Origin of the sequence: Streptomyces sp. CB02056, assembly GCF_001905545.1 — a bacterium.
In the GTDB taxonomy this organism is placed as follows: domain Bacteria; phylum Actinomycetota; class Actinomycetes; order Streptomycetales; family Streptomycetaceae; genus Kitasatospora.
The window spans coordinates 171,506-229,176 of the sequence record NZ_LIPD01000007.1; the positions used below are offsets into that span (position 1 = coordinate 171,506).

General features: G+C 75.4%; 31 protein-coding genes, 2 pseudogenes and 2 riboswitches (1 of these 35 cut by a window edge). Of the genes and pseudogenes, 18 read left to right on the plus strand and 15 right to left on the minus strand.

Annotated features, from left to right (window positions below):
• Positions 1–89: 89 nt before the first annotated feature.
• The 8 genes and pseudogenes from mhpA to AMK13_RS19790 form a co-directional block, all read right to left on the minus strand.
• Positions 90–1,715, minus strand: coding sequence for a bifunctional 3-(3-hydroxy-phenyl)propionate/3-hydroxycinnamic acid hydroxylase MhpA (gene mhpA, locus AMK13_RS19755; protein WP_074003440.1), 1,626 nt, complete (start codon positions 1,713–1,715; stop codon positions 90–92).
• Positions 1,712–2,500 (minus strand): arylamine N-acetyltransferase family protein, encoded by a 789-nt coding sequence (locus tag AMK13_RS19760; protein WP_074003794.1) that lies wholly within the window; start codon positions 2,498–2,500, stop codon positions 1,712–1,714. The genes mhpA and AMK13_RS19760 overlap by 4 nt, the downstream gene beginning before the upstream one ends.
• Before the next feature lie 5 nt (positions 2,501–2,505).
• A pseudogene (locus tag AMK13_RS19765) lies at positions 2,506–5,595 on the minus strand (type I polyketide synthase); the annotation flags it as partial.
• Positions 5,596–5,878: 283 nt separating this feature from the next.
• Positions 5,879–11,167: pseudogene (locus tag AMK13_RS19770) on the minus strand (type I polyketide synthase); the annotation flags it as partial.
• A gap of 65 nt (positions 11,168–11,232) precedes the next feature.
• Positions 11,233–24,948 (minus strand): type I polyketide synthase, encoded by a 13,716-nt coding sequence (locus AMK13_RS19775; protein ID WP_074003443.1) that lies wholly within the window; start codon positions 24,946–24,948, stop codon positions 11,233–11,235.
• 432 nt (positions 24,949–25,380) lie between these two features.
• Positions 25,381–26,097, minus strand: a complete 717-nt coding sequence (locus AMK13_RS19780; RefSeq protein ID WP_079272307.1) for an HAD-IA family hydrolase — start codon at positions 26,095–26,097, stop codon at positions 25,381–25,383.
• Between the two features lie 171 nt (positions 26,098–26,268).
• The gene (locus tag AMK13_RS19785) at positions 26,269–27,375 is read right to left on the minus strand and encodes a Gfo/Idh/MocA family protein (protein ID WP_107418813.1); all 1,107 of its coding nucleotides are present in this window, start codon (positions 27,373–27,375) and stop codon (positions 26,269–26,271) included.
• An 8-nt stretch (positions 27,376–27,383) separates the two neighbouring features.
• Positions 27,384–28,550: a DegT/DnrJ/EryC1/StrS family aminotransferase gene (locus AMK13_RS19790; protein WP_049659592.1), complete on the minus strand. Its 1,167-nt coding sequence runs from the start codon at positions 28,548–28,550 to the stop codon at positions 27,384–27,386.
• Between the two features lie 162 nt (positions 28,551–28,712).
• On the opposite strand from AMK13_RS19790, the gene AMK13_RS19795 reads away from it, so the two are divergent.
• The 11 genes from AMK13_RS19795 (at position 28,713) to AMK13_RS19845 (ending at position 39,471) form a co-directional block, all read left to right on the plus strand.
• The gene (locus tag AMK13_RS19795; protein ID WP_074003444.1) at positions 28,713–29,153 is read left to right on the plus strand and encodes a type II 3-dehydroquinate dehydratase; all 441 of its coding nucleotides are present in this window, start codon (positions 28,713–28,715) and stop codon (positions 29,151–29,153) included.
• Positions 29,154–29,329: 176 nt separating this feature from the next.
• Entirely contained in the window at positions 29,330–30,235 is a 906-nt protein-coding gene (locus AMK13_RS19800) for an ROK family protein (RefSeq protein ID WP_241852958.1), read from the plus strand.
• Positions 30,236–30,311: 76 nt separating this feature from the next.
• Positions 30,312–31,376: a 3-dehydroquinate synthase family protein gene (locus AMK13_RS19805; protein WP_241852959.1), complete on the plus strand. Its 1,065-nt coding sequence runs from the start codon at positions 30,312–30,314 to the stop codon at positions 31,374–31,376.
• A 1-nt stretch (position 31,377) separates the two neighbouring features.
• Positions 31,378–32,256: a shikimate dehydrogenase family protein gene (locus tag AMK13_RS19810; RefSeq protein ID WP_079272309.1), complete on the plus strand. Its 879-nt coding sequence runs from the start codon at positions 31,378–31,380 to the stop codon at positions 32,254–32,256.
• Positions 32,257–32,367: 111 nt separating this feature from the next.
• Positions 32,368–32,573: riboswitch (cobalamin riboswitch) on the plus strand.
• A 77-nt stretch (positions 32,574–32,650) separates the two neighbouring features.
• The gene (locus tag AMK13_RS19815; RefSeq protein ID WP_074003445.1) at positions 32,651–33,673 is read left to right on the plus strand and encodes an ABC transporter substrate-binding protein; all 1,023 of its coding nucleotides are present in this window, start codon (positions 32,651–32,653) and stop codon (positions 33,671–33,673) included.
• Positions 33,670–34,749, plus strand: coding sequence for a FecCD family ABC transporter permease (locus AMK13_RS19820; RefSeq protein ID WP_074003446.1), 1,080 nt, complete (start codon positions 33,670–33,672; stop codon positions 34,747–34,749). Before AMK13_RS19815 ends, AMK13_RS19820 begins: the two co-directional genes overlap by 4 nt.
• Positions 34,746–35,561 (plus strand): ABC transporter ATP-binding protein, encoded by an 816-nt coding sequence (locus AMK13_RS19825; protein WP_107418789.1) that lies wholly within the window; start codon positions 34,746–34,748, stop codon positions 35,559–35,561. Before AMK13_RS19820 ends, AMK13_RS19825 begins: the two co-directional genes overlap by 4 nt.
• On the plus strand, positions 35,558–36,301 hold the full coding sequence (locus AMK13_RS19830) for a (2Fe-2S) ferredoxin domain-containing protein (RefSeq protein ID WP_079272310.1): 744 nt from the start codon (positions 35,558–35,560) through the stop codon (positions 36,299–36,301). Before AMK13_RS19825 ends, AMK13_RS19830 begins: the two co-directional genes overlap by 4 nt.
• Before the next feature lie 254 nt (positions 36,302–36,555).
• Positions 36,556–36,813: a ferredoxin gene (locus AMK13_RS19835; protein WP_074003447.1), complete on the plus strand. Its 258-nt coding sequence runs from the start codon at positions 36,556–36,558 to the stop codon at positions 36,811–36,813.
• Complete coding sequence (locus tag AMK13_RS19840; RefSeq protein WP_074003448.1) at positions 36,803–38,170, plus strand: NAD(P)/FAD-dependent oxidoreductase; 1,368 nt, start codon at positions 36,803–36,805, stop codon at positions 38,168–38,170. The genes AMK13_RS19835 and AMK13_RS19840 overlap by 11 nt, the downstream gene beginning before the upstream one ends.
• Positions 38,171–38,220: 50 nt before the next feature.
• Complete coding sequence (locus tag AMK13_RS19845; RefSeq protein WP_074003449.1) at positions 38,221–39,471, plus strand: cytochrome P450; 1,251 nt, start codon at positions 38,221–38,223, stop codon at positions 39,469–39,471.
• A gap of 28 nt (positions 39,472–39,499) precedes the next feature.
• Here the strand turns inward: AMK13_RS19845 and AMK13_RS19850 are convergent, their stop codons facing one another.
• Positions 39,500–40,903 carry a short-chain fatty acyl-CoA regulator family protein gene (locus AMK13_RS19850; RefSeq protein WP_074003450.1) on the minus strand — a complete coding sequence of 468 codons (1,404 nt, stop codon included), beginning with the start codon at positions 40,901–40,903 and terminating at the stop codon, positions 39,500–39,502.
• Positions 40,904–41,258: 355 nt separating this feature from the next.
• Between AMK13_RS19850 and aceA the strand changes: the two genes are divergently transcribed.
• The 3 genes from aceA (at position 41,259) to AMK13_RS19865 (ending at position 45,223) form a co-directional block, all read left to right on the plus strand.
• Positions 41,259–42,551 carry an isocitrate lyase gene (aceA, locus tag AMK13_RS19855; protein ID WP_074003451.1) on the plus strand — a complete coding sequence of 431 codons (1,293 nt, stop codon included), beginning with the start codon at positions 41,259–41,261 and terminating at the stop codon, positions 42,549–42,551.
• 167 nt (positions 42,552–42,718) lie between these two features.
• Positions 42,719–44,329: a malate synthase A gene (aceB, locus tag AMK13_RS19860; protein WP_074003452.1), complete on the plus strand. Its 1,611-nt coding sequence runs from the start codon at positions 42,719–42,721 to the stop codon at positions 44,327–44,329.
• A gap of 27 nt (positions 44,330–44,356) precedes the next feature.
• A complete protein-coding gene (locus tag AMK13_RS19865) occupies positions 44,357–45,223 on the plus strand; it encodes a 3-hydroxybutyryl-CoA dehydrogenase (protein WP_074003453.1) in 867 nt (288 codons plus the stop codon).
• 66 nt (positions 45,224–45,289) lie between these two features.
• Here the strand turns inward: AMK13_RS19865 and AMK13_RS19870 are convergent, their stop codons facing one another.
• Positions 45,290–46,093, minus strand: coding sequence for an adenosylcobinamide amidohydrolase (locus AMK13_RS19870; protein WP_074003800.1), 804 nt, complete (start codon positions 46,091–46,093; stop codon positions 45,290–45,292).
• 288 nt (positions 46,094–46,381) lie between these two features.
• Between AMK13_RS19870 and AMK13_RS19875 the strand changes: the two genes are divergently transcribed.
• From AMK13_RS19875 to AMK13_RS19885, 3 genes are read left to right on the plus strand one after another with little or no spacing between them, the layout of a single operon-like run.
• Complete coding sequence (locus AMK13_RS19875) at positions 46,382–47,887, plus strand: MmgE/PrpD family protein (protein WP_074003454.1); 1,506 nt, start codon at positions 46,382–46,384, stop codon at positions 47,885–47,887.
• On the plus strand, positions 47,887–48,792 hold the full coding sequence (prpB, locus tag AMK13_RS19880) for a methylisocitrate lyase (RefSeq protein WP_074003455.1): 906 nt from the start codon (positions 47,887–47,889) through the stop codon (positions 48,790–48,792). Before AMK13_RS19875 ends, prpB begins: the two co-directional genes overlap by 1 nt.
• Positions 48,793–48,811: 19 nt before the next feature.
• Positions 48,812–49,948, plus strand: coding sequence for a bifunctional 2-methylcitrate synthase/citrate synthase (locus tag AMK13_RS19885; protein WP_074003456.1), 1,137 nt, complete (start codon positions 48,812–48,814; stop codon positions 49,946–49,948).
• A gap of 21 nt (positions 49,949–49,969) precedes the next feature.
• Here AMK13_RS19885 and AMK13_RS19890 read toward each other — a convergent pair whose 3' ends face one another.
• The 3 genes from AMK13_RS19890 to folP form a co-directional block, all read right to left on the minus strand.
• On the minus strand, positions 49,970–50,581 hold the full coding sequence (locus tag AMK13_RS19890) for a polysaccharide deacetylase family protein (protein WP_241852960.1): 612 nt from the start codon (positions 50,579–50,581) through the stop codon (positions 49,970–49,972).
• 455 nt (positions 50,582–51,036) lie between these two features.
• Positions 51,037–52,500, minus strand: a complete 1,464-nt coding sequence (locus tag AMK13_RS19895) for a short-chain fatty acyl-CoA regulator family protein (RefSeq protein WP_074003458.1) — start codon at positions 52,498–52,500, stop codon at positions 51,037–51,039.
• 64 nt (positions 52,501–52,564) lie between these two features.
• The gene (gene folP / locus AMK13_RS19900; protein ID WP_074003459.1) at positions 52,565–53,446 is read right to left on the minus strand and encodes a dihydropteroate synthase; all 882 of its coding nucleotides are present in this window, start codon (positions 53,444–53,446) and stop codon (positions 52,565–52,567) included.
• A gap of 134 nt (positions 53,447–53,580) precedes the next feature.
• Here folP and metF point away from each other — a divergent pair, with 134 nt between their 5' ends.
• Positions 53,581–54,498, plus strand: coding sequence for a methylenetetrahydrofolate reductase [NAD(P)H] (gene metF / locus AMK13_RS19905; RefSeq protein WP_074003460.1), 918 nt, complete (start codon positions 53,581–53,583; stop codon positions 54,496–54,498).
• A gap of 83 nt (positions 54,499–54,581) precedes the next feature.
• On the opposite strand, the gene metE is transcribed toward metF, so the two are convergent.
• Both metE and AMK13_RS19915 read right to left on the minus strand, forming a co-directional pair.
• Positions 54,582–56,897, minus strand: coding sequence for a 5-methyltetrahydropteroyltriglutamate--homocysteine S-methyltransferase (gene metE / locus AMK13_RS19910; RefSeq protein ID WP_074003461.1), 2,316 nt, complete (start codon positions 56,895–56,897; stop codon positions 54,582–54,584).
• Between the two features lie 181 nt (positions 56,898–57,078).
• A riboswitch (cobalamin riboswitch) is annotated at positions 57,079–57,282 on the minus strand.
• A 99-nt stretch (positions 57,283–57,381) separates the two neighbouring features.
• A protein-coding gene (locus AMK13_RS19915) for a hypothetical protein (RefSeq protein WP_074003462.1) crosses the window boundary here: on the minus strand, positions 57,382–57,671 show its 3' portion. Its footprint extends 1 nt past the window's final position; the window shows 290 of its 291 coding nt (coding positions 2–291); its start codon straddles the right edge of the window (only 2 of its three bases are visible, at positions 57,670–57,671); its stop codon occupies positions 57,382–57,384.

Genomic DNA, 57,671 nt, shown 5'->3' on the forward strand with positions numbered 1-57,671 from the left:
CACGCGGAGGGGGAGCGGGCCGTCAGCACGTGCGCGGGAGGGGTCGGTCAACTCCCTACGGGTTCAGGCGGGTTACGGCGGACGGGCCGTCAGGCGGCGAGGTCGGTGCGGAGCGCTTCGAGGAGCGTTGCCAGCTCCGTCCGGTCCGCCGCCGCGCCGTAGACGTAGAAGTCCGGCCGGACCAGCAGCGCGACCGCCCCGGCCTCGGCCAGGTACGGCAGGTACACCCCGTCGGTGTCGCCCACCGCGCCCGCCGGGGGCTCCTCGTCGGCGGCCGCGAGCACCCTCACCGCGTGGCCGCCGAGGTCGGCCAGCCAGGCGCGGTCCCCGGCGGTGAGCAGGCTCTCCGGCGGCTCGGTGGTGAGCAGCACGAAGCCGCGCCCCACCACGTCGTCGAAGAGCCCGGCGGGCCGGCCGGCCGCCGTCACCCGCCCCTGGACGACCAGGTCGCCGGCCGGCCCGCCTCCGTGCCGCAGGCCCGCCGTGAGCGGCTGGACCGGGGTGCGCGGCCGGGCCGCGCCGACCTCCGCGCCGCGCCGGGCCCGCTCCTGGGCGGCCAGCATGACGGTGTCGCGGTCGCGGGCCGCGGCCGGGTCGGTCTGGCAGATGACCCGGCCCAGGTCCATCGACATGGTGAGCGCGTGCCGCACGTGCTCGCGCCGCTCGGCGGTGTAGCTGTCCAGCAGCCCTTCGCCGGCCCGGCCGGTGAGCACCAGGTCCAGCTTCCAGGCGAGGTTGGCGGCGTCCCGGAGGCCCGAGCACATGCCCTGCCCGGCGAACGGCGGCATCAGGTGGGCGGCGTCCCCGGCGATCAGCACCCGGCCGCGTCGCCACTGGTCCGCGTAGCGCGCCTGGAAGGTGTAGACGGCGTGCCGCAGCAGGGTGGCGTTGCCGGGGTCGATGTCGAACAGCGAGAGCAGCTTCCAGACGTTGGCCTCGCCGCCGAACTCCTCGGGCGACTCGTGGTCGAGCCGCATGAACTCCCAGCGCCGGTGGCCCGGCCCGGCGGAGACGGCGGTGCGCGGCCGGGCCGGGTCGCAGACCTGGAGGTTGTTGGGGACGAACTCCCGGCCGTCGTGCGGGACGACGTCGCAGGTCAGCCAGTCGTTGAAGAACGCGAAGTCGGTGGCGGTCAGCCCGGCCTCCTCGCGCACCACGCTGTTGGCGCCGTCGCAGCCGATCACCCAGCGGGCGGTGAGCGGGCCGCCCGACGGGCCGGTCCGCGGTCCTTCGACCGTGAGCGTGACCGCGTCGCCGCGGTCGGCGAGCGCCGTCACCCGGTGGCCGCGCAGGACGCGCAGCGTGGGGTACCGCTCGCCGTGGGCGGCCAACGCGGCCTCCAGGCCCGGCTGGTAGACGGCGCTGGAGTCGGGCCAGCCGGAGCGGCCGGCGTCCTCGACGTCCACCCGGAAGAGGGTCTGCCCGTCGGCGTTGTGCCAGACGTAGTCCCGGGAGGACTCGACGTGCTCGTCCAGGGCCGCGCCCACGCCGGTGGCGGCGAGGATGCGGGCGGACTCGCCGTCGAAGGAGACCGCCCGCGGCATCGGGTAGGGCCGGGGGAAGCGCTCCAGGACGGTGACCCGGTGGCCGCGGGCGGCCAGCAGCAGGGCGGCGGTCTGGCCGACCGGCCCGTAGCCGACGATCGCGACGTCGGTGTCGAAGCCGTCGCCGTCTCCCACAGCGGCGGCGGTCTCGGTGTGAACGGGGGTGCTCATGCGGTGGCCGCGTTCTTCCGCAGGATCTCGGCGAGCACCCGGGCGTGCTCCTCCGGGTCGGCGAGGCCGCGCAGCCGCTCGGTGCCGTCCTCGACGACGACCAGGCGGGTGCCGATCAGGATCCGCTGGCCGCCCTCGAAGGCCCGGCCGCGCACCACGATGCCGGAGCCGGCCAGGGCCCGGGCGAACCGGTCCAGCTCCGGCGAGGGGACCAGCCAGTCCGCGAAGGCGCGCGGCCGCGGGTGGAACCGGTAGACGGCGCGCCAGTCGCCGACCCGGCCCCGGCGCTGCACCACGTGGTGGCCGGTGTCCGCGCGCACGACGCGGAAGTCGGTGCCGAACTGCGGCTGCACCTCGTCGGGCACCACCCGCAGCGGCTCCAGGTAGGACGGGCCGACGAAGCCGACGTCGACCAGCCAGAGGTCGCCGTCCAGCCGGACGAAGCCGAGGACGTGCTCCAGGTCCGGCCCGAAGCTGTCGTCCACCTGCCGGATCCCGGCCGAGAACAGCCCGGTCTCGTAGCCGAGTTCGCGCAGCAGCGCGAGGAAGAGCCCGTTCAGTTCGTAGCAGACGCCGCCCCGGCCGCCGAGCACGACGGCGTCGAACACGGCGTCGACGTCGATGTCGACGCCCGCCCACAGGGCCTCGCCGCGGGCGGTGTTGAGCGAGGAGTCGTACGGGATGGCGATCAGGTGGCGCCGGTGCAGCTCGCGCAGGGTGTCGGCGGTGGGGTCGAGCGGGCCGTCGTAGTCGAGGGCCTTGAGGTAGGCGGCGGTGTCGAACACGGCGGTCACTTCCCTTCGGTCCGCTGCTCGGCGGGCACGGTCTCGGCGGGCACGGTCTCGGCGGGCACGGTCTCGTCGGGCACGGTCTCGTCGAGCAGGGAGAGGAGGTGGCCGGCGATCCGCTCCGGGGTGGGCTGGTCGAAGGCGAGCAGGGCGGGCAGTTCGAGCGCGGTGACGTTCTGGAGGCGGTTGCGCAGCTCGACGGCGGTCAGCGAGACGAAGCCGATGTCGAAGAAGACGGCGTCCGCCCCGATCTCGTCGATGCCCTCGTGCCCGAGGACGGCCGCGACCTCCGTGCGGACCACGTCGACCAGCACGGCCAGGCGCTCCCCCGGGTCGGCGTCCGCCAGCCGGCGGGCGAGGACGGCGCCGGGCGCCTCCTCGGTGGTGGTGTCGGGCTCGGTCTCGGTGGCCATCGGGGAATCTCCTGCGGGGGTGGTCGTCACGGGCACCGACTCCAGCCAGTAGTGCCGGTGTTGGAAGGGGTAGGTCGGAAGTTCGGAGGCGGGGAGGGTGCCGGCGCCCGCGTAGGAGGCCGACCAGTCGACCTCCACGCCGCGGACGTGCAGCGCGGCGGCCGAGAGCAGGACGCGGTCCCAGCCGCCCTCGTCGCGCCGCAGGGTCCCGGTGACGGCCGCGTCGCGCACGGAGGCCGCCTCCAGGGCCTCGACGATGCCGTGGGCGAGTACGGGGTGGGCGCTGACCTCGACGAACGCCCGGTACTCGGCGGCGGCGAGGGTCTCGACGGCCTCGGCGAAGCGGACGGTCTGCCGCAGGTTGCGGTACCAGTACCCGGCGTCCAGCTCCGGACCCTCCAGCCAGCGGCCCTCGACGGTGGAGAGGAAGGGAATCGCGGCGGGCTGGGGCTTCACCGAGCCCAGCAGCTCCGCGAGTTCGGCCTCGATCGACTCCACGTGCGAGGTGTGCGAGGCGTAGTCCACCGGGATCCGGCGGACCCGCACACCCTGCTCCTCGTACCCGGTCACCAGGGTGTCGAGCGCGGCCGGGTCACCGGCGACGACCACCGAGGACGGACCGTTCACGGCCGCGATCTCGACGCCGTCCGGCAGCGCGCCCGCCACCCGCTCCCGGGGAAGGCCGACCGAGACCATCCCGCCCCGGCCCGCCAGACCCCGCGCGATGGCCTGCGACCGCAGCGCGACCACGGCCGCCGCGTCGTCCAGCGAGAGAATGCCCGCGACGTGCGCCGCCGCGATCTCGCCCTGCGAGTGACCGACCACCGCGTCCGGCACCACGCCCAGCGACGCCCACAGGCGCGCCAGGCCGACGTTCACCGCGAACGACACCGGCTGCACCACATCCACCCGCTCCAACGAGGCGGCACCCGGCACCTGGTTCACCACATCCAGCAACGACCAGTCGACATAGGACGTCAAGGCCTTGTCGACCTCACCGAGCGCCTCCGCGAAGACCGCGGACTCGGCGAGCAGCCGACGCCCCATCCCCGCCCACTGGGAACCCTGCCCCGGGAAGACGAAGACGGTCTGCCCGGCGACATCCGCCGTGCCGGTGACCAGGGCGGGCGAGGCGGCGTCGCCCGCGAGCGCGGCCAGGCCGGTGCGGTGACCGTCGAGCGCGTCGGCCACCACGACGGCGCGGTGCGCCAGCAGGGTCCGGGCCTCGGCCAGCGTACGGGCCGCGTCGGCGGGTGCCGGGCCGCGTGCCTCGGTGTAGTCGAGCAGCCGCTCCGCCTGAGCACGCAGGGCGCCGGCGGAAGCGGCGGACAGCAGCCAGGGGACGGCGGCAGGCTCGGGGGCGGGTGTCCGCGCCTCCGCGGCGGGCGCCTCCTCCAGGATGACGTGGGCGTTGGTGCCGCTCACCCCGAAGGCCGACACGGCGGCCCGGCGCGGGCGGTCGGCCGCCGGCCACAGCCGGGCCTCCGTCAGCAGCCGCACCTCCCCGACCGACCAGTCGACCTGGGTGGTCGGCGCGTCCACGTGGAGGGTCCGCGGCAGCACGCCGTGGCGCAGCGCCTCGACCATCTTGATCACGCCGGCGACACCGGCGGCGGCCTGGGTGTGGCCGATGTTGGACTTCAACGACCCGAGCCAGAGCGGCTGTTCGGCCGGTCGGCCCTGCCCGTAGGTGGCCAGCACCGCCTGCGCCTCGATCGGGTCGCCCAACGGGGTGCCGGTGCCGTGGCCCTCGACGGCGTCGACGTCCGCCGCCGTCAGCCGGGCGTTGGCGAGCGCGGCCCGGATCACCCGCTGCTGAGCGGGCCCGTTGGGCGCGGTGAGGCCGTTGGACGCGCCGTCCTGGTTGACGGCCGAACCCCGGACCACGGCCAGCACCTCGTGCCCCAGCCGCCGGGCGTCCGACAGCCGCTCCAGGACGAGGACCGCCACGCCCTCCGCCCAGCCGGTGCCGTCGGCGGCGTCCGCGAAGGCCTTGCAGCGCCCGTCGGTCGCCAGGCCGCGCTGCCGGGAGAACTCCACGAACGGCGAGGGCTGGGACATCACCGCGACACCGCCGGCCAGCGCCAGCGTCGACTCGCCGCTGCGCAGCGACTGGGCGGCCAGGTGGACGGCGACCAGCGAGGAGGAGCAGGCGGTGTCGACGGTGATCGCGGGCCCCTCCAGGCCGAGCGTGTAGGCGACCCGGCCCGAGGCCACGGAGCCGGAGGTGCCGGTGGCGAGGAAGCCTTCGAGCCCGGCGGGCACGCTTCGCAGTCCGGTGGCGTAGTCGTGGTACATGACGCCGGAGAACACGCCGACGGCCGTGCCGCGCAGGCCCGCCGGGTCCAGGCCGGCCCGCTCCAGGGCCTCCCAGGAGGTCTCCAGCAGGAGCCGCTGCTGCGGGTCCATGGCGAGCGCCTCGCGCGGCGAGATCCCGAAGAAGGCGGCGTCGAAGTCGGCGGCGCCGTGCAGGAATCCGCCCTCGCGGACGTAGGAGCGGCCGGCCCGGTCCGGGTCGGGGTCGAAGAGTCCGTCGAGGTCCCAGCCGCGGTCCTCGGGGAACTCGGCCACGCCGTCGCGTCCGTCGGCGACCAGCTGCCACAGGTCGGCCGGGGAGGCGATGTCGCCCGGCAGCCGGCAGGCCATCCCGACGATGGCGATCGGCTCACCGGCCGCCGCCTCCAACGCGGCCTTCTCGGAGGCGAGTTGTTCGTTGTCCTGGAGCGCGGCCCGCAGTGCCTCGACCAGCCTCGCCGTCTGGTCGAGGGCGGCCGCGCCGTCGTTGGTGGTGGTGGTCATGTCAGCCTTTCGGATGGTGCGCCGGGCGCCGAGCGCGGACGAACGGGCGCGGGTCGGTGAGCGCGGTGCGTCGGCTCGGTGGGTCTGCGCGGTGGGTCCGCGCGGTCGGGTCGGGCGCGGACGGGTCGGGCACGGTCGGGTCGGGCGCGGTCGGGTGGGCGGTTCAGCCGCGGCCGCGCAGGGCGCGGGCGACCAGGCCGTCGATGTCCAGGTCCGCGATGGCGGGCCCGTCCACGGGCACCGGTCCCGCGTCCGGGCCGGCCGCGCGCGGCTCGGGGGTCACGGCCGCCGGGCCCGCCACCGGCTCCGGCAGCAGCTCGGACCGCAGGTGGCGGGCGAGCGCGAGCGGGGTCGGGTGGTCGAAGACCAGGGTCGCCGGGAGTCGGACGCCCGTCGCCCGGGCCAGCCGGTTGCGCAGCTGCACCGCGCCGAGCGAGTCGAACCCGGCCTCCTTGAAGGCCTGGGCGGCGGCGACGGCGTTCTTGGACGGGTGCCCGAGGACGGCGGCGGCGGCGGAGCGCACCAGGTCGAGGACCTCGCGGTGCTGCTCGCGCTCCGGCAGCGCGGCCAGCCGGGCGGCGAAGTCCGCCGCGTCGTCGGCGGGCGCACCGGTGGCGGCGGTGCGCCGGGGCGTGCGGACCAGGCCGCGCAGCAGCGGGTTCAACTCGCCGCCCGCCGCCTGCCCGCGCAGCGCCTCACGGTCCAACCGGGTCGGGACCAGCACCGCCTCCGGAGAACGCAACGCGGCATCGAACAGCGCCAGCGCCTCCTCCGTCGCCAGGGCCTTGAGACCACCCCGGGCCAGCCGGGCCCGGTCCGCCTCGTCCAGGTGCCTGGTCAGCCCACTCGCCTGAGCCCACAGGCCCCAGGCCAGTGAGACCGCCGGCAGACCGCGCTCACGACGCCACCCGGCCAGACCGTCCAGGAACCCGTTCGCCGACCCGTACAGGCTCTGCCCGGCGTTCCCGAACACACTGGCGCCGGAGGAGAACAGGACGAAGGCCGCCAGACCCAGGCCCTCGGTCGCCTCGTGCAGGTGCCAGGCCGCGTCCGCCTTCGGCGCGAACACCTCCCCCAGCCGCCCTGCGGGCTGCCCCTCGAACACACCGTCGGCCAGCGCACCGGCCGTGTGCACCACCGCCGTCAGCGGACGCTCCACCGGGACCCGACGGACCAGGCCGTCGACCACCGAACGGTCCGACACGTCCGCGGCCACCACCTCCACCTCGGCACCCAGCGCCTCGAGCCCGGCCACCAGCTCCGCCGCACCCGGCGCCGCCGCACCACGACGACTCACCAGCACCAGCCGCCGCACCCCGTGCGACTCCACCAGATGCCGGGCCACCAATCCGCCCAACGTCCCCGTACCACCGGTCACCAGCACCGTCCCCGCCGGATCCAGGACGCCGTGCCCGTCGGCGGAGGCCGGAGCGGAGGCACGCGCCAGACGCGGCACCACCACACCGCCGTCGCGCCAGAGCGCCTGGGTCTCGCCCGACGCCAGCAGGCCGCCCACCACCGACGGGTCCACCGCCGCGGCGGGGAAGCCCGTTCCCTCGCCGCCGAGGAGCACGATCCGGCCGGGCTGCTCCTGCTGGACCGAACGGACCAGCCCCCACACCGCGTTGACCGCCGGGTCCGCGTCCGGGGGCCCGGTCACGACCGCCAGCGGCGCCCCGCTCCGGTCGGGATCGGTGAGTCCCTGGTGCAGGAACTCCGAGACCCGGCCGACCAGCGCCCGGGCGCCCTCGGGCCCCTCGGCCGTCCCGGCGGTCAGGTCCAGCACCGCCGGGGCGGCGACACCGGCGGCACCGGCGGGCAGGACGAGAGGCGTCCAGCCCACCTGGTAGAGGTGGTCGGTTCCGGCCCCGCCGAGGCCGGCCAGCCGGTCGACCGGCACCTGCCGCAGCGACAGGGAACCGACCGAGGCCACCGGTCCGCCGGTCGGGTCGGTGAGGACGAGCGAGAACGCGTGCGGGCCGGTCTGCCGGGCGTGCACCCGCAGAGCAGTGGGACGCGTGGCGAACAGGGCCACGTCGTTCCAGGCGAACGGCAGCAGGACGTGGCCCGGCTCCGGCTCGGCGATGCCCAGGAAGTTGGTGGCCTGCAGAGCGGCGTCCAGCAGCACAGGGTGGATGCCGAAGTCCTCGGCGGCCCGGCCGGCGGGCAGGGACACCTCGGCGTACACCTCGCCGTCGAGCCGCCAGACGGCCCGCAGCCCCCGGAACGCCGGTCCGTAGCCGAAGCCGCGGTCCGCCAGCCGCTCGTAGAAGCCGTCCAGGGCGACCGGCTCCGCGCCGGCCGGCGGCCACGCGCCGGGGGCGACGGTGTCCGGCGCCTGCTCGCCGCCCAGGAACCCGGTGGCGTGCCTGGTCCACACGCCGCCCTCCGCGTCCTCGGGCCGCGAGTACAGGGCGAACGGCCGCCGGCTGTCGGCGGCGTCGTCCTCCGGCGCGTCCACCCGCAGGTGCAGCTGCAGGTCGCCGCGTCCGGGGACGAGCAGCGGGGCCTCGATCACCAGTTCCTCGACGGTGGGCGTGCCCGCCTCGTCGCCGGCCCGCGAGGCCAGCTCCAGCAGCGCGGCCCCCGGGGCGAGGACTGTGCCGGCGACGGCGTGGTCCGCGAGCCACGGGTGGTCCTTCGAGTCGAGCCGCCCGGTGAGGAGCGCCCCACCCTCGGGCAGCTGCACCGCCGCGCCCAGCAGCGGGTGCCCGACGGGCGCCAGCCCGGCGGCGCCCACGTCGGTGGCGGGGCGGGTCTCCAGCCAGTAGCGCTGGTGCTGGAAGGGGTAGGTGGGCAGCTCGGAGGCGGGGAGGACTGCGGCGTCCGGGAAGGCCGTGGACCAGTCCACGGGCAGGCCGTGCACATGGAGTTCGGCGGCGGCGAGCAGGACGCGGTCCCAGCCGCCGTCCTCGCGCCGAAGGGTCCCGGTGACGACGGTCGGCGCCTGGACGGCCTCCTCCAGGGCCTCGACGATGCCGTGGGCGAGCACGGGGTGTGCGCTGACCTCGACGAACGCCCGGAAGCCCTCGCCCGCCAGGGTGTCGACGGCGTCGGCGAAGCGGACGGTCTGCCGCAGGTTGCGGTACCAGTACCCCGCGTCCAGCTCCGGACCCTCCAGCCAGCGGCCCTCAACAGTCGACAGGAACGGAACGACGGCCGGCTGCGGCTTCACCGAAACCAGCAGCTCGGCGAGTTCGGCCTCGATCGACTCCACGTGCGAGGTGTGCGAGGCGTAGTCCACCGGGATCCGGCGCACCCGCACGCCCTGCTCCTCGTACCCGGTCACCAGGGTGTCGAGCGCGGCCGGGTCACCGGCCACGACCACCGAGGAGGGGCCGTTGACCGCGGCGACCTCGACGCCGTCCGGCAGCGTGCCGGCCACCTCGGCGAGCGGCAACCCGACCGACACCATGCCGCCGCGTCCTGCCAGACCCCGGGCAATGGCCTGCGACCGCAGCGCCACCACCGCCGCCGCGTCCTCCAGCGAGAGGATGCCCGCGACATGCGCCGCCGCGATCTCCCCCTGGGAGTGACCCACCACCGCGTCCGGCACCACACCCAGCGACGCCCACAGCCGCGCCAAACCGACATTCACCGCGAACGACACCGGCTGCACCACGTCCACCCGCTCCAACGAGGCGGCACCCGGCACCTGGTTCACCACATCCAGCAACGACCAGTCGACATAAGCCCTCAGAGCCTTGTCGACCTCACCGAGCGCCTCCGCGAACACCGCCGACTCCGCGAGCAGCCGACGACCCATCCCCACCCACTGAGAACCCTGACCCGGGAAGACGAACACCGACCGACCACTCACCTCCGCCCGACCGGACACCAGCCCGGCCGCGGCCTCCCCCCGTGCCACCGCGTCCAGCGCCGCCACCGTGTCCGCGCGGTCGGCGGCCACCACCACGGCGCGCTGCTCCAGCGCGGCCCGCGCGGTGACGAGGGTGCGGGCGGTACGGGCCAGGCCGGTGTCCGGCTGCTCGGCCAGGAGCCGGCCCCAGGCGCCGGCCTGGGCCCGCAGGGCGTCCTCGGAGGCGGCCGACAGCACCAACGGCAGTGCGGCACCGGTCGGTTCGGCGTCCGGCTGCGGGGCGTCCCCGACCGGGGCCTGCTCCAGGATCACGTGGGCGTTGGTGCCGCTGACGCCGAAGGAGGAGACGGCGGCCCGGCGCGGCCGGTCGACCTCCGGCCAGTCGCGGCGTTCGGTGAGGAGCGCGACCGCGCCCGAGTCCCAGTCGACCTTCGAGGTGGGTGTGTCGATGTGCAGACTCTTCGGCAGCACGCCGTGCCGCAGCGCCTCCACCATCTTGATGACACCGGCCGCACCGGCCGCCGCCTGGGTGTGGCCGATGTTGGACTTCAACGACCCCAGCCAGAGCGGCTGTTCGGCCGGACGGCCCTGCCCGTACGTGGCCAGCACCGCCTGCGCCTCGATCGGGTCGCCCAGCGAGGTCCCCGTCCCGTGGCCCTCGACGGCGTCGACGTCCGCCGCCGTCAGCCGGGCGTTGGCGAGGGCCGCCCGGATCACCCGCTCCTGCGAGGGCCCGTTCGGGGCGGTGAGGCCGTTGGACGCACCGTCCTGGTTGACGGCCGAACCCCGGACCACGGCCAGCACCTCGTGCCCCAGCCGCCGGGCGTCCGACAGCCGCTCCAGCAGGAGGACGGCGACTCCCTCGGCGAGCCCGGTCCCGTCGGCGCCGTCCGCGTACGCCTTGCAGCGGCTGTCGCGCGCCAGGCCGCGCTGGGTGGCGAAGTCGACGAACACCTCCGGCGTGGCCATCACGGCGACCCCGCCGGCCAGGGCCAGCGTGCACTCGCCGTCGCGCAGCGCCCGCGCGGCCAGGTGGACGGCGACCAGGGAGGAGGAGCAGGCGGTGTCCACCGTCACCGACGGGCCTTCGAGGCCGAGGGTGTAGGAGACCCGGCCGGAGGCGACCGAGCCCGAGTTGCCGATCCCGAAGTACCCCTCCAGGCCCTCCGGGAGGTTGAGCACGTGGTGCGCGTAGTCGTGGTACATCAGGCCCGCGTAGACGCCGACCGGCTGCCCCTTGAGCGAGGCCGGGTCGATGCCGGCCCGCTCCAGGGCCTCCCAGGAGGCCTCCAGCAGCAGCCGCTGCTGCGGGTCCGTCGCCAGCGCCTCGCGCGGGGAGATCCCGAAGAGCGCGGCGTCGAAGCCGCCCGGGTCGGCGAGGAAGCCGCCCTCCTCGGCGTAGGTCTTCCCGGCGGCGTCCGGGTCGGGGTCGTACAGGCCGTCCACGTCCCACCCCCGGTCGCGGGGGAACGGGGCCATGGCGTCGGTGCCGTCGTGGACCAGGCGCCACAGGTCGGCCGGGGAGGCGACGCCGCCGGGCAGCCGGCAGGCCATCCCGACGATGGCGATCGGCTCGGTGCGCCGGGCCTCGACGTCGCGCAGGCGGCGCCTGGTCTGCTGGAGGTCGGCCGTGACGCGCTTGAGGTAGTCGCGCAGCTTGTCGTCGTTCGACATGGGGTTCTTCCTCGTATCCGTCATCAGGAAAGGCCGAGTTCGTTGTCGATCAGGTCGAAGAGCTCGTCGTCCGAGGCGGCGCCCAGGTCGACGCCCTCGGCCTCGGGCTCCTCGCCCGACTCCGCCCAGCGGGCGGTGAGGGCCTCCAGCCGGGCGGCCACCTGGGCGCGCAGTCCGTCGGGCGCCCCGGACGCGCCGGCCGTCCCGGCCGTGGCCGCCAACGCCTGCTCCAGCCGGTCGAGTTCGAGCAGGACGGGCGGCACGGCCACCGAGCCCGCCAGGCCCAGCCGGTCCCGCAGGTGCTCGGCGACGGCGGCCGGGGTCGGGTGGTCGAAGACCAGGGTCGCCGGGAGCCGGACACCGGTGGCCTCGGTGAGGCTGGTGCGGATCCGCAGCGAGGTCAGCGAGTCGAAGCCGACGTCCTTGAACGCCTGAGCGGGCTTCACCGTCTCGTCGATGCTCTGGCCGAGCACCTTGGCCGCGCTGGCCCGGACCAGGTCCAGGAGCAGCCGGAGCTGTTCGGTCTCGCCCACCGCGGAGAGCCTGCGGAACAGGACCTCACGGCCGTCGCCGGCCGGTGCCCCGGCGGTGGCGGCGGTGCGGCGGGGGGTGCGGACCAGGCCGCGCAGCAGCGGGTTCAGTTCGCCGCCCGCCGCCTGCCCGCGCAGCGCGTCGCGGTCCAGCCGGGTCGGGACCAGCAGCGCCTCCGGGGACCGCAGCGCGGCGTCGAACAGCGCCAGCGCCTCCTCCGTCGCCATGGCCGCCAGGCCGCCCCGGGCCAGCCGGGCGCGATCGGCCTCGTCCAGGTGCCCGGTCAGGCCGCTGGCCTGAGCCCACAGGCCCCAGGCCAGCGACACCGCCGGCAGACCCCGCTCACGGCGCCACCCGGCCAGGCCGTCCAGGAAGCCGTTCGCCGACCCGTACAGGCTCTGCCCGGCACTGCCGAACACGCCCGCGCCGGAGGAGAAGAGAACGAAGGCCGCCAGACCCAGGCCCGCGGTCGCCTCGTGCAGGTGCCAGGCCGCGTCCGCCTTCGGGGCGAACACCTCCCCCAGCTCCTCCGCCGACCGCGTCTCGAAGACGCCGTCGGCCAGCGTGCCGGCGGTGTGCACCACCGCCGTCAGCGGACGCTCCACCGGGACCCGACGCACCAGGTCGTCGACCACCGAACGGTCCGACACATCGGCGGCCACCACCTCCACCTCGGCACCGAGCGCCTCGAGTCCGGCCACCAACTCCGCCGCACCCGGCGCCGCCACGCCGCGACGGCTCACCAACAGCAGCCGCCGCACCCCGTGCGACTCCACCAGATGCCGGGCCACCAACCCGCCCAACGTCCCCGTACCACCGGTCACCAGCACCGTCCCCGCCGGATCCAGGACCGGGCCGGTGCCGGTGGGCGCCTCGGCACGCGCCAGGCGCGGCACCACCGCGGTCCCGTCGCGCCAGGCGACATGGGGTTCGCCGGACGCGAGCGCGTCGGCCACCAGTGAGGCGGGCACCGCCGAGCCGTCGGTGTCCACCAGGACGATCCGGCCCGGGTGTTCGAGCTGCGCGGTGCGGACCAGGCCCCGGACGGCGGCCGCCGCCGGGTCCCCGGCGCCGTGCGCGGTCAGGACCGCGAGCGGGCCGGCGGAGTCACCGGCCAGGTGCTCCTGGATCCCGCCGAGCGCGGCGCCGACGAGTGCCCGGGCCGCCTGCGGCACCGGCAACCCCTCGGGGACGCGGGTCAAGTCGAGGACATCGTCCCCGGACGGGCGGTCCGCCGCCCGCGGCAGGTCGGCGGGCGCCCAGTCGACGCGGTACAGGTGCTCGGCGGCGGTGTCCCGGGCGGCGGACAGCCGCTCGGGCGCCACCGGCCGCAGGACCAGCGCCCCGACGGCACCGACGGGCCGGCCGACCGGGTCGGTCAGCGCGAAGGAGACGCTGTCCGGGCCCTCCCGGCGGGAGTGCACCCGCAGCGCGGTGGCCCCGGACGCGTACAGGGCCACGTCGTTCCAGGCGAACGGCAGCAGCACCTCCCCCGGTCCGGCCACCGGCGCCGCGCCCAGGTTGGCGGACTGCAGGGCCGCGTCCAGCAGGGCCGGGTGCAGTCCGAACCGCCCGGCGGAGTCCGTCAGTTCCTCCGGCAGCGCGACCTCGGCGAACACCTCCTCGCCCGACCGCCAGGCGGCCCGCAGGCCCCGGAACGCGTCGCCGTACTCGTAGCCCGCCTCGGCCAGCCGCTCGTAGAATCCGTCCAGGGCGACCGGCTCCGCGCCGGCCGGCGGCCACGCCTCGTAGCCGAACTCCGGTGCGGTCTCGGCCGCCAGGAAGCCGGTGGCGTGCCGGGTCCACACGCCGCCCTCCGCGTCCTCGGGCCGCGAGTGCACGTGGACGGCCCGGCGGTCGTCGTCGGCGGTGGCCGGGTCGACCGTGACACGGACCTGGAGGCCACCGCGCTCGGGCAGGATCCCGGGCGCCTCGACGACCAGCTCGTCGAGTCGGCCGAGACCGGTCCGCTCCCCCGCCCGCAGGGCGAGTTCGAGGAAGGCCGCGCCGGGCAGCAGGACCGTCCCGGAGACGGCGTGGCCGGCCAGCCACGGGTGCGATCGGACCGACAGCCGTCCGGTGAACACCTCTCCCCCGTCGGGCAGTTCGACCAGGGTGCCGAGCAGCGGGTGCTCGGCGGCGGCGACCCCGAACGCGGTCACGTCACCCGTGGCGGCCACGGGCTCCAGCCAGAAGCGCTGGTGCTGGAAGGCGTAGGTGGGCAGTTCGGAGGGACGGACGGTGCCGGCTCCGGCGTGGGCCGTGGACCAGTCCACGGACAGGCCGTGCACGTGGAGTTCGGCGGCGGCGAGCAGGACGCGGTCCCAGCCGCCGTCCTCGCGGCGCAGGGTCCCGGTGACGACGGTCGGCGCCTGAACGGCCTCCTCCAGGGCCTCGACGATGCCGTGGGCGAGCACGGGGTGCGCGCTGACCTCGACGAACGCCCGGAAACCGTCACCCGCCAAGGTCTCGACGGCGTCGCCGAAGCGGACGGTCTGCCGCAGGTTGCGGTACCAGTACCCGGCGTCCAGCTCCGGGCCCTCCAGCCAGCGGCCCTCGACGGTGGAGAGGAAGGGGATGGCGGCGGGCTGGGGCTTCACGGCGCCGAGCAGCTCGGCGAGTTCGGCCTCGATCGACTCCACGTGCGAGGTGTGCGAGGCGTAGTCGACGGCGATCCGCCGCACGCGCACGCCCTGCTCCTCGTACGCGACGACGAGCGTGTCCAGACCCGCCGGGTCACCGGCCACCACCACCGAGGAGGGGCCATTGACGGCCGCGACCTCGACCCCGGCGGGGAGCCGGTCGGCCACCTCGACGAGCGGCAGCCCGACCGAGACCATCCCGCCGCGTCCGGCCAGACCCCGGGCGATGGCCTGCGACCGCAGCGCCACCACCGCCGCCGCGTCCTCCAGCGAGAGGATGCCCGCGACATGCGCCGCCGCGATCTCGCCCTGCGAGTGGCCGACCACCGCGTCAGGAACGACACCCAGCGACGCCCAGAGGCGCGCCAGGCCGACGTTCACCGCGAACGACACCGGCTGCACCACGTCCACCCGCTCCAACGAAGCGGCACCCGGCACCTGGTTCACCACATCCAGCAACGACCAGTCGACATAAGCCCTCAGAGCCTTGTCGACCTCACCGAGCGCCTCCGCGAACACCGCGGACTCGACGAGCAGCCGACGCCCCATCCCGGCCCACTGGGAACCCTGACCCGGGAAGACGAACACCGACCGACCACTCACCTCCGCCCGACCGGACACCAGCCCGGCCGCGGCCTCCCCCTCGGCCAGGGCCTTCAGGGCGGCGACGAGCGCGGCCCGGTCGGCGCCGACGGCCACGGCACGCTCGGTGAACCGGGTGCGCGCGGTGACGAGTGCCCGGGCGGTGGCGGCGAGGTCCGGCGCCGGCTGCCCCTCCGCGAAGGCCGCCAGCCGCGCGGCCTGCTGACGCAGCGCCGCCTCCGAGGCGGCCGAGACCACCCAGGGGACCACGTTCTCCCCGGCGTCAGCGGGCGTTGCTGCTCCGTCGATGGGCTCGGCGCCGTCGGCCGGCTCCGCCTGCTCCAGGATCACGTGCGCGTTCGTCCCGCTCACCCCGAACGCCGAGACGCCGGCCCGGCGCGGGCGGTCGGCCTCCGGCCAGGCCCGCCGCTCGGTGAGCAGGGCGATGCCGCCCGAGGACCAGTCGATGTGCGAGGAGGGCGCGTCGATGTGGAGGGTCCGCGGCAGTACGCCGTGGCGCAGCGCCTCGACCATCTTGATCACGCCCGCCGCACCGGCGGCGGCCTGGGTGTGGCCGATGTTGGACTTCACCGACCCGAGCCAGAGCGGCTGTTCGGCCGGGCGGTCCTTGCCGTAGGTGGCGAGCAGGGCGTGTGCCTCGATCGGGTCGCCGAGCGGGGTGCCGGTGCCGTGCGCCTCGACGGCGTCGACGTCGGCGGCCGTCAGCCTGGCGTTGGCGAGCGCTGCCCGGATGACCCGCTCCTGCGAGGGACCGTTCGGGGCGGTCAGACCGTTGGACGCACCGTCCTGGTTGACGGCCGAACCCCGGACAACCGCCAGCACCTCGTGCCCCAACCGCCGGGCGTCGGAGAGCCGTTCGAGCAGCAGCAGGCCCACGCCCTCGGACATCCCGAACCCGTCGGCTGCGTCGGCGAAGGCCTTGCTCCGGCCGTCGGCGGCGAGGCCGCGCTGCCGGGAGAAGCCGACCAGGCCTTCGAGCGTGGACATCACCGAGGCGCCGCCGGCCAGAGCCAGCGTGCACTCCCCGGCGCGGAGCGCCTGGGCGGCGAGGTGCAGGGCGACCAGCGAGGAGGAGCAGGCGGTGTCGACGGTGATCGCGGGTCCCTCCAGGCCGAGGGCGTAGGAGAGGCGGCCGGAGAGCACGCTGCCCGCGTTGCCGGTGACCAGGTAGCCCTCGTCGGCGGCGCCGCCGGTGCCCTGGGTGCCGTAGTCCTGGCCGTGGGTGCCGATGAAGACGCCGGTCGGGGTGGCGCGCAGGGCGGTGGGGTCGAGTCCGGCGCGCTCCAGGGTCTCCCAGGCGACTTCGAGCAGCAGGCGCTGCTGCGGGTCCATCGCCAGGGCCTCGCGCGGGTTGATGCCGAAGAAGGCGGCGTCGAAGTCGGCGATGCCGGGCAGGAATCCGCCGCCGCGCACGTAGGTGCGGCCGGGGGCGTCGGGGTCGGGGTCGTAGCTGCCGTCGAGGTCCCAGCCCCGGTCGGCGGGCAGGCCGGTGACGGCGTCGCCGCCGGCGGCGACGAAGCGCCAGAGGTCCTCGCCGGAGTCGAGGCCGCTGGGGAAGCGGCAGCCGACGGCGACGATCGCGATCGGGTCGTCCTCGGTCCCGGCGGCCTGTGCCGCGGGGGTGGCGGGGGCGGCGGGGGCCGGTTCCTCACCGACGAGTTCGGTCGCGAGGTGGGCGGCGAGGGCCTTGGGCGTCGGGTAGTTGAACACCAGGGTGGCGGGCAGGCGCAGGCCGGTGGCGGTGCCGAGGGCGTTGCGGAGTTCGACGGCGGTGAGCGAGTCGATGCCGAGTTCCTTGAACGCCTTGTCGACGTCCAGTGCCGCGGCCGAGCCGTGGCCGAGGACGGCGGCGGCGGTGTCGCGGACGAGGGCGGTCAGCAGTCCGTCGCGGTCGGCGGCGGAGAGTCCGGCGAGCCGCCGGGCGAGGGTGCCGGCGCCGTCCGCGGCGGTGCGGGCGGCGGCCCGGCGCAGGGCGCGGGGCGTGCGGGCGGCGGGTGCCAGGTCGCGCAGCAGCGGCGGGAGGTCCTCGGTCCGGACGCCGGTGACGTCGAGCCTGATCGGCACCACGGCCGCGGGCTCGCCGGTGAGTGCGGCGTCCAGGAGGGCGAGGCCCTGGTCGGCGGAGAGGGGGCGGGTGCCGACCCGGGCCATCCGGGCGAGGTCGGTGTCGCTGAGCCGGCCGCCCATGCCGGCGGCCTCGGCCCACAGGCCCCAGGCGAGCGACACGGCGGGCAGTCCGAGCGAGCGCCGGTGGGCGGCCAGGCCGTCGAGGAAGGCGTTGCCGGCCGCGTAGTTGCCCTGGCCGGAGCCGCCGAGGACGCCGGAGGCGGAGGAGTAGAGCGCGAAGGCGGCCAGGTCGAGGCCGGCGGTGAGCTCGTGCAGGTGCCAGGCGGCGTCGACCTTCGGGCGCAGCACGCTGTGCCACTTGGCGGCGTCGAGCGCTTCGATGACGCCGTCGTCGACGATCCCGGCGACGTGGACGACGCCGGTCAGCCGGTCGGCGAGGGTGTCGACGACGACGGCCAGCGCGGTGCGGTCGGCGGTGTCGACGGCCTCGGCACGGACCAGGGTGCCGTGCGCGGCGAGTTCTTCGAGCAGGTCGGCGGGCACGGCGGAGCGGGAGAGGAGCACGAGTTCCGCGACGCGGTGGACCGCCGCGAGGTGACGGGCCACCAGGCGGCCCAGGCCGCCGTTGGCGCCGGTGACCAGGACGGTGCCGCCGGCCAGCGGGGACGGCGCGTCCTGCGCGGGGGCGGGCCGGGCGGCCGGGCGGCGCAGGCGGGCGACCAGCCGTCGCCCGTCGCGCAGCGCCAGCTGCGGTTCGTCGTCCGGTGCGGCGGCCACCGCCCGGGCGGCGTCGGCCGGGTCGTCGGCCTCGACGAGGACGAAGCGGCCGGGGTTCTCCGACTGGGCGGTGCGCACCAGGCCCCGGACGGGTTCCTGGACGAGTTCGCCGCGCCGGGTGACGACGACGAGCCGGGAGTCGGCCGTCCGGTCGTCGGCCAGCCAGGCCTGGAGCGCCCGCAGGACGTCGTGGCCGACGGCGTGGGCGCGCTCGGGCACGGTGTCGGAGGGCGCGCCCACGCCGGCGGGCAGGACCACGAGGGGCGGCAGGGCGCCGTCCTCGGGCAGGTCGCCGTGGAGGGTCCAGTCCGCGGGCCCGTCGGCGGGCGCGTCGGCGGCCTCGGGTGCGGGGACCCAGTCGACCTCGAACAGGGCCGCGTCGTCCGCCGGACCGGCGGTGAGGCCGCGCGGGTCCACCGGCCGCACGGTGAGGGCCTCGACGTCCACGACGGGGGCTCCGGTGTCGTCGGCGGCCCGGATGGTGAGGGTGTCGGGGCCGGCGGGGGTGACGACCACGCGCAGCGCCTCGGCGCCGGTGGCGTGCAGGCGCACGCCGGCCCAGGAGAAGGCGAGCCTGGGCACGTCGGCGCCGGGGAGGAGGCCGGCCTCGCCGAGCGGGTGGAGGGCGGCGTCCAGCAGGGCGGGGTGCAGGCCGTAGGCGGCGGCGTCGGTGGTGGTATCGGGGAGGCGGAGCTGGGCGTAGAGGCGGCCGTCGGCGAGCCAGGCGGCCTCGACGGCGTGGAACGCGGGGCCGTAGGCGACGGTGAGCCGGTCGTAGAGGCCGTCGGTGTCGAGCGGGCGGGCTCCGGCGGGCGGCCAGACCGTCAGGTCGTCGGCGGTGGCGGGCTCCGGGCCCTCGGGGGCGAGCGTTCCGGTGGCGTTGGCGTGCCAGGGCAGGCCGGGGCCGGTGCGGGTGAGCAGCCGGACGGCGCGGCGGCCGTCCTCGGCCTCGCCGACGTGGACCTGGAGGTCGAGGCCGCCGCCGTCCGGGACGACGAGCGGGGCGGAGACGGTCAGTTCCTCGACCGTGGGCGCGCCGAGCCGGTGGCCGACGTGGGCGAGGGCGTCGAGCAGCGCGGTGCCGGGCAGCAGCGTCGCGCCGCCGACCCGGTGGTCGGCCAGCCAGGGCAGGGTGCGTTCGGTGATCCGGCCGGTGAAGACGGCGCCTTCCTCCGTGCCGAGCCGCAGTTCGGTCTCCAGCAGCGGGTGGCCGGCCTTGTCCAGGCCGACGGCGGCGAGGTCGCCGGCGGAGCGGCCCGGCCGGAGCCAGTAGCGCTGGTGCTGGAAGGGGTAGGTGGGCAGTTCGGAGGGGCGGACGGTGTCGGCCCCGGCGTGGGCCGTGGACCAGTCCACGGGCAGGCCGCGCACGTGGAGCTCGGCGGCGGCGAGCAGGACGCGGTCCCAGCCGCCGTCCTCGCGCCGCAGCGTGCCGCTGACGACGGTCGGCGCCTGGACGGCCTCCTCCAGAGCCTCGACGACGGCGTGGGCGAGCACAGGGTGGGCGCTGACCTCGACGAACGCCCGGAAGCCCTCACCCGCCAGGGTCTCGACGGCGTCGGCGAAGCGGACGGTCTGCCGCAGGTTGCGGTACCAGTACCCGGCGTCCAGCTCCGGGCCCTCCAGCCAGCGGCCCTCGACCGTCGACAGGAACGGGACGACGGCCGGCTGCGGCTTCACCGAACCCAGCAGCTCGGCGAGTTCGGCCTCGATGGACTCGACGTGGGCGGTGTGGGAGGCGTAGTCGACGGGGATCCGGCGCACCCGGGCGCCGCGCTCCTCGAAGGCGGCCACCACGGTGTCGAGGCCGGCCGGATCACCGGCGACGACGACCGAGGAGGGGCCGTTGACGGCCGCGACCTCGACCCCGGCGGGGAGCCGGTCGGCCACCTCGGCGAGCGGCAACCCGACCGACACCATGCCGCCGCGTCCGGCCAGACCACGGGCGATGGCCTGCGACCGCAGCGCCACCACAGCGGCCGCGTCCTCCAGCGAGAGGATCCCGGCGACGTGCGCCGCCGCGATCTCCCCCTGCGAGTGACCCACCACCGCGTCCGGCACCACACCCAGCGACGCCCAGAGACGGGCCAGCGCGACGTTCACCGCGAACGACACCGGCTGCACCACGTCCACCCGCTCCAGCGAAGCGGCACCCGGCACCTGGTTCACCACATCGAGCAACGACCAGTCGACATAGGGCTTCAGTGCCTCCGCGGCCTCCTCCAGAGCCCGCGCGAACACCGCGGACTCGGCGAGCAGCCGACGCCCCATCCCGGCCCACTGGGAACCCTGGCCCGGGAAGACGAACACCGACCGACCGCTCACCTCCGCCCGACCGGACACCAGCCCGGCCACGGCCTCCCCCTCGGCCAGGGCCCGCAGCCCGCTCAGCGCCCGCGCCCGGTCGGCGGCGACCACGACGGCCCGCCGTTCCAGCGCGGCCCGGGAGCCGGCGAGCGCGCGGGCCACGGCCGGCGCCTCGGCGACGGGCCTGGCCTCGGTGAACCCGGCGATCCGTTCGGCCTGTTCGCGCAGGGCCTCGGGGGAACGGGCGGAGAGCAGCCAGGGCACCGGGGTGCCGGAGCCGGCGTCGGGTTCGCCGTCGAGTCCGGCGGGCACCGCCCGGTGCGCCGGCTCCTGGGCGGGGGCCTGCTCCAGGACGACGTGGGCGTTGGTTCCGCTGACGCCGAACGAGGAGACGGCGGCCCGGCGCGGCCGGTCGACCTCGGGCCAGGCCCGTTCCTCGGTGAGCAGGGCGACCGCACCGGACTCCCAGTCCACCTTGGTGCTGGGCTCGTCGATGTGCAGGCTCTTCGGCAGCACGCCGTGGCGCAGCGCCTCGACCATCTTGATCACGCCGGCGACGCCGGCGGCGGCCTGGGCGTGGCCGATGTTGGACTTCAACGACCCCAGCCAGAGCGGCTGTTCGGCCGGACGGCCCTGGCCGTAGGTGGCCAGCACCGCCTGCGCCTCGATCGGGTCGCCCAGCGAGGTCCCCGTCCCGTGCCCCTCGACGGCGTCGACGTCCGCGGGTGTCAGCCCGGCGTTGGCGAGGGCGGCGAGGATCACCCGCTCCTGCGAGGGGCCGTTCGGGGCGGTGAGGCCATTGGACGCACCGTCCTGGTTGACGGCCGAACCCCGGACGACCGCCAGCACCTCGTGCCCCAGCCGCCGGGCGTCCGACAGCCGCTCCAGCAGCACCAGGCCCACGCCCTCGGCCCAGGCGGTGCCGTCGGCGCCGTCCGCGTAGGCCCGGGCCCGGCCGTCGGCGGAGAGCGCGCGCTGGCGGGAGAACTCGACGAAGGAGGTGGGCCGGGCCATGATCGCGGCGCCGCCGGCCAGGGCGAGCGTGCACTCGCCGTCGCGCAGCGCCTGGGCGGCCAGGTGCAGGGCCACCAGGGAGGAGGAGCAGGCGGTGTCCACCGTCACCGACGGGCCTTCGAGGCCGAGGGTGTAGGAGATGCGGCCGGAGGCGACCGAGCCGGCGTTGCCGGTGCCCAGGTAGCCCTCCAGGCCGTCCGGGACCTCGGCGAGGTCGGTGGCGTAGTCGTGGTACATCAGGCCCGCGTAGACGCCGACCGGCTGCCCCTTGAGCGAGGTCGGGTCGATGCCCGCGCGCTCCAGCAGTTCCCAGGAGGTCTCCAGCAGCAGCCGCTGCTGCGGGTCCGTCGCGAGCGCCTCGCGCGGGGAGATCCCGAAGAAGGCGGCGTCGAACTCGCCCGCGTCGTGCAGGAATCCGCCGTGGCGGGCGTAGGAGGTGCCGGGGACGGCCGGGTCCGGGTCGTAGAGGGCGTCGAGGTCCCAGCCGCGGTCGGCGGGGAAGGGGGTGATCGCGTCGGTGCCCTCGGCGACCAGCCGCCACAGGTCGGCCGGGGAGGCGACGCCGCCGGGCAGCCGGCAGGCGGCGCCGACGATGACGACGGGGTCCTCGGCGGGCGGCACGGTGCACGGTACGGGCGCGGGCCGGGCGGCGGTGGCCGGACGGCCGGTCAGCGCGTTCAGCAGGAAGGCCGCGACGGCGGTCGGGTTGGGGTGGTCGAAGGCGAGGGTGGCGGGCAGCCGCAGGCCGGTGGCGGCGGTGAGGCGGCCGCGCAGTTCGACGGCGGTGGCGGAGGTGAAGCCGAGGTCCTTGAACGGGCCGTCGGGGCGGATCGGGTCGGGGCCGTCGCCGGCCAGCCCGGCGGTCTCCGCGAGGACGAGGTCGAGCAGCTTGCGCTGCCGGTCGGCGGCCGGGCGGCCGGCCAGGCGGCGGCGCAGCGCGGCGGCGGTCGCGGTGTCCGGGGCGCTCGGGCCGGCCGGGGTGTCGATGAGGTCGCGCAGCAGGGCCGGGACGTCCTGCGGGGCGAGGGCGTCCAGCCCTTCGGGGTCGAGCCGGAGCAGCAGCAGGGAGGTGTGGTCGGCCAGGTGGGCGGCGTCGAAGGCGGCGGCGCTCTCCTGGGCGGTGAGCCGGCCGAGGCCGGGCGGCACGGGGCGTCCGTCCCCGTCGGCGGGGCCGGTGATGAGGGCGAGGCCGGGCAGGCCGTGGCGGCTGCGGTGGTGGGCGAGGGCGTCGAGGAACGCCGCGGCGGCGGCCTCCCCGGGGGCGCCGGGGGTGCCGAGCGGTCCGACGGTGGGGGTGTGCACGACGAAGGCGGACAGCTCGGTGCCGGCGGTCAGTTCGTGCAGGTTGACGGCGGCGGCGAGGGCGGCGCCGAGGCCGGGGAAGGCCGCGCCGGGGGTGTGGACGACGGCGTTGAAGCGCGTGCCCGGGCCGGCCAGCCAGTCGGCGAGGGCGTCGCGGTCGGCGAGGTCGAGGGCGCTGAGGGTGGTCTCGGCGCCGGCGGCGGTGAGCCGTCCGGCGAGTTCGGCGGCGGCCCGGTCGGCGGGGCCGTGCGGGCTGGTGAGCAGGATCCGGCGCACGCCGCGTCCGGCCACCAGGTGGTGGGCGACGGCGGCGGCGGCCGGCCCGTCGGCGCCGGTGACCAGGACGGTGCGGCACGGGTCGAAGCGGGCGCCGGGCTCGCCGTGGGCGAGCGCGGCGGACACCCGGGCGGCGCGCGGGCGCAGCGCCACGCCGGAGCGGACGACGAGTTCGGGTTCGCCGGAGGCGACGGCGGTGGCCAGGGCGTCGGCGGCGTTCTCCTCCGCGTCGAGGTCGACCAGCAGGAACCGGCCGGGGTTCGCCACCCGGGCGGCGCGGACCACGCCGCGCAGCGCGGCCTGGACGAGGTCGGTGGCGCCGCCGGGGCCGGCGGCGCCCCGGGTGACGACGACCAGCGCGGTGTCGGCGAGCCGTTCCTCGGCGAGCCAGGCGGTGAGCTGCCCGTCGAGGGCGCGCACGGCCTCCTCGACGTCGGCGGCGAGCGGCCCAGGGGTGCGCAGGCCGGCGCCGACGCCGAGCACGGCGGCATCGGGCAGCGGGCCGGCCGCGGCCAGCGCGGCCGGGTCGGGGTGGGCGGCGGCGCCGAGGGCGTCGGCGAGGCCGAAGGCGTCCGCGCCGAGCACCGCCCAGGTGCCGGCGGCGGAGCGGGCGCCGGGGACGGAGGAGAGCGGCAGCCAGTCGACGCGGAAGAGGTGCTCGTAGTGGCTGCCGCCGGCGGCCCGCAGCCGGGCGGGCGCGTCGAGCAGCACGTGCCGGGTGATCTTGCCGGAGGCGGTGCGCGGGATGCGTTCCGTCTCGTACAGCTCCTCGGGGACCTTGAAGTAGGAGAGCCGTTCCCGGCAGGCGGCCAGCAGGGCCTCCGGGTCGAGGCCGCCGGGGCCGGGCACCAGGAAGGCCACCGGCACCTCGCCGAGCACCTCGTGGGGCTTGCCGACGACGGCGACGTCCGCGACGCCGGGCACGCCGCGCAGCACCTCCTCGACCTCGGCCGGGTGGATGTTCTCGCCGCCGCGGATGATGAGTTCCTTGATCCGGCCGGTGATGGTGAAGTAGCCGGAGCCGTCCCGCCGGGCGAGGTCGCCGGTGTGGTACCAACCGCCGCGCAGCGCCTGCTCGGTGGCCTCGGGCTGGTTGTGGTAGCCGAGCATCACGCTCGGGCCGCGCACCCAGACCTCGCCCTCCTCGCCGTCGGCGGCGTCCAGGCCGGTCTCCACGTCGACCAGGCGCACGCCCAGGCCGGGGACGGGCAGGCCGCAGGAGCCCTCGACGCGGGCGCCGGTGGGCCAGTTGACGGTGATCGAGCCGCAGGTCTCGGTGGAGCCGTAGGCGTCGATGAGCGGCGCGCCGAACGCCTCCTCGAAGGAGCGCCGCAGCGCGGCGGTGGTCATGGCGCCGCCGACCAGGCACATCCGCAGGGCCGGCGCGGTGAAGCCGTCCTCCCGGGCGGCGCGCACCAGCTGCTGGTACATGGTGGGCACGCCGGCCAGGAAGGTCGCGGACTCCTCGCGGACGGCCTCCAGGACGTCCCGCGCGGCGAAGCCGTCGAGGATGCGGGCGGTGGCGCCGACCGCGGTGACGCTCAGCACGCAGGCGATGTGGGAGAGGCTGTGGAACAGCGGCAGCGGCCAGACCACCCGGTCCTCGGCGCTCAGGCCGGGCACCGGCACGTAGCAGGCGGCGACCGACCAGAGGCAGTTGCGCTGGGTGGACAGCACGCCCTTGGGCCGGCCGGTGGTGCCGGAGGTGTAGAGCATCCAGGCTGGGTCGTCGAGGCCGAGGTCGTCGCGCGCGGGGGTGGCGGGGTCGGTGCGGGCCAGGGTCTCGAAGGAGAGGGTGCCGGCCGGGACGGGGCCCTCGCCGGTGACGATCACCCGCAGGTCGGCCCGGCCGCGGGCGAGGGCGTCCAGGCCGGCGGCGCGGGCGGCGTCGGTGATGACGACGCGGGCGCCGCTGTCGTCCAGCAGGTGGGTGAGTTCGGCCTCGGTGGCGTGCGGGTTGAGCGGGACGCCGATGGCGCCGGCGCGCAGGATGCCGAAGTAGGCCTCCACCACCTCGACGCTGTTGCCGAGCAGGATCGCGGCCCGGTCGCCGGGCTGGAGGCGCAGGTCGGCGAGGTGGCCGGCGATCCGGCCGGTGCGGGCGTGGAGCTCGCCGTAGGTCACGCCGCGGACGGCGTCGCGGAACGCGGTCTTGTCCGAGCTGTCGCGGGCGTGCTCGGCCAGCAGTTCGGGCAGCGGCCGGATCAGCTCGGTGCGCAACATGCCGTCACTTCCTTGGGTCGGTTCAGGGCTGGTTCGGGGTCTGTTCCGGTCGGCCCGGTTCGGGCCTCGGGCGGGGGCATTCGATTTCCGCCCGGCACCAGGGGTGGGCGGCGGCGGAATGGGGCTTGCATTTCCTGGCCGGAATGTCGCGGTACGGGGCCGGCGCAATTGCCGGGCGGCCTTTCCGGGGCGGCCGTACGCGAATTCCCGCCGGTCACAGTCTCGTGCGGCGGGGGCTCCGGGCCGCCCCTATCCGACCCCCTATACGGGCCCTAATCACGGTGGACGGGGCAGGGGTAGCGGGCGCGGCCGGCGGCTGAGCGGTGGGTGGGAACGGCGCCGCCCCGCCGGGCGTGGGCGCGGCGGGGCGGGGAGGGCGGACCGGCCCGGACCGGCCGGTGGGGCGGCCGGGTGGGGCGGGCTCGCGGCCGGTCAGTGGGCCGGGACGGGTTCGGGCAGCAGGGCGAGCAGGTCGTCGGGCCGGCGCAGCACCGCGTCGGGCCGTTCGGCGAGCAGCGCCGCCTCGTCGCTCTCGCCCCACAGCACGGCGATCGCGCCGACCCCGGCGCCCCGGGCGCTCGCCAGGTCGGTGACGGCGTCGCCGACCATGACGGTCCGTTCGGCCGGCACGTCGAGCAGTTCCAGGGCGCGCAGCACGATGTCGGGCGCGGGCTTGGCCCGGGGGACCTCGTCGGAGCCGAGCACGTGGTCGAAGTGGTGCAGCAGGCCGAGCTGGTCGAGCAGCGAGCGGGCCCGGGGGCCGCTCTTGCCGGTGGCCACGGCCAGCCGGATGCCGCGCCGGTTGAGGTCGACGAGCAGCTCCCGCACCCCGGCGTGCACGGTGACCTGAGGGGCGAGCCGGTAGCTCTCCCGGACGAAGGGCTCCTCCAGGGCGAGCGGCAGCCCCATGATCCGCATGATGTCCGGGAAGTAGCGGCCGAGGTGGCGGCAGTACTCCTCGAACGGCGGGTTGCCGTCGCCGACCACCTCCTCGTAGGCGGTGAGGAACGCCCGGCGCATCACGTCGAAGCTGTCGACGATGACGCCGTCGAGGTCGAAGACCACGGCGCGCAGCGGGGAGCGGGCGGCGAGCGCGTGGCCGTCGGGCCCGGTGGTCGGGGCGGTGGCTGCGAGCTGGTCGATCGGCATGGGATCTCCATGGGACGAGGGGCTGCCCGGACGGGTGACCGGGCCTGACGCCCCGGGGCCGAGGGGATGGGCACGGCCTCCGGGGCCGGGGCACGGGGCTGCTCGGGTGGAGCCGCGGCTCGGCGGGGAACGGCGGGGACGGCGGGGACGGCGGTCGGGCGCCGACGACGGTCAGACGGCGAGTGCCGCGGCCTCGTCGGCGAGCCGCGGCCGCGGGGCGCGGGCCGCCGCGTAGAGCCGCTCGATGACCGAGATGGTGTGGTGGGCGCGCTTCACGGCCGCGCCGCGCGAGGCCGGGTCGGCGAGCACGGCGGGCAGCTCGTCGAGCTGGCGCACGTACTCAGTGCCGACGTTCTCCCCGGGCAGCGGGACCTCGGTGGTGACGCCGTCGCGGGTCCGGGTGAGGCGCGGGACCCGGCGGTTCGGGCTGAAGCCGAAGGTGCACTCCAGGGTCGCGGAACCGGTGGCGCCCTCCACGGTGATCCGGGTGGTGTCGACGGACTCGTGGGAGGCCCAGCTCGCCCGCACCGCCACCGAGACGCCGGTGTCGGTGAGCAGGAAGCCGCGGGCGGTGTCCTCGACGTCTCCCGCGCCGTCCGGCCCCTCGGTGCCGCGCCAGCCAGCGCCGCGCCTGCCGTCGTTGACGAAGTCGGCGGAGAGCGAGCCGAGCACCGACGGGAACCGGACGTCGCCGCCGAGCACGGCCTGGGCCGTGTCCAGCAGGTGCCAGCCGAGGTCGACCAGGGCGCCGCCGCCGGAGAGCCGCCGGCTGGTGAACCACCCGCCGGCGTCGGGGACACCGCTGGCGCGGACCCAGGCGAGGTCGACGTGGCGGATCGGGCCGAGGTCCGCCGCCAGCTCGGTGAGGGCGGCGACGTCCGGCCGGTAGCGGGCGGCGCTGCCCGCCAACAGGACGGTCCCGCCGGCGCGTTCGGCGGCGGCCAGCCGGTCCGCCTCGGCGGAGCTGAGGCAGACCGGCTTCTCCAGGAACACCGGGATGCCGCGGGCGAGCAGGCGTTCGGCCACGGGGGTGTGCAGGTGGTTGGGCACCGCGACGACCGCGAGGTCGACGTCGGGGCCGAGCAGGTCGGCGTCGGCGAGGAGCGCGGCGCCGGCCGGCACGTGCTCCGCGCCGCCGGGGCCGGGCTCGACGACGGCGGTGACCCGGTAGGCCGGGTGGGCCGTCAGCCGGGGCAGCCAGATGGTGCGGCCCGCCCAGCCGAGGCCGACGACGGCCACCCGTACCGGGGCGTCCGGCCCCCGTCCGGCGGTGCTCACCCGCGCGTTCACACCGCTGCCAGGGCGTCGGCGATGATCTGGGCGGTGTCCTCGATCGCCCGCTCGCTCGCGAGGAGGGTGCGGTGGTGCAGCCAGATGCCGTCGGCGGTGAGCGCCTCGCTGTTGGGGCAGGCCTTGGCCAGCGCGTCGACGGTGGTGTCGGGCGCGGCCGACTCCCAGAAGCCGTCCGAGCGGTAGATGGCGCGGAAGACCACGAAGGCGGGCAGGCCGCGCGCGATCAGGTCGTCGACCAGGGCGTTGCGCCGGTCCTCGCCGAGGCCGGGCACCCGGAACATCGCCATGTAGTGCGGCACGCGGTCGGCCCGCTCGTCGTGGCCCTGCGGCACCACGCCGGGGATCTCCGTCAGCAGCCTCTTGAGCAGCTTGGCGCGCTCCTCGCGGACGCTGATCTGGCCGTCCAGGCGGGCGAGCTGGGCGCGCAGCACGCTCGCGGAGAACTCGTTGAGCCGGAAGTTGGAGCCGGAGGTCTGGTGGTAGTACTTCCGGTCCGTCGGCGGGCGGCCGCAGCTGTGCCGCAGGAACGCCTCGTCGTACTGGGCGGTCTCCGGGAAGGTGACGGCGCCGCCCTCGCCGGCCGTCATCAGCTTGCCGTTCTGGAAGCTGAACGCGGCGATCGAGCCCAGCTCGCCGACCCGGCGGCCGCGCCAGCGGGCGCCGTGGGCGTGCGCGGCGTCCTGCACGATCGAGACGCCCGAGTCGGCGGCGAGCTTGTCGAGGGCGTCCAGGTCGGCGATCTGGCCGGCGATGTGGACGGGCATGATCGCCCGGGTCCGCGGGGTGATCGCGGCGGCGGCCGCCTCGGGGCTCAGGTTGTAGGTGTCGAGGTCGATGTCGACCGGCACCGCGGTGGCGCCGAGCCGCTGGGCGGCCTGGGAGGAGGAGATGAACGTGAACGCGGGCACGATGACCTCGGTGCCCGGGCCGACACCGAGCAGCTGGAGGGCGATCTCCAGCGCGTGGGTGCCGTTGGTGACGGCGAGCGCCTTGGCGGCGCCGTGGTACTCGGCGAACTCCTGCTCGAAGGTGTCGACCTCCTTGCCGCCCATCCGCCACCACTGGCCCTGCTCCAGGGCCCTGAGCAGTCCTTCGCGCTCGGCATCGTCGTACTGGGGCCAGACCGGGAACTCCGGGGCCGGACGTCCTTGGGCACTCATGATTCCGCGCAGCCTTTCCTGTCGGGGGGACCGTGGAACGGGACGCTAACCCAGGAAATCCGGCCCGTCACCTCCCCTACGCACCCCCCTACAAAGCCCTTGTCCTGCAGTTCGGCAACCCTCTCCGGTTTCGTCCGGGGAATTCGCTGCTATAACCGGAATATGAGCGAACTGCTATTGCTGAACGGCCCCAATCTCGGGATTCTCGGCCGCCGCGAGCCGGAGGTCTACGGCACCGACACCCTGGCCGACATCGAGGCCGCGGTCGCCGCCGAGGTGGCCGGCCGGGGCTGGAAGGTGGTCTCCGTCCAGCGCGAGTCCGAGGGTCAGCTGATCGAGGCGGTGCAGGACGCCTGGGACGGCTCCGTCGGGGCGATCGTCAACCCGGGCGCGCTGATGATCGCCGGCTGGGGCCTGCGCGACGCGCTCGCCGCCTACCCGCGACCGTTCGTCGAGGTGCACCTGTCCAACGTCTGGGCGCGCGAGTCCTTCCGGCACGAGTCGGTACTGGCGCCGATCGCCTCGGGCGTGATCGTCGGGCTCGGCGCGCTCGGCTACCGGCTCGCCGCGCAGGCGCTGCTGGCGAAGGTCCCGGCGTCCTGATGGGCTTCGCGACGGGCGCCCCGGCAGGGGGCACCACGACGACGACGCGGACCGCGGCGGCGCCGGGTCCCGCGGTTCAGGCTCCGACGGCTCAGGGCCCAACGACTCAGGGCCCCGCGGCTCAGGGCCCGACGCCGCAGGCCCCCACGGCTCAGGCCCTGACGGCCGCCCGGGGCGTGCTCGGCATCGACATCGGCGGCACCAAGGTGGCGCTGCGCGCCGAGGACGGCCCGCCCGGCGGGCCGGTCCGCACCGAGGAGGCCGTGCTGCGCTGGCCCGGCGCCCGGGTGGCCGGCGCCTACGCCGACTGGACAGCGCTGGCCGGCACGGTCGCCGACCTGCGCGAGCGCTGGGAGGGCGACTTCGCGGCGGTCGGGGTGGCCGTGCCCGCGACCCTCGGCCCGGACGGCCGGGTGCTCGCCTGGCCCGGCCGCCCCGACTGGCGCGGCTTCGACCTCGTCCCGGCACTGCGGCGGCTCTTCCCCGCCGCCGCCCTGGCCTGGGCGGACGACGGTGACCTCGCCGCGCTCGCCGAGGCGGTGCACGCCGGGTCCGGGCACGTGGTCTACCTGGGTGTCGGGACGGGCGTCGGCGGCGGTGTCGTGCACGGGGGCGCGCCGCTGCCGGGCCCGGGGCGCGGCTCCTGCGAGGCGGGGCACCTGATCGTCGACCGCCGGGGCCCGGTCTGCGACTGCGGGCGGCGCGGCTGCCTGCAGGCCACCGCCTCCGGTCCGGCGACCCTGCGGCGCGCGGAACTGCTGCGCGGCGCGCCGGTCGAGTACCCGGAGCTGCGGTCCGGGCTGGCCGAGGGCGCGCCGTGGGCGGTGGAGGCCGTCGAGGAGACCTGCGCCGCGCTGGCGGCCGCGGCCGTCTCGCTCGGCGAGCTGTTCCACCCCGAACTGACCGTGCTGGGCGGCGGGTTCGCCGACGGGCTGCCCGGCTTCACGGCGCGGGTGGAGGCGCACGCCGCCGCGCTGGCCCGCCCCGGCGGCCCGGTCCCCGCGATCCGGCCGGCCGTGCTCGGCGGGCTGTCCTCGCTGCACGGCGCCCTCGCGCTGGCGCGGCTGCAGCCTGCGGCCTGAAGCCGTGCCCGTGCCCCCCACCCACCGAGCGACACCGCACCGCACACCACCTCACCGACCAGCCCTGGGAGCCGAGTTGACCACGACAGAAACCCTCGTCCGTACGGACGGAGGGCTGCGGCGCATCGACGTGGAGCTGGGTGAGCGCGGCTACCCGGTGCTGATCGGCCCCGGCGCCCGCCACCGGCTGGCCGGGGTGCTCGCGGGGATCGGCGCCCGCCGGGTCGCGGTGGTCAGCGCCCGGCCCGCCGAGTGGCTGCCCGACACCGGCCTCGACACCCTGGTGGTGGAGGCGAAGGACGGCGAGGAGGGCAAGTCCCTCGCCTGGGTGGCCGAACTGTGCAGCCGCTTCACCGCGTTCGGCCTGGGCCGGGCGGACGCCGTGGTCTCCTGCGGCGGCGGCACCACCACCGACGCGGTCGGGCTCGCCGCCGCGCTGTACCACCGGGGCGTGCCCGTGGTGCACCTGCCCACCTCGCTGCTGGCCCAGGTCGACGCGAGCGTCGGCGGCAAGACGGCGGTGAACCTCCCGGAGGGCAAGAACCTGGTGGGCGCGTACTGGCAGCCGTCCGCCGTGCTCTGCGACACCGACTACCTCGACACCCTCCCGCCGCGCGAACGCGTCAACGGCTACGGGGAGATCGCCCGCTGCCACTTCATCGGCGCCGGGGACCTCCGCCACCTGCCCCTGCCCGAGCAGATCGCCGCGAGCGTCGCCCGCAAGGCCGCCGTGGTGGCCGCCGACGAGCGCGACACCGGGCTGCGGCACATCCTCAACTACGGCCACACCCTGGGCCACGCGCTGGAACGCGCCACCGACTTCCGGCTGCGCCACGGCGAGGCGGTCGGCGTCGGCACGGTCTTCGCCGGCCGGCTGGCGGGGGCGCTCGGCCGGATCGGCCCCGAGCGGGTCGCCGAGCACCACGAGGTGGTCGCCCACTACGGGCTGCCGACCGCACTGCCGCCGGAGGTCGGCACCGGGGCGCTGATCGCCCTCATGCGGCTGGACAAGAAGGCCGTCGACGGGCTCTCCTTCGTCCTGGACGGCCCGCGCGGCGCCGAACTCGTCAGCGACGTCCCCGAGCCGCTGGTCGCCCGCACGCTGGACGCCATGCCGCGCGCCGCCGCCGGGGAGGCCTGAGATGTCCCTTCACCCCGACCTGCCGACCCCCGACCTGCCGACCCCCGACGTACCGGCCCCCGACGCACCCGACGCGCCGGCCGCCCGCCCGCCGATCTCCGGCCGCACCCGGCTGTTCGCGGTGCTCGGCGACCCGGTCGCACAGGCCAAGGCGCCCGCCCTGCTCAACCCGCTGTTCGCGGCGAGCGGCGTGGACGCCGTGCTCGTCCCCGTGCACGCCCCGGCGGACCGGCTGGACGAGGTCGTCCGCGGGCTGAAGGCCGTCGCCAACCTGGACGGGCTGCTGGTCACCGTCCCGCACAAGCTGGCGATGTGCGGGCACGCCGACGAACTCAGCGACGCCGCCGCCCTGTTGGGCAGCACCAACGCGCTGCGCCGCGAGCCGGACGGCCGCTGGTACGGCGACAACTTCGACGGCGCCGGGTTCGTCCGGGGCCTGGCCGCCGCCGGGCACCACCCGGCCGGGCTGCGGGTGGCACTGGCCGGCGCCGGAGGCGCGGGGCTCGCCATCGCCGCCGCCCTGCTCGCCGAAGGGGCCGCCGCACTCACCGTGACCGATCCCGACCGGGGCCGGGTGGACGCCCTGCTGGAGCGGCTCGGCACCCGCTGGCCCGGCCGCGTGGCCGCCGCCCCGCGCCCGCCCTCCGGCGTCGACCTCGCGGTCAACGCCACCCCGCTGGGCCTGGACCCGGCCGACCCGCTCCCCTTCGACCCGGGACCACTGGCGCCCGGCGCGCTGGTCGCCGACATCATCATGACGCCCGCCGAGACCCCGCTGCTGCGCACCGCCGCCGCCCTCGGCCTCGCCACCCACCCCGGCATCCACATGCTCGCCGAGCAGCTGCCGCTCTACCGCTCCTTCTTCCGCCTTCCGGGGTGATCCCCCGTCCCTCCGGAGCCGGCCGACCCCGTGGCCGTTCCCTCCCCCATCCCCGCAAACGATCCAAACGATCATCCCACCGGCCGGTCGCCACCGACCTGACCACGCCTGATAGCGTGCCATCGCCGTGGTGTTCGGGAAACCGGTCTGAGTCCGGTGCGGCCCTCGCCACTGTTGCCGCGGAGTTCCGCGGCCCTCGCTGACCGGCTTTCGCCAGCGGTCAGGGCCACTGGGCGGGCTGGGAGAGCCGCTCGGGAAGGTCGGTCGCGGCGTGTTGATGCGGAAGCCAGGAGACCGGCCACGGCGCGACATGTTCCACGAGGGTTTTGGAGAACACGTGCCCAGCGGTCAGCCGTACCCGCATCCGGTCCGATCCATACGTTCCACGCGCTCCATGCGTCCCGTACATCCCGTACGTCCCACAGGTCCGACACGCGTCGGCCGGGCCGTCGCGGCCCTGCTGTTCGTCGGCGTGCTCGGAGGCTGCGCGGGCGCCCCCGCGCCCGCCGCGTCCGGCGGGGCGACCGGAAGTGCCGCGCCGGTCAGCGTGGACAACTGCGGGACCACCGTGACGGTCGGCGCGCCGCCCGAGCGGCTGGTGACGCTCAACCAGGGTGCCACCGAGGTGGCCCTGGCCCTCGGCCTACAGTCCCGCATGGCCGGTACCGCCTACCTCGACGACTCCGTCCCGGAGAAGTGGAAGGCCGCCTACGACTCCGTCCCGGTGCTCTCCAAGAAGTACCCGACGAAGGAGAACCTCCTCGCGGCCCGTCCCGACTTCCTGTACGCCTCCTACTCCACCGCGTTCACCGACAAGGTCGCGGGCACCCGGGAGGAGCTGCGCGGCCAGGGCGTCCCGTCGTACCTGTCCCCGTTCGGCTGCTCGGACAAGAACCAGGTGCCGCCGACGACCTGGCAGGCGGCGTGGGGCGAGCTGAACGACGTCGCCAAGGTCTTCGGCGTCCCGGAGCGGGCCGCCGCGATCCAGCGGCAGCAGGAGCAGCAGCTGGCGCAGTTCACGGCGACGGCCGCGGGCAAGGGCCTGAAGGTCCTGTGGTTCGACTCGGACACCAAGACGCCGTACGTCGGCACCGGCCAGGGCGGCCCCCAACTCGTGCTCGACGCCGTGGGCGCCCGCAACGTCTTCGGGGACCTGCCCGGCAGCTGGCAGAACGTGAGCTGGGAGAAGGTCGTCGCGGCGGACCCGGACGCCATCGTGGTCGCGGACGCCGACTGGGACACCGCCCAGTCCAAGATCGACTACCTGGAGAACGACCCGGTCCTGAGCAGGCTCACCGCCGTGCAGCGCAAGGCCTTCGTGACGGTGCCGTTCTCCGAGTCGACCCCCGGCGTGCTGCTCGCCGACGGTGCCGCCCGGGTGTCCGACGGGCTGGGCCGACTGCACCCGGCTTCATGACCACCGCGCCCCACCCCGTCGTGCGGCCCGCTGGTCCGGGCCGCGCGACGGCGGCCCTGGCCGTCGCCGCGGCCCTGCTCCTGAGCACCCTGCTCCTCGGCCTGGCCGTGGGCTCGCAGCACGAGTCGGTCGGAACGGTGATCGAGGTCGTGGCGCGCCGTCTCGGGCTGGGCGACCCGCCTGTGACGCTGCTGGACGACCAGATCGTCTGGCAGCTGCGGCTGCCCCGGGTGCTGGGAGCGGCCGCCACCGGCGCCGGCCTCGCGGTCTGCGGCGCGGTGCTGCAGACGCTGACCGGGAACGACCTGGCCGATCCCTTCCTGCTCGGGATCTCGGACGGAGCCGCCGCCGGCGCGGTCACCGTGATCGTCCTCGGCGTCGGCGTGACCGGCGCCGTGGGCACCGGCGCGGTGGCGACGGCGGCCTTCGCCGGCGCCCTGCTCGCCGCCGCCGTCGTCCTGGCCCTGGCCGGCGCCCGAACCCGGTCGCTGCCCACCGCCCGGACCGTGCTCGCCGGCATCGCGGTCGGCCAGATGTGCGGGGCCTACACCTCGTTCGTGGTGATGGTCCTCGGGGACCGCGACGCGGCGCGCGGTGTCATGGAGTGGACGCTGGGCTCGGTCGCCGGCGTGCGGTGGCCCACCGCCGTCTTCCTGCTGGCGGTCGCGCTGGTGGGTGTCACGGTCCTGGCCTCCTCGGCCCGCGACCTGGACGCCTTCGCCTTCGGCGAGACCGCCGCCCGCTCCCTCGGCGTCCACGTCGAGCGCACCCGCTGGGTCCTCGTCGCCACCGCCGCGCTGGTGACCGCGTGCCTGGTCGCCAACACCGGCGTCATCGGGTTCCTCGGCCTGGTCGTCCCGCACGTGGTCCGCCTCGTCTGCGGCCCGCGCCACGCCCTCCTGCTGCCCGTGTCGGCGCTGGTCGGCGCGTCCCTCCTGGTGGGCAGCGACGTCGTGGCGCGCTCGGTCCTCCCCGACCGGGAGATCCCCGTCGGCGTCGTCACGGCCGGGCTCGGAGCGCCGTTCTTCGCCTGGCTGCTGTGGCGCCAGGGGCGGGCCGACGGGAGGGCGCAGTGACGACGACGCCTGTCGGGCTGCGCGCGGAGGGACTCGGTGTCCGCGTCGGCGGAGCCACCCTGCTGGACGCGGTCTCGATCGCCTTCCGCCCCGGCCGGATCACGGGCCTGCTCGGGCCCAACGGCGCCGGGAAGACCACCCTGCTGCGCGCGGTCGCCGGACTGACCCGGCCGAGCGCGGGCCGGGTCCTCCTGGACGGCGAGGACCTCCACGCCCTCACGGCCCGCCGGCGGGCACGACGGGTGGCCTTCATGGAACAGCAGGCGGACACCCGGCTGTCGCTGACGGTCCGTCAGGTCATCGAGCTCGGCCGCACGCCGCACCGCGGCCGCTGGCCCGTGCCGACGGACTCCGCCGCCGACGCCCACGAGCGGTCCGTGGTCGCCGACGCCGTCGCCGCGGCCGACGTCGGCCACCTGCTCGACCGCTCCTGGCCGACGCTGTCAGGCGGCGAGCGGCAGCGGGTCCAGCTCGCCCGGGCGCTGGCACAGGAACCCGACGTGCTGCTGCTCGACGAGCCCACCAACCACCTCGACCTGCGCCACCAACTCGGCTTCCTCGAAACCGTCCGCGGGCTGGGCATCACCACGGTCGCCGCGCTGCACGACCTCGAACTCGCCGCCGCCTACTGCGACGAGGTCGCCGTCCTGCTCGACGGCCGGCTGGTCGCCCACGGGCCCGGCTCCGAGGTGCTCACCTCACGCACGATCGCGGAGGTCTACGGCGTCGACGTCACCGTGGAACGCCACCCCCGGCACGACAGACCGCACATCCGGTGGAACGGACTGCTCCACGAAAGGACGACGCCATGACCTCCCCCGCCCCGGACGCCCCCGCCCCCCGCAGTGCCGTGGTCCTGGTCGGCATGTCGGCCGGGGAGGCCGTCCGTCGTGACGAACTCCTCCGGGCGGCGGCCTCGCACCGGGCCTCGATCGCGTTCCTGCAGCTGGCGGACCCGTCCCTGTCGGCCGAGCTGACCAGGCTGGCCGACGCGGGCACCGAGACCGTGGTCCTGGTCGGCGTCCGCCTCACGGCTTCCGGCCCGGGCCAGTCCTGGCTCCGGCGGATCGCCGCGTACTGGTGGCGCGAGCGCGCGGGCCACCGTCCCGAACTCCTCGTCGCCACCCGCCTCGCCGACTCGCCGGACGCGGTCGCCACGGTGGCCGCGGCGACGAAGGCCGTCACCGGCGCGGAGCCCGGCCTCATGTCCGCGGCCTGGGAGGACGTGCCCGGCCACCGGCACCAGGTCATGGTGTGCCGCGGCCCGCGCTGCGCGGCCAAGGGCGTGGAGGAAGGACTGCGCGCCCTGGTCCAGGGACTGACCGAGCAGGGCCTCGGCGACGACGACGTGCTCGTCACCCAGACGGGCTGCCAGTTCCCCTGCAACCAGGCCCCCGTCATCAGCGTCCAGCCGGACGACGTCTGGTACGGGAACGTCGACCCGGCCGCCGCCGCCCTCATCGTCACCGAGCACCTCGCCGGCGGACGACCGCTCGAGTCCCACCGGCTCCCCCGCCACCGGAAGCAGCAGCCGGACCACCACGACGACTGACCGCGGCCACCGGCCCGGGACCTCCGTTCCCGGCCCACGGCAACGTGCCCGCGCCGGCCTGCCGGGCTCGGCCGACGTCGACCACGGGAGCGACGGTCCGTACCGCGTGGTACGGACCGTCGCTCCCGTCGTTGCCGACGCCGCGCACCGGCGCGGGCGGCCACGCTCCGCGACCCCTCCGGCGGAGCACCCCCGGGCGCGCGGCCAGGGCGGCGGCGGTAGGACGGATACGGACCCGGCCGGGAGGAGTGTCCGTGAAGATCGTCGTCGACCTCAACCGCTGCCAGGGCTACGCGCAGTGCGCGTTCCTCGCGCCCCGGGTGTTCGAGCTGCACGGGGAGGAGGCCCTGATGTACACCCCGCAGCCTCCCGTCGAGCAGCGGGAGCGCGTCCTGCGGGCCGCGGCGGCGTGTCCGGTGCAGGCCATCCTGGTCGAGGACCGCGCCGAAGCCGGGGCCGAAGCCGCCGGTCCAGACAGCCCGGGCGGGGAGGGCCGGTCCGGTGTGCGGTGACCTCCGGAGCGGCCGGATCGTCGTCGTCGGCGCCTCGCTGGCCGGGCTGCGCGCCGCGGAGACGCTGCGCGACGAGGGCTTCGCCGGGCGGCTGACCGTGGTCGGCGAGGAGCGCCGCCCCCCGTACGACCGTCCGCCGCTGTCCAAGCAGGTGCTGCTCGGGCGGGTGCGCGCCGAGGAGACCGCGCTGCCGCGCCGCCGCGAGGTGGACGCGGACTGGCGGCTCGGCGTCCGCGCGACCGGCGTGGACGGGGCGGCCAGGCAGGTGCTGCTCGCGACCGGCGAACGGCTGCCCTACGACCGGCTGCTGATCGCGACGGGCACCCGGGCCAGGCCCTGGCCGGACCCCGCGCAGGCCGCCCTCGACGGGGTGTTCACCCTGCGCACCGCCGACGACGCGGCCGGGCTGGCCGAGCGGCTGGCGGCCGGCCCTCGGCGGGTGCTGGTGATCGGTGCCGGGTTCACCGGCTCCGAGATCGCCTCCGCCTGCCGGGAACGCGGCGTGGCGGTGACGGTCGCGGAGCGCGGCCCCGCCCCGCTGGTCGGCGCCCTCGGCGGGGCCTTCGGCGCCTTCGCGGCCAGGGTCCAGCGCGCCCACGGGGTCGACCTGCGCTGCGGGGTGACCGTCACCGCGCTCCACGGCCGGGACGGTCGGCTCACCGGCGCCGAGCTCTCCGACGGCAGCCGGATCGAGGCGGACGTCGCCGTGGTCGCCCTGGGGGCCGTCCGCAACACCGAGTGGCTGGCCGACTCCGGGCTCGCCGCCGGTCGACGCGGCATCGCCTGCGACGCCGGCTGCCGTGCCTTCGACATGTACGGGATCGTCACCGACGACGTCTTCGTCGCGGGCGACGTCGCCCGCTTCCCGCACCCGCTCTTCGAGTACCAGCTGCTCTCCCTCGAACACTGGGGCAACGCGGTCGCCCAGGCCGCGGTGGCGGCCCACAACATGGTCAACCCGGGGCCGCGCCGGCTGCCGCACCTGAGCGTGCCCGCCTTCTGGTCCAGCCAGTTCGGCCTCAACATCAAGTCCGTCGGCGTGCCGACCTTCTCCGACCACGTGGTGGTCGCCCAGGGCTCGCCGGAGGAGCGGCGGTTCGTCGCGGTCTACGGGTACCGGGGCCGGATCACGGCCGCCGTGAGCGTGAACCGGGCCAAGTGGCTGGAGCACTACCAGGGGCTGATCGAGACCGCCGCCCCGTTCCCGCCCGCCTGGGTCGGCGTGGAGCCACCGCCCTCCCGCACCCCCGTCCCGTCCGACGTGCCCGATCCGAAGGTGCTCTCGCACGGTCCCACCGTCGCGCTCACCGGTCACCTGCCCGACCGGCGGCTGACCTTTCGGCGCTGGGACGGCTGAGCACCGTCCCGGCGCCGCGGACCGCCGCCGCCACCCCCGAGGAGCCCGCCATGGCCACCACCGACACCCCCGGCACCAGCACCGGCACCGGTTCCGCCGGCACCCTGTACCGCCGGATCACCGACTACGCCAACCGCGCCGACCCCTACCCCCTCTACGCCGAGTTGCGCGAGCACGGCGTGGCCCGCCAGGACGACGGCGGCTACCTGGTCGGCACCTACGACGAGGTCGCCGCGCTGCTCCACGACCCGCGGATCAGCTCCGACCGCCGCAACCGCACCGACCCGGACGAGGTGCCGGTCGTCCCGGTCGCCTTCATCGGCCGGGACGACCCCGAGCACGAACGGCTGCGCAACCTGGCCATGCGGCCCTTCGGCCCGCCCCACGCGCCCGGCCGGGTCGACGCCATGCACGACGAGATCACCGCGATCGCCGGGGAGTTGATCGACGGGCTGCGCGGCCGCGACCGGATCGACCTCGTCGAGGACTTCGCCTACCCGCTCCCCGTCACCGTGATCTGCCGGCTGCTCGGGGTGCCGCGCGAGGACGAACCCCGCTTCCACGCCTGGTCCGAGACCCTGATCGAGGGCTTCGACCCCACCCCCGGCACCGACCCGGCCGAGCGGCAGCGGGTGGCCCTCCAGGCCCGGACGGACATGGGGCTCTACCTCGGCGAACTCGCCGAGAGCCGCCGCGGCAGGCCCTCCGACGACATGCTCTCCGCCTTCGTCAACGACCCCGGCCCGGACGGCGGCTTCACCCGGCCGGAGCTGATGGCCACCGCCGTCCTGCTGCTCATCGCCGGGCACGAGACGACCGTCAACCTGGTCACCAACAGCGTGCTCACCCTGCTGCGCCATCCCGAGGCCCTCCAAATGATGCGCGAACGGCCCGAGTTGATGCCGGGCATGGTGGAGGAGGTGCTGCGCTACGAGCCCCCGGTCCAACTGCTGCCGCAGCGCACCGCGCTGACCGACGTCGAGGTCGACGGCGTCACCATCCCCAAGGGCGCGCCGCTGGTCCTGGTCCTCGCCGCCGGCAACCGGGACCCGCGGCGGTTCCGCGACCCGGACCACTTCGACCCGACCCGGCAGGACAACCAGCACCTCGGCTTCGGCAGCGGCGTGCACAGCTGCTTCGGCGCGCCGCTCGCCAGGGTCGAGGGGCAGATCGCCCTCACCGCGCTCGTCCGCCGCCTCGACGACCCCCGCCTGCTCCAGGACCCTCCCGTGTACCGCCGCAGCCCGATCCTGCGCGGGCCCCGCCACCTGCCGCTGGCGGTCTCCGGCATCAGGGACTGAGCGTGCCGCCCCAGCCGTCCGGGCGCCCTCAGTCCCGGCGGCCGGGCAGCGCGGCGTACGGGACGAAGGTGCTGGTGTGCTCGTCGACGGCCAGCGGTCGGCCGATGGCCGGGGCGGAGCGCTGCGGGCAGGCCGGGCGTTCGCAGACCTTGCAGCCGAGGCCGATCGGGGTGGCGGCCGCCTCGTCGCCGAGGTCCAGGCCGGCGGAGTAGACCAGTCGGCCGGCGTGCCGGATCTCGCAGCCGAGGCCGATGGCGAAGGTCTTGCCGGGGCGGCCCCAGCCGCCGGGCGAGCGGGTGACGGCGCGGGCGGTCCAGAGGTAGCGGCGGCCGTCCGGCATGGCGGCGACCTGGACGTGGACGCGCCCGGGGGTGGCGAAGGCGTCGTAGACGTTCCACAGCGGGCAGGTGCCGCCGGTGCGGGAGAAGTGGAAGGGCGTGGCGGACTGGCGCTTCGAGACGTTCCCGGCCCGGTCGACGCGTACGAAGGAGAACGGCACGCCGCGCAGGCCGGGGCGCTGGAGGGTGCTGAGCCGGTGGCAGACCGTCTCGTAGCCGACGCCGAAGTGGTCGGCGAGGTGCTCGATGTCGTAGCGGGCCGCCTCCGCCTGGGCGTGGAAGGCGGTGTAGGGCAGGACGAGGGCGGCGGCGAAGTAGTTGGCCAGGCCGATGCGGGTGAGCGCGAAGGCGGTGGAGCCCTCCGGGCTGTCCTGGGAGGCGAGTTCGGACAGCAGGGAGTCGTGTTCCAGGTAGGCCAGCTGGGTGGCCATCCGGAAGGCCTGCTGGCCGGGGCGCAGCCGGTCGGACAGCCGGAGGGTCCGGGTCGGCTCGTCGTACTGGTGCAGCTGTCCGCCTCCGGTGGCGATCCGGACCCGGTGCCCGGTGGCGAGCCGTTCGGCCAGCACCGTCCTGACCTCGCCGCGCCGCAGGCCGATGGATGTCGCCAAGTCCTCGGCGGCCGTGTCGAGTTCGTGGAGGTAGTTCCGGCGGCGGTAGAAGAACTCGCGGACCTGCTCGTGCGGGGTGTGCGTGTCGACCCCGAGGCCGCGGTCTCCGGCGAGGACGGCGAGCTGCTCGGCGGCGTCCCGGCGGCCGCGGGCCAGGTCGCTCAACAGCCGTGCCACGGAGGGCAGTCGGGCGGCGAGCTCGTCGAGGTCACCGCCAGTGATCCGGCCGGCCGTGACCTCCTCGCCGAGCGCGTCGCGCAGTTCGGCGGTGAGCCGGGCGCTGTCGGGCGGGGCGAAGTAGCCGGCCTCGACGCCGAAGGCCTCGGTGAGGCGCAGCAGGACGGGCACGGTGAGGGGACGGGCGTCGTGCTCCAACTGGTTGACGTAGCTGGGCGAGAGGTCGAGCAGCCGGGCGAGGGCGGCCTGGCTGAGGCCGCGCTCCTCGCGCAGGCGGCGCAGCCGGGCACCGGCGAAGGCCTTTCCCATGGTGTCGTTCTCCCCGCTGTGCGCATCGGTCGATCCGGCGCGGGCAGCCTAGCCGCAGCGCGGCCAGTCAGCCCTTCGCAACCTTCGCGGATTCACCGATGAGCGTTCGCAGAAGTTGGCCGCGGTCCACCGGTGACGGCGGCTCGGCGGGGGTGCCAGAGTCGGTGCTGCGGCCGGGAGGTGCGCAGGACAGCCGCAGAGCACCAGGTCGCTCGCGGTCCGGTGGGCTGTCCGGGCCTCCACGTCCCGCGGTGCGCCACCGCAGCCCGGCACCGTCCGGCCGCCCACTCGCCCTCGCGGTGAGGTGCGTCACATCCTTCGCAACGAGCAAACGAGCACCCTGGGGAGCAGGCCCATGACTCAGTCGGTCCGGCAGCAGCAGGAGCAGCAGGCGGCGGAGCTCGCCGCCCGGTGGGCCTCCGACCCGCGGTGGGCGGGCATCGAGCGCACGTACACGGCGGCGGATGTGGTCCGGCTGTCCGGGACGGTGCGCGAGGAGCACACCCTGGCCCGGCGCGGCGCCGAGCGGCTGTGGCGGCAGCTGCACGAGCAGGACTACGTCCACGCGCTCGGCGCGCTGACCGGCGGCCAGGCCGTGCAGATGGTGAAGGCCGGGCTGCAGGCGATCTACCTGTCCGGCTGGCAGGTCGCGGCCGACGCCAACCAGGCCGGGCAGACGTACCCGGACCAGAGCCTCTACCCCGCCAACTCCGTTCCCCAGGTGGTGCGTCGGATCAACAACGCGCTGCTGCGGGCGGACGGGATCGACGCGGCGGAGGGCAACGGCGGCCCGGACTGGCTGGTGCCGATCGTCGCCGACGCGGAGGCCGGCTTCGGCGGCCCGCTGAACGCCTTCGAGCTCACCAAGGGCATGATCGCGGCCGGCGCGGCGGGCATCCACTACGAGGACCAGCTGGCCTCCGAGAAGAAGTGCGGCCACCTCGGCGGCAAGGTGCTCGTCCCCACCGCCCAGCACATCCGCACCCTGAACGCCGCCCGCCTGGCCGCCGACATCGCCGACGTGCCGACCCTGATCGTCGCCCGCACCGACGCGCTCGCCGCCAACCTGCTGACCAGCGACGTGGACGAGCGCGACGCCCGGTTCTGCACCGGCGAGCGGACGGCCGAGGGCTTCTACCGGGTCGAGCCCGGCATGGCCCCGGTGATCTCGCGCGGCCTGGCCTTCGCCCCGTACGCGGACCTGCTCTGGGTGGAGACCGGCACCCCGGACCTGGAGCAGGCCCGGGAGTTCGCCGAGGCGGTCAAGGCCGAGCACCCGGACACGATGCTCGCCTACAACTGCTCGCCCTCCTTCAACTGGAAGGCCGCGCTGGACGACGACCAGATCGCCAAGTTCCAGCGGGAGTTGGGGGCGATGGGCTACCGCTTCCAGTTCATCACGCTGGCCGGCTTCCACGCGCTCAACCACTCGATGTTCCAGCTCGCCCGCGGCTACGCCGAGCACGGGATGACGGCCTATGTCGACCTCCAGGAGGCCGAGTTCGCGGCCGTGCCGGACGGCTACACCGCCGTGAAGCACCAGCGCGAGGTCGGCACCGGGTACTTCGACCTGGTCTCCACCGCGCTCAACCCGAACGCCGAGACGCTCGCCCTGACCGGCTCCACCGAGGCCGAGCAGTTCCACTGAGTCCGAAGGAGGCCGCCGGGCCCGAAGCGGGCCGCCGAGCCGGAAGGACAGCACCACCGAGCCACCCTGGCAGCCGCTTTGGGGAGCGGCCGCCGCCCACCCCGCCGCCCGGGGCCTCGTTGAGGGACGAGGCCCCGGGCGCCTTCCACCCGCCCCTGGAGCACCGGATGAGCCAGCCCAGCCGCATCGAGGTCCTCGGAGAACACGAGGACCGCTTCGACGAGATCCTCACCCCCGAGGCGCTCGCCTTCCTCGCCCGTCTGCACGACCGGTTCGCCGCCCGCCGCACCGCGCTGCTCGCCGAACGCGACCGGCGCCGCGCCGAGTTGGCGGACGGCGGCAGCCTCGACTTCCTCCCCGGGACCCGCGCCGTCCGCGAGGACAGCACGTGGCGCGTGGCCGGCGCCGGGCCGGGCCTGGCCGACCGCCGGGTGGAGATCACCGGCCCGCCCGAGCGCCGGATGACCGTCAACGCGCTCAACTCCGGTGCCAGGGTGTGGCTCGCCGACTTCGAGGACGCCACCGCCCCCACCTGGCACAACCTGGTCTCCGGGCAGCTCAACCTGGTCGACGCGGTCGAACGCCGGATCGACGACACCACCCCTGAGGGCAAGCGCTACCGGATCGGCGACTCCCCCGCCACCATCGTCGTCCGCCCGCGCGGCTGGCACCTCGACGAGCAGCACCTGCTGGTCGACGGCCGCCCCGCCGTCGGCGCGTTGGTCGACTTCGGCCTCTACCTCTTCCACTGCGGCAAGCGGCAGATCGAGCGCGGCAGCGGCCCGTACTTCTACCTGCCCAAGCTGGAGGACCACCGCGAAGCCCGGCTCTGGAACGAGGTCTTCGCCTTCGCCCAGGCCGAGTTGGGCATCCCGCACGGCACGATCCGGGCCACCGTGCTGATCGAGACCATCACCGCGGCCTTCGAGATGGACGAGATCCTCTACGAGCTGCGCGAGCACGCCGCCGGGCTCAACGCCGGGCGCTGGGACTACCTGTTCAGCCTGATCAAGAACTTCGCCCAGCACGGCCCGCGCTACGTGCTGCCGGACCGCGCCACCCTCACCATGACCCAGCCCTTCCTGCGCGCCTACACCGACCTGCTGGTGCGCACCTGCCACCGGCGCGGCGCCCACGCCATCGGCGGCATGGCCGCCGCCATCCCCCAACGCGCCCCGGAGGCCAACGCGGTGGCCCTCACCAAGGTGCGCGCCGACAAGGAGCGGGAGGCCGGCGACGGCTTCGACGGCTCCTGGGTCGCCCACCCCGGCCTGGTCGCCACCTGCCGCACCGCCTTCGACGACGTCCTCGGCGACCGGCCGAACCAGCTCGACCGCACCCGCGAGGACGTCGAGGTCACCGCCGCCGACCTGCTCGGCGTGCACAGGCTGTCCGCCGGCCTGCCGACCGACCAGGGGCTGCGCTCCAACATCGCCGTCGCCCTGCGCTACCTCACCGCCTGGCTCGGCGGTTCCGGAGCCGTCGCCGTCTTCGGGCTGATGGAGGACGTCGCCACCGCCGAGATCGCCCGCTGCCAGATCTGGCAGTGGCAGCACCACTGCACCCGGCTGACCGGCGGCTCGCTCGTCACCCCGGACATGGTGCGGCGCCTGATCGACCGGGAGCGCGCCACACTGCTCGCCGAGGGCGCCGACCCGACGCTGGTGGACGACGCGGTGCGGATCCTGGAGGACACCGCCCTCGGCGCCGACCTGCCCGCCTTCCTCACCACCGAGGCCTACGCCCGCCACCTCGTGCGGATCCGCACCGCGGCCTGAGCCGCCCCACCACGGAGGCAGTGCACCATGAACGACATCCGCCGCGTCGCGGTCGTCGGCGCCGGACAGATGGGCGCCGGCATCGCCGAGGTCTTCGCCCGCGCCGGGCTCGACACCGTCGTCTGCGAGGCCGGCCGGGACTCCCTGCGCACCGCCCGGGCCCGGATCGACCGCTCGCTGCACCGCGCCGCCGACCGCGGCCGGATCAGCGAGGAGCAGCGCACCGACGCCTGGGCCCACCTGCTGTTCGCCGACGACCTGGAGGCGCTCGCCGACCGCCAGTTGGTGGTCGAGGCCGTCGTCGAGGACGAACGGGTCAAGACCGAGGTGCTCACCACCCTGGACAAGGTGCTCGTCGCCGAGGACGCCGTCCTGGCCACCAACACCTCGGCCATCCCGGTCACCCGCCTCGGCATCACCACGGGCCGCGCCTCCCACGTCCTGGGGCTGCACTTCTTCAACCCGGCCCCGGTGATGCCGCTGGTCGAGCTGGTGTCCTCGCTGCACACCGCCCCGACCGTCCTCGACCGGGTGGAGGGCTTCGCCCGGGACGTCCTCGGCAAGCACGTCGTCCACTCCCGCGACCGGGCCGGCTTCGTCGTCAACGCCCTGCTGGTGCCGTACCTGCTCGCCGCGATCCGGATGGCCGAGGCCGGCCACGCCAGCCCCGAGGACATCGACGCCGGGATGGTCCACGGCTGCGCCCACCCCATGGGGCCGCTCCAACTCGCCGACCTGATCGGGCTGGACACCGTCGAGGCGATCGCCCGGTCGATGTACGAGGAGTACAAGGAGCCGCTGTACGCGCCCCCGCCGCTGCTCTCCCGCATGGTGGAGGCCGGACTGCTCGGCCGCAAGAGCGGACGGGGGTTCCACGCGCACGCCTCGGCGTGACGAGCGCGCCCCGCCGGTGCCCGGCTCCCGTCGCGGAGGGCCGGGAACCGGCGGGGCGGCGTGGTTTCAGACGGTGACGCGTCCGGGCGCTCCAGTTGCTCGGGGCACTCCAGCCCCTTCGGCTGAAAGGACGTCCGCCCGGTGGCAGTCCGGCCGGGGCCCCTGGTGCGGCACACCCGGCCCCTCCCGCCGCCGGGCCCGGTCGCGTTCCGCCCCGTCGAGGACGGCCCGGTGGACGGCGCGGGCCAGCCGGGAGCCCCAGACCGACCGCGGGCCGCCGAAGGGGTCGGCCGCCTCGCCGTCGACCGGGGTGCGGACGGCCACGCACACGGCGTCGGACGGGGTGCCCGAGCACGAGTAGCCGGCGTCCAGGAGGGCCTGCACCTTCGCCTCGGTGGCCGTCGCCAGCAGGTTCACCAGCCCCGCGTCGGCCACCGGCGCGGGCACGACCGCGAGGATGTTGATCGTCCCCGGGACGTACGGACCGGGCGGTGCCGCGGCTGCCGCGGCCCAGGTCGGGACGCCGATGCCGGTCGTCACCAGGGCGACGGCGCCGCCGTCCTCACCCCAGGTGCAGTCGTCGACCTCCGCGGCGGTCATCAGCCCGACACCCGGCCCGCGCAGGCCCTCGGCCTCCGCCAGCTCCGCCAGGTGCCGCTCCGGGTCCATCCGGCTGTAGCCGGGCCGGACCTGGGCGTTCACCACCCAGCCGCGCTCGCCGATCCCGCCGCCCAGCACGGCGCTGCTGACCATCCGCCAGCCCGGGCCGGCCTTCCACACCAGCAGGTGACGACACGAGCCGTCCTCCGACCGCGCGGACCGGAGGACGGCGGGTCGCCGCAGCTCGGACACCAGGCTGTTCGCTGTGATCACCTCAGAGGCAGGGGGCGGTCGGGGCCGGCCCGGTCCGGCGGCGTGGTGCGGTGATCACCGGCGGAGGAGGCCCTGTGGATCCTAGCCCCGCGAGACCGGTCCGCAGGATTCGCGGTTTCGCGGGCTCTGCAGGTTCGCACGATCCGCGGATTCGCAGGATTCGCGGATTCGCAGCCCGGAGCTGTCCGGATTCCGCGGATTGGCCTGCTGGATCCCCGCCCGCCGGCGCGGCAGCCTGGAGCGTACGAGCCCGTCAGGGCGGTCCCGACGCTCCCGAGGAGTCCCGTGATCGAGCACCACGTCCGCGTCCACCCCAGCGCCGACCGGCTGCCGCGAGAGGAGCAGTTGGCCTGGAAACTGGCCGCCGTCGCCACCGCCACCGAGGAGCTGGACCCGGCCGCCGTGGGCATGGCCGTCAACCGGGTCGTCGACAACGCCTCGGTCGCGGTCGCGTCGCTGCTGCGCCGGCCGGTGGCGGTGGCCCGGTCCCAGGCGCTCGCGCACCACGGGGCGCCCGGCGCCCGGGTGTTCGGCAGCCTGGCCAGGGTCTCCCCCGAGTGGGCGGCCTGGGCCAACGGCACCGCCGTACGCGAGCTGGACTTCCACGACACCTACCTCGCCGCCGACTACTCCCACCCCGGGGACAACATCCCGCCGCTGCTGGCCGTCGCCCAGCACACCGGGCGCACCGGCGCCGACCTGCTGCGCGGCATCGTCGCCGCCTACGAGGTCCACGTCGCCCTGGTCAAGGGCATCTGTCTGCACGCCCACCGGATCGACCACGTCGCGCACCTGAGCGCGGCCACCGCCTGCGGCCTCGGCGCGCTGCTGCGGCTGCCGACGGAGACGGTGTACCAGGCGGTGCAGCAGGCCGTGCACACCACGACGGCGACCCGGCAGTCCCGCAAGGGCGAGATCTCCAGCTGGAAGGCCTTCGCCCCGGCCTTCGCCGGCAAGGCCGCAATCGAGGCGGTGGACCGGGCGATGCGCGGCGAGACCTCGCCCTCCCCGGTCTACGAGGGCGAGGACGGCTTCCTCGCCTGGATGCTCGACGGCCCGGACGCCGACTACACCGTGCCGCTGCCCGGGCCCGGCGAACCGCGCCGGGCGATCCTGGACACCTACACCAAGGAGCACTCCGCCGAGTACCAGGCCCAGGCGGTCATCGACCTGGCCCGGCGGCTGCGCGAGAAGACCGGGCCGCTGGAGCGGGTGCGCTCGGTGGTGCTGCACACCAGCCACCACACCCACCACGTCATCGGCTCCGGCGCCAACGACCCGCAGAAGTACGACCCGACGGCCAACCGGGAGACCCTCGACCACTCGATCCCGTACATCCTCGCCGTCGCCCTGGAGGACGGCGGCTGGCACCACGAGCGCTCCTACGCCCCCGAGCGGGCCGCCCGGCCCTCGACCGTCGCCCTGTGGCGGAAGGTCAGCACGGTCGAGGACCCGGAGTGGACCCGCCGCTACCACGACCCCGACCCGCAGCACCGGGCCTTCGGCGGCCGGATCGTGATCACCCTGGACGACGGCTCCGTCATCGAGGACGAGCTGGCCGTCGCCGACGCCCACCCGGCCGGCGCCCGCCCCTTCGACCGCCCCGCGTACCAGCGGAAGTTCCGCACCCTCACCGAGGGCGTCGTCACCCCCACCGACCAGGACCGCTTCCTCACCGCCGCCGCCGGCCTCGCCGAGCTGACGACCGCCGGCCTCGACGAACTGTTCCCGGCCGTCGACACCGAGGCCGTCCGCGAGTTCGACCGCACCCTGCCGAAGGGCCTGTTCTGATGCTGCACACCCGCACCACCGCCGCCGAGCGCCGCCGGGCGCTGCGCGAACAGCTCGCCTCCGGACGGCTGCTGCGCGTCCCCGGCGCGATCAACCCGCTCTCCGCCCGGCTCATCCAGGACACCGGCTTCGACGCCGTCTACCTCTCCGGCGCCGTGCTCGCCGCCGACCTCGGCCTGCCGGACATCGGCCTGACCACCTCCACCGAGGTCGCCGCCCGCGCCCAGCAGACCACCCGGGTCACCGACCTCCCGGTGCTGATCGACGCCGACACCGGCTTCGGCGAGCCGATGAACGCCGCCCGTACCGTCCAGCTCCTGGAGGACGCGGGCCTGGCCGGGCTGCACCTGGAGGACCAGGTCAACCCCAAGCGCTGCGGCCACCTCGACGGCAAGACCATCGCGCCCCGCGAGGAGATGGTCCGCCGGCTGCGCGCCGCCGTCGACGCCCGCCGCGACCCCGACTTCCTGCTGATGGCCCGCACCGACGCCCGCTCCGTCGAAGGACTCGGCGCCGCGATCGACCGGGCCAAGGCCTACGTCGACGCCGGAGCCGACGCGATCTTCCCCGAGGCCCTCGCCGACGAGGCCGAGTACGAGGCGTTCCGCAAGGCCGTGGACGTGCCGCTGCTCGCGAACCTCACCGAGTTCGGCAGGACCCCGCTGCTGGACACCCGCACCCTGGAGAGCCTCGGCTACAACATCGCCCTCTACCCGGTCACCCTGCTGCGGCTCGCCATGGGCGCGATCGAGGACGGGCTGCGCACCATCGCCACCGAGGGCACCCAGGAGCCGCTGCTGCCGCGCATGCAGACCCGCTCCCGGCTGTACGAACTCCTCGGCTACGCCGACTACTCGGCCTTCGACTCGGCCGTCTTCGACTTCACCCTCCCGCCCGGCACCTGACCCGCACCGGAGACCAGCCATGCCCACCACCGCACCCGAGGTCCACCGCGGCCTCGCCGGTGTCGTCGTCGACACCACCGGGATCTCCACCGTCATCCCGGAGACCAACTCCCTCACCTACCGCGGCTACCCCGTCCAGGACCTCGCCGCCCACCGCTCCTTCGAGGAGGTCGCCTATCTGCTCTGGCACGGCGAACTGCCCGACGGCGCCCAGCTGCGCGAGTTCCGGGCCCGCGAGCGCGCCCTGCGCCCGCTCGACCGCACCACCGCCGAGCTGCTCGCGAAACTGCCCGAGACCTGCCACCCGATGGACGTGCTGCGCACCGCCGTCAGCTTCTTCGGCGCCGAGGACCCGACCGAGGACGACGGCCGCCCGGCGCCCGGCCTCGCCAAGTCCCTGACCCTGCTGGCGAAACTGCCCACCGTCGTCGCCGCCGACCAGCGCCGTCGCCGGGGCCTCGCCCCGATCGCACCGGACCCGGACCTCGGGTACGCGGAGAACTTCTTCCACATGTGCTTCGGCGCCGTGCCCGCCCCCGAGGTGGTCCGCTGCTTCGAGGTCTCGCTGGTGCTGTACGCCGAGCACAGCTTCAACGCCTCCACCTTCACCGCCCGCGTCGTCACCTCCACCCTCTCCGACCTCTACAGCGCCGTCACCGCCGCGATCGGCGCGCTCAAGGGCCCGCTGCACGGCGGCGCCAACGAGGCCGTGATGCACATGCTGGAGGAGATCGGCGACCCGGCCCGCGCCGCCGACTGGCTCGACGACGCCCTCGCGGCGAAGCGGAAGGTCATGGGCTTCGGCCACCGGGTCTACCAGCACGGCGACTCCCGCGTCCCGATCATGCAGGCCGCCCTCGACGACCTGGTGGCCCTGGCGGCCGACCCCGGGACGACCCGGCTGGCCGCCCTGCACGCGGCGCTGCGCGAGGCGGTGCTGGACCGCAAGGGCATCCACCCCAACCTCGACTACCCCGCGGGCCTCGCCTACCACCTGATGGGCTTCGACACCCCGGTCTTCACCCCGCTCTTCGTGATGAGCCGGGTCACCGGCTGGACCGCCCACATCACCGAACAGCTCGCCCACAACGCCCTGATCCGCCCGCTCGCCTCCTACGACGGCCCGGAACAGCGGCCGGTGCCGGCCTCCGCGTAGGAGACCGGCACCGCCGTCCGGTCAGGCCCGCGGGGTGGTGAAGCGGTAGCCGGAGTCGATCAGGGAGGGGAGGAAGCGCGTGAGAGCGGCCACCGTCTGCGAACGGTCGCCCCCGCCGTCATGGGTGAGCACGATCGCTCCCGGGCGCATCTCCTTCGTGAGCCGACCGAGGATCACGTCCGTCCCCGGCTCTGCCCAGTCCTCCGGGTCGACCGTCCAGCCCATCGGCCGCATCCCGAGCTCCCTGCTCGTCCTGAGCGTCCTCGGGGCCCAGTCCCCGCCCGGGGCCCGGAACCAGACGGGCGACTTGCCGGTGATCCCGGCGAGGAGGTCGGAGGTGCGCGTCAGCTCCTCCCGCACCTGGGCGTCGTCGGGAAGGTGACGGAGGTCCGGATGGCTCCAGGTGTGGTTGCCGATGCGGTGCCCCCGCGCCGCGATCTCCCGGACCAGGTCGGGACGGGCGGCCGCGTTCTCGCCGATCAGGAAGAACGTCGCCCGGATCCCGTGCTTCTCCAGCAGCGCCAGGACGTCGGGGGTGTGGCGCGGATGGGGTCCGTCGTCGATGGTGAGGGCCACCACCTTCCCCTCCTCCGCGAGTTCGAACAGCGGCCGGCTCTCCGCCTCGGTCAGCACCCTGGGGGCTTCCGGGGCGGCCTCCGGCGCGGTTTCAGGCGCGGCCTCCGGCGCGGCCGCCGGTGCGGCTTCCGGTGCGGCCGCCGGGGGTGCGGCCGCGGGCGGCGGCCCGGCGTTCCCTCTCGGCGCGGTACCGGGTTCCCCGGCCCGCCGTGCTCCCCCGCACCCTGCGGCGCCGAGGACCGACAACCCGGCCGCGGCCAGGATCAGCCTTCGCGAGACAATCTGATGATCTGACATTTTCTGGGTGTCCCCCCGGGCCTGACGCCCCCTCCCGGCGTTCACCCCGAGGGACCCACATCACCACCCGGAAGGACCCAGGGCCACACGGTCGGCGGCACGGTGCCGGGTCCGTCGCCGTCGCCCGGCCTGCGGCCGGGACGCCCCGACCACAGGGCCCCGACCGCGGCACCCGGGTGCCGCCCGCCGCCGGTGCGACGTCTCGGCGGCACCGGTCAGCGGCGCCCCTCCCGATCTCCGTCGCGCCCTTCGGCGACGACCGGGTAGGGCACCCTGGTGCGCCGGTCCGGGTCCACCACCAGCCGGCCGCCGACGGGGGGCCGGGCTCGCTGGGCGCAGTCGGTCCGCTCGCAGATCCGGCAGCCCAGGCCGATCGGCGTGGCCGCCTCCCGGCCGTCCAGGGCGATGCCCTCGGCGTAGACCAGGCGGTGGGCGTGGCGCAGCTCGCAGCCGAGCGCGACGGCGAACTCGCTGCGCGGCGCGCGGTGGCCGAAGCCGCCGTGGGTGACGGTGCGGGCGATCCAGAAGTACCGCTTGCCGTCCGGCATCTCGGCGATCTGGGTGAGGATCCGGCCCGGCGCCGAGAAGGCCTCGTAGACCGTCCAGAGCGGGCAGGTGCCGCCGAGGCGGGAGAAGTGGAAGTCGGTCGCGGACTGCCGCTTGGAGATGTTGCCCGCCCGGTCGGCGCGCAGGAAGGAGAACGGCACGCCCCGGCGGCCGGTGCGCTGCAGGGTGCTCAGCCGGTGGCAAACCGTCTCGAAGCCGACCCCGAAGCGGGCGCCGAGCAGGTCGATGTCGTAGCGCAGCTCCTCGGCGGCGGCGTGGAAGGCCGAGTAGGGCATCAGCAGCGCACCGGCGAAGTAGGTGGCGAGGCCGATCCGGGCGAGGTCCGCCGCCTGGGGCGAGGTGAGGTCGGGCCCTGCCGCCGAGACCAGCGCGTCGAGCAGCGGCCGGTGCTCCAGCAGCGCGAGCTGGGTGGCCAGTTGGAAGGCCCGCTGACCGTCGGTCAGCCACGCGGAGAGGCGGAGGGTGCCGCTCACCGGATCGAACCGGCGCATCTCCGCCTGCCGCCGGTGGTCCGCGTCAACCACCCGCACGCCGTGCCGTTCGCCGAGTGCGGCCGCCAGCGCGGCGGCGAGGCCGCCGGCCGTGGTCGCCCCGAGCGCGGTCGCGGTGCGCTCGGCCTGCTCGTCCAGGGCCGGGATGTGGTTGTGGTGTGTGTAGAAGAAGTCCCGTACCTCGTCGTGGGGTTCGGCCGGGCTGAGCGCGGCGGTCCCGGCAGTGTCGCCGAGATCGGCGACCCTGGCGGCCGCCTCCCGGTAGCGGCGGTACAGCGCGACGAGCGCCCGGGCGACGTCGGGGTGGTCCCGGCTCACCTCCGCGACGTCCTCGGCCGGGACGGGGGCGCCGCACGCCTCGTCGGCGAGGGCGGCGCGCAGGTCGGTGGCGAGGCGCTCCTCGTCGGCCTCGGAGAAGAACTCCGGGTCCACGCCGAACACCTCGGCGATCCGCAGCAGCACGGCGGCGGTGAGCGGGCGCTGGCTGTGCTCGATCTGGTTGAGGTAGCTGGTCGAGATGCCGAGCTCGTGGGCCAGCTCGACCTGGTTCATGCCGTGCTCGCGGCGCAGCCGGCGCAGCTTGGCGTGGGCGAAGATCTTGCGCCCGACGGGACGTGCCATGGTGCGACGCACCCCTCTTCTCTGTTCTTCCCCGGTCTTCTCTTCCCCGGATGGTTGCGAAGGCCTACACCGGTACCTGGCCGACGGTCATCCGGTGGGCCCGCACGGCCGCCTCGACCCGCACGGCATCGGCGGCCGCCCGCACCTCGTGGACCCGTACGGCCCAGGCGCCCTGCGCGGCGGCCAGGACGGCGGCGGCCGAGGTCGCGTCGTCCCGCTCCCGGGCCGGGCGGGGCTCGCCGGTGGCCGGGTCGGCGAGCAGTTCGCCGAGGAAGCGCTTGCGGGAGGGCCCGACCAGGAGCGGGCGGTCCAGCACGGCCCAGGCGTCCAGGGCGGCGAGCAGCGCCCAGTCGTCGCCCCGGCCCTTGGCGAAGCCGAGGCCGGGGTCGAGGACGACCTGCTCCGGGTCGACGCCGGCCGACACCACGGCGTCCATTTGGCGCCCCACTTCGGCGACCACCTCGGCGACGACGTCCCCGTAGTCGGCCAGGTCGTCCATCCCCTGGGACTGCCCCCGCCAGTGCATGACGACGAACGGCACACCGGCCCGCGCGGCCGTCTTGGCCATGGCCTCGTCCGCCCGGCCGCCGCTGACGTCGTTGACGATCCGGGCCCCGGCGTCCACCGCGGCCTCGGCGACCCGGGCGCGCATCGTGTCGATGCTCACCAGGACGCCCTGCCGGGCGAGTCCGCGCACCACCGGCAGCACCCGCGCGAGCTCCTCCTCGACCGGCACCCGGCGGGCGCCGGGGCGGGTCGACTCGCCACCCACGTCCACCATGTCGGCGCCCCGCGCGGCCAGCGCCAGTCCGTGCTCCACCGCCCGGCCCGGGTCCAGCCAGCATCCCCCGTCCGAGAACGAGTCCGGGGTGACGTTGAGGATTCCCATGACCGCGCAGCGACCCCAGTCGGGAAGTCCGGGAAGGGCGTACGCATGTCTTTCCATGGCCCTATTGTGCAGCCTCCGGAGGCCGTTTCGCGACCACTTCCGACCGCCCTCGATCGCGGCCGGAGAAAACCCGCGTATCACACTGTGGACTTTCCACCACGCCATTCCGAGCGGGCGTATACCGTCCTGTCATGACACTCGGGAAACCCTCCACACGCACCGACCGGGCGGCGACCGTCCGCGATCTCCTGGCCACCGGAAAGCGTTCCTATTCGTTCGAGTTCATGCCGCCGCGGAACGCCGAGGCGGAGGCCGGACTGTGGAACGCGATCCGCCGGCTGGAGGCACTCTCCCCCACCTTCGTCTCGGTGACCTACGGTGCGGGCGGCTCGACCCGGGAGCGGACGGTGAACGTCACCGGCCGCATCGCCCAGGAGACGACCCTCACCCCGGCCGCGCACCTGACCGCCGTCGGCCACAGCGTCGGCGAGCTCAGGAACATCCTCGGGCACTACGCCGACCAGGGAGTACGGAACATCCTGGCCCTGCGCGGCGACCCACCGGGCGACCCGCTGGGTGCCTGGGTCCGGCATCCGGGCGGGGTCGAGTACGCCGCCGACCTGGTTCACCTCATCAAGGACTCGGGCGACTTCTGCGTCGGGGTGGCGGCTTTCCCGGAAATGCACCCGAGGTCACCGGACTGGGAGTCGGAAATCCGGCACTTCGTCACGAAGTGCCGTTCCGGAGCCGACTACGCGATCACCCAGATGTTCTTCGAGGTGGACGGATACCTCCGTTTCCGTGACCGTCTCCAGAAGGCCGGATGCGATATTCCGGTGATTCCGGAGATCATGCCGGTGACCAGCATCCGGTCACTGCGCCGAATTCCGACCCTGAGCACCGCTGCCATTCCCACAGCCCTCTCCGACCGCATGCTGGAACACCAAAACGATCCCGCCGCCGTACGCTCGATCGGGATCGAGCACGCCACCGCCATGTGCCGGCGGCTGCTTTCCGAAGGCGTGCCCGGGCTGCATTTCATGACCATGAACTTCTCCACGGTCACCACCGAGATCTACCAGAACCTCGGCCTGCCCCGGTCCGGCTGAACGGGCATGCGGGCCGCGCCGCGACGCGGCCCGCATGCCGTGGCGGGCGTCCCGAACCGGCGGAGGAGTCCCGCCCGGGCGCGTCAGCCGGCGAGTTCCTCGCGCAGCAGGCGGGCGGCGCCGACCAGGCTCTCCAGCGAGGCCCGGGTCTCCGGCCAGCCGCGGGTCTTCAGCCCGCAGTCGGGGTTGACCCAGAGCCGCTCCGCCGGGATCGCGGCCAGGCCCGCGCGCAGCAGGGAGACGGCCTCCTCGGTGCTGGGGACGCGCGGGGAGTGGATGTCCCAGACGCCGGGGCCGACCTCGCGCGGGTAGCCCGCCTCGGCCAGCTCGCCCGCCACCTCCATGTGGGAGCGGGTGGCCTCCAGGGAGATGACGTCGGCGTCGAGGTCGTCGATCGCCGTCATGATGGCGCCGAACTCGGCGTAGCACATGTGGGTGTGGATCTGGGTGTCGGCGCGGACACCGGAGGTGGCGAGGCGGAAGGCCTCGGTGGCCCAGTCCAGGTACGCCGGTCGGGCGGCGGCCCGCAGCGGGAGGGTCTCGCGCAGGGCCGGCTCGTCGACCTGGACGACGGCGGCGCCCCCGGCCTCCAGGTCGACGACCTCGTCGCGCAGGGCGAGGGCGACCTGGCGGGCGGTGTCGGCGAGCGGCTGGTCGTCGCGGACGAAGGACCAGGCGAGCATGGTGACCGGGCCGGTGAGCATGCCCTTGACCGGACGGTCGGTCAGGCCCTGCGCGTAGCGGAACCAGTCGACGGTCATCGGGTGCGGACGGGAGATGTCCCCGGCGAGGACCGGCGGGCGCACGTACCGGGTGCCGTAGGACTGCACCCAGCCGTGCCGGGTGGCCAGGTAGCCGGTGAGCTGCTCGGCGAAGTACTGGACCATGTCGTTGCGCTCGGGCTCGCCGTGCACCAGGACGTCCAGGCCGGCCTTCTCCTGGTACGCGATGACCTCACGGACCTCGGCCTCCATCCGCTCCCGGTACGTGGCGCCGTCGATCCGACCGGCCGTCAGGTCGGCCCGGGCGACGCGCAGTTCGGTGGTCTGCGGGAAGGAGCCGATGGTGGTGGTCGGCAGCAGCGGCAGGCCGAGCCGGGCGCGCTGGGCCTCGGCCCGCTGCGGGTAGGCCTGGGCGCGGCGGGCGTCCGCGTCGGTGACGGCGGCGATCCGGGCGCGCACCGCCGGGTCGCGGGTGATCGGCGAGCCCGCGCGGGAGGCCAGGTCGGCCCGGTTGGCCGCGAGGTCGGCGGCGATCGCGCCGGTGCCCTCGCGCAGGCCGCGGGCGAGCAGCGCCGCCTCGGCGGCCTTCTGCTTGGCGAAGGCCAGCCAGCGGGCGATCTGCGGGTCGATGTCGCGTTCGAGGGTGGCGTCGATCGGCACGTGCAGCAGGGAGCAGGACGGCGCGACGTCGACGGTGTCGGCGAGGCCCAGCAGGGTCGCCAGGGTCGTGAGGGATTTCTCCAGGTCGTTGATCCAGATGTTGCGCCCGTCGATCACCCCCGCCACCAGCCGCTTGCCGGGCAGGCCGCCGGCGGCGGCGAGGTCCTCCAGGTTGGCCGCGGCCGGGCCGGTGAAGTCCAGTGCCAGACCCTCGATCGGGGCCTTCGCCAGGACCGGCAGGGCGTCGCCGAGCCGGTCGAAGTAGCTGGCGACCAGCAGCTTGGGCCGGTCGGTGAGGGCGCCCAGCTCGCGGTAGGCGCGGGCGGCGGCGTTGAGCTCGGCCGGGGTGCGGTCCTGGACCAGCGCGGGCTCGTCCAGCTGCACCCAGTCGGCGCCGGCGGCGCGCAACCCGGCCAGCAGCTCCGCGTAGACGGGCAGCAGCCGGTCCAGCAGGGTGATCGGCTGGAAGTCGGCGGCCACCCCGGGCGCCGGCTTGGCGAGCAGCAGGTAGGTGACCGGCCCGACCAGCACCGGCCGGGCCGCGTGGCCGAGCAGCAGCGCCTCGCGCAGCTCGCCGACGGCCTTGGCCGGGTTCGCCGTGAACACCGTGTCCGGCCCCAGCTCCGGCACCAGGTAGTGGTAGTTGGTGTCGAACCACTTGGTCATCTCCAGCGGGGCGACGTCCTGGTTGCCGCGCGCCATGGCGAAGTACCCGTCCAGCGGGTCGGCTTCGACGGCGGCCCGGTGCCGGGGCGGGATCGCGCCGACGGCGACGGTGGTGTCCAGCACGTGGTCGTAGAACGAGAAGTCACCGGTCGGGACCTCTTCGACGCCGGAGTCGGCGAGCTGCTGCCAGTTCCCCCGGCGCAGGTCGGCGGCGGTGGCCAGCAGCACCTCGGCGGTGACCGAGCCCTTCCAGTAGCCCTCGATGGCCTTCTTGAGCTCCCGGCCCCGGCCCTGGCGGGGGTAGCCGTACGCGGTGGCGACGCTCGCCGCGGCTGCGGACTTCGTGGTCAAGGGACTCTCCTTCGCGAGTCTGTTCTCCTCAGGTACCCGGAGACGGCACGAAGGCGCGAAGGGATGACGTACCCGGCGGCGGCCGTCACGGGAACGTACGGGCCTGGTCCGCCTGGTATGGTCGCCGACCCGCCCACGAGGTCACCGGATAGCCGCGCGCGGGTCGTCCGCGGGCGGGCAGTGGCAGGTCTTCGGACTCGCGGGCGCGTCCGTCCCGTGAAGGGCGGACACCTACTGGCCGTCGCTTCCCAGACCCGTCCCGGGTCCAGTGCGTATGACGGCGGTCGTTCCCACTCACCGCTGCGGGGCAGTCCCGGACTGGCCAGTCGAAAGGCGTCACCGGGTTCCCTCTTGCGACGCCCTGCCTGGCGGACAGGGCGAACCAGCTGCACCGTCAGCTTAGGGGCAAAGCACCGGGCCCGGCGCGGGAATCTCGGAACCCGTCCGGATGGTGGAACGCCACCACGGCTCGCGGGGCCGGTGGTCAGGTCCGCGTCGGGGTGTCCGGCGTGCGCGGCAGGGCGGCGCGGATGTCCGCGAGCAGTCCGGTCAGGCCACATCCCGGACCCAGTCGGCCGTCCAGTCGCGCGAGCTGGTCGGCCGGGATGCCCGCCAGTATCCGTTCGGCTTCGCCCAGCAGCCGCCGTCCCCGCTGGAGGTCGGACCTCATCCTGGCGACCTGCGCCTGCGCCCCGCCCAGCTGGCGGCGGGCGGATTCCAGTGCGGCGTGCTGTTCCGGGGTCAGGACGACGACCTCGACCCCGTCCAGCGTCA

Bases quoted from the DNA above. Each gene is read 5' to 3' on its own strand.
- mhpA (WP_074003440.1), bottom strand. From the start codon at position 1,715: ATGAGCACCCCCGTTCACACCGAGACCGCCGCCGCTGTGGGAGACGGC.
- AMK13_RS19775 (WP_074003443.1), bottom strand. From the start codon at position 24,948: ATGTTGCGCACCGAGCTGATCCGGCCGCTGCCCGAACTGCTGGCCGAG.
- AMK13_RS19780 (WP_079272307.1), bottom strand. From the start codon at position 26,097: ATGCCGATCGACCAGCTCGCAGCCACCGCCCCGACCACCGGGCCCGAC.
- AMK13_RS19790 (WP_049659592.1), bottom strand. From the start codon at position 28,550: ATGAGTGCCCAAGGACGTCCGGCCCCGGAGTTCCCGGTCTGGCCCCAG.
- AMK13_RS19795 (WP_074003444.1), top strand. From the start codon at position 28,713: ATGAGCGAACTGCTATTGCTGAACGGCCCCAATCTCGGGATTCTCGGC.
- AMK13_RS19810 (WP_079272309.1), top strand. From the start codon at position 31,378: ATGTCCCTTCACCCCGACCTGCCGACCCCCGACCTGCCGACCCCCGAC.
- AMK13_RS19815 (WP_074003445.1), top strand. From the start codon at position 32,651: ATGCGTCCCGTACATCCCGTACGTCCCACAGGTCCGACACGCGTCGGC.
- AMK13_RS19820 (WP_074003446.1), top strand. From the start codon at position 33,670: ATGACCACCGCGCCCCACCCCGTCGTGCGGCCCGCTGGTCCGGGCCGC.
- AMK13_RS19830 (WP_079272310.1), top strand. From the start codon at position 35,558: ATGACCTCCCCCGCCCCGGACGCCCCCGCCCCCCGCAGTGCCGTGGTC.
- AMK13_RS19845 (WP_074003449.1), top strand. From the start codon at position 38,221: ATGGCCACCACCGACACCCCCGGCACCAGCACCGGCACCGGTTCCGCC.
- AMK13_RS19850 (WP_074003450.1), bottom strand. From the start codon at position 40,903: ATGGGAAAGGCCTTCGCCGGTGCCCGGCTGCGCCGCCTGCGCGAGGAG.
- aceA (WP_074003451.1), top strand. From the start codon at position 41,259: ATGACTCAGTCGGTCCGGCAGCAGCAGGAGCAGCAGGCGGCGGAGCTC.
- aceB (WP_074003452.1), top strand. From the start codon at position 42,719: ATGAGCCAGCCCAGCCGCATCGAGGTCCTCGGAGAACACGAGGACCGC.
- AMK13_RS19865 (WP_074003453.1), top strand. From the start codon at position 44,357: ATGAACGACATCCGCCGCGTCGCGGTCGTCGGCGCCGGACAGATGGGC.
- prpB (WP_074003455.1), top strand. From the start codon at position 47,887: ATGCTGCACACCCGCACCACCGCCGCCGAGCGCCGCCGGGCGCTGCGC.
- AMK13_RS19885 (WP_074003456.1), top strand. From the start codon at position 48,812: ATGCCCACCACCGCACCCGAGGTCCACCGCGGCCTCGCCGGTGTCGTC.
- AMK13_RS19895 (WP_074003458.1), bottom strand. From the start codon at position 52,500: ATGGCACGTCCCGTCGGGCGCAAGATCTTCGCCCACGCCAAGCTGCGC.
- folP (WP_074003459.1), bottom strand. From the start codon at position 53,446: ATGGAAAGACATGCGTACGCCCTTCCCGGACTTCCCGACTGGGGTCGC.
- metF (WP_074003460.1), top strand. From the start codon at position 53,581: ATGACACTCGGGAAACCCTCCACACGCACCGACCGGGCGGCGACCGTC.